Below are 57,671 nucleotides of genomic sequence, written 5' to 3' on the forward strand. Positions count from 1 at the left end.
AATGCGGCAGCCACTTCCGCAACGGTGCAGAGTTCCCAATGGCCCGCAGCGTAGCTTAGCGGGGATTCTGAAACGCGGGAGTTTGTTACAATTGCTCTGGAGCAGGGACAGATGCTCCAGGTCGCGAAACTCCTGTGCGACCTCAAGTCGAGGGTACCTCAACCCCGACACAAAGCTGGGGACGTAGTTCAGTTGGTTAGAACGCTGCCCTGTCACGGCAGAGGCCGCGGGTTCGAGTCCCGTCGTCCCCGCCACTTCCCTTCTTTATCTAACAAATTACTGCGACTCTTGCAGCATTCCTTATCTCCTGGTCGGACATCAGGTGCTCTGGTTTTTCGCTTCGCTGAGGCTTTTTGCATCCAATAGAAAAAGTTCGAGAAGATGGGGTCTTCACCTTCAAGGTCTGACCGGAAAGCAGAATCGAGGAGAACGCGTCGGGCAACGATGTGAAATTGCTCGGAGGAAAAATAGGCTATTGGGCGTATTTGTGTGTCACGCTTTTAGGAAGCTACGTTGCCCTGAGCTACGGCTGTGCAGAAAGGCGCTGATCGAGTCTGAATCGGCCGGTCGAGAGAAAAGGTATCCCTGGGCCTTCTCGCAGCCGAACGAGCGCAGCTGTTCCAGTTGCGCCACGGTCTCGACCCCCTCTGCCACCACCGACAGACCCAGATTGTGCGCCAGCATAATAATGATGCGCACGATTTCCGAGCTCTCCGCATCCTCGCAGATTTTGGAGATGAATGCGCGGTCGATTTTTATCGTATCCACGGGAAAGCCCTGCAATCTGCTCAAAGAGGAGTAGCCCGTGCCGAAATCATCGATGCTTAAGTGAACTCCGAGAGCTTTGAGTTCGCCCAGCAGCCGCGCCGATCTTTCCGCATCCCCCATGGCGATGGTTTCCGTGATCTCCACGTCGACATCCTGGGGTGCGATTCCGGTTTCCTTGAGCACTTGCGCGATCTGGGCGGTCAGATCGGGCTGGGCAAACTGTTTGGGGGTGATGTTGACACTGATCCGCAGTGCGGGCTCGGAGGCGAAATCGGCGTGCCACCTTCGTATCTGCTGGCACGCGTCGCGCAGCAGCGCGCGGTTCAGCGGGAGGATGATGCCCGTCTCGTCCGCAACCGGGATAAATTCCGCTGGGGGCACTAGACCCCCGGGACGCTGCCAGCGGCTCAGAGCTTCAAATCCCACCACGCTCTCATTTTGCAAAGAAACGATCGGCTGATAATGAACCCGGAACTCTCCTAACTCCAGTGCCTGGCGCAACTCCGTTTCCAGGCGCAGCCGGCGCATCGCCGACTCATGCATGCCCTGATCAAAAACCCGCGACTGAGCTTTTCCCTCGCGCTTGGCCCGATACATGGCGATCTCGGCATCGCGAATCAGCTCCTCTGCTGCCGTGTTCGAGGGAGCACCGAAGGCGATGCCGATGCTCGCGCTGGTGATCACCTCGTGTGCGTTCACCTCGAAGGGCAGTGCCAACCTCTCCTGGATCCGCTCCGCAACGCGTATGGCATCGCTAGAGTCGCGAATGTCTTCGAGCAGCACGGTAAACTCATCGCCGCCCAGCCTGGCCAGGCCGGCCTCGCTCAAGGTCTCACCTTCTTCCGGCAACCCGGAGCGGGAGATGGTGTCGCTGCCGCGCAGAGATGCGCTCAACCGTTTCCCGATCTGGATCAACAGCTCGTCGCCCGCGCTGTGCCCCAGGCTGTCGTTTAAGAGTTTGAACTGATCGATGTCGATGAACAGCACGGCAAACATGTAGCGGGCATGACGCTGCGATAGAGTGAGGCTGTGCTGCACGCGATCGAGAAACAGTGCGCGATTGGGAAGATTGGTAAGAGCGTCATGCAACGCGTTGTGGGCGAGCCGATTCTCCGCCCATTTGCGCTCACTGATATCGCGATTGACTACGACCAGGCTCTGCACCTTTCCCGACGCCTCTTGAATTACACTCGCGGTCGATTCCAGAATTCGCCAGCTTCCGTCCTTGTGGCGGATGCGGTACTCGAGGCGCTCTCCGCGGCCGGTGACCTGCGCTTTTGCAGCGGCTTCGATGACGCGGGGACGATCTTCGGGGTGGACCTGTTCAATCGAAGGAGTCGACTTCAGCTCTTCCTGGGAGTAACCCAGAACCTTTTCGTAAGCCGGGCTGTTGTAGATGCGCCGGCCCTCAGAGTCGATGACCGCAATCATGTCGGCGGCGTTCTCGGTAATCACCTGAAAAAGCTGATCGCGCTCAGCCAGGCGCCGGCGTATTCGGTGCAGCAGCAGCTGTTGGTAGACGGTGTAGATGTCGAACAGGAGAACCAGAGCGGCCAGCGCCCTTACCCATTCCTTGAGATCCGTCCAATAGTTTTCCGAATCGGGACGGAAGCCGGTAAAGGTCAGCGAGACGATACCCGCGGTCAGCACCAGGGTCACGGTGACTGCAAAGGCCCACAGCCACCACTCCCGGCCCTCGAGCTTTCGCAAAAGCGCCAGCGGTCCGCTCGCCGTTGCTTCGTGTGTCGATTGCTCTCTCAAAGTTGCGTTCCCGGTCATGATTTATGCCAAACCTAAGAATGAATCGATCCATCGCTTCACCAATAGCCGCGCTGGATCGGTGTCTTCAAACTGAAATCCAAATAGGGAATCGCTCTTCCAACAGACGGCCGCTGCAATCGTCAATGCGGACCCGCCCGGCAGAGCAAACGAGAGCCGCAACCGCGAGCCGTTGTTCGCCAGCGTCCCGGAAAACTGCACCGACATTCCTCCGCCGCTGATTTCGCGGCTGGAACCGCGCAAGCTGCCATCCCCGCTCTGAATGCCGACTTCGGTCACCAAAGGGACACGGACATACCGCCGCAGCTCCTGCAGCAGGAGGGCGCAGGTCGCACGCGCCGTTCTCGATACCGCAGCTCGGTCGAGGGGAAGATCGAGGACGGCGTTGATGCCGAAGCTGGAGAAAGGTCGCATCTCCAGATCTTTGTCGGCCATTCCGTAGACAATCATCCTGCGATTGGAAGGCGATGAACGAATCGCTTCCAGAACGGGAATGGCGCTCTCGTTGAGCTGGAGGACACCTCCCTCGAATTTCTCCTGGCGGACACGGCGGGAAAACTCTTCGCCCACCCGCACTGCGCCGATCCCGCACTGCGCAAAAGCTCGTTCAACCGTGTCGCTGCTGGATGCATCCAGGTTAACGAGTGCCAGAACGGGAGAGTTCTGTGTGCTGCGCTGAGGCAAAATCGCCGAGGCTGCGGCGCTGTAAGCAGGCAAAGATGACTTCATGCTCATGGCTCGCACCGCAGTCCTCGAAAGCCGGCGCTCGTTTGCTCGCAGGTCGCTTCTCCTCCAAAATGGGAAAACTCCAGCACTCGGGAACCCATGCGCGCCGACGCCGCTCTGCAGCGGCTGTGTCCATTCACCACAACCTCAGGTCTAGCGGGAATCATCGCGATCGCGCGATCGATCTTCGCCGCGTACCCTGGCTTTCGCACGGTGCGGCGTGTGCAAGTCGACGTCTCGAGTTTTAGCGGAGAAGGTGGCCGCCTGCGCGTCCGGTTCAGTTGCTCCGCGCTTGGCGAGGGAGGCTGCAAGGGCTCTTCACCGCGCTGCATGGGTAAACCTCTCGGCAACCGTTTCCGGGATCAGAGCATGCCATTGACGAAGGAACTCGCCGTCAATCCATTCGCTGAGTCGTTCCCGATCCGGCAAACTCATTCCGGTAAAGGTCAGGCCGACTTTTGCGTTCGTAGCCGTCCAGATAACCTGTGCTCCGAAGTTCGAGATCTGCCGGCAGTGCGGCAGCCGGAGGCGCACCGTTATCTTCTCTCCCGCCACCAGTGGGGCGGCGCATTCGAGCGCCAGTCCGGTTTGGCTGATGTTGGTTGTGGCCGCGAGAAATTGCCGCGAGGTCGAATCTTGAACAATGGCCCGGCAAGCTAAAGCGTAGCGCGTGTATCGCCGGCGCTCTTTCAACATGATTCCATAGGCTGCGCGCAGGGCGCGAGTCACGTGTTCCTGAACCAGAGGCTTGTCAATCACAAAGTCCGCTCCCCCAAAGGCGAGTGAGCTGGTCCTGGACCGATGTGCCAGAGCGAAAATCACGGCCGTCCGGCTGGACGAAGAGGTGCGCACGTGCTGGATCAGCGCCAGTTCCGGATCGCTGTCCTGGTCGACGAAAAAGACATCGATTTTGCAGGTTGCAAGCGCGTCGATAAGCGACGAGGGCTGGTGAACGCTGGCGTGTATGCCAAGTTCGCCCAGGCACACGGGCATGGTCTCGAGCACGGAAGCATCGTTGGAAACGATGACCGCTTGTAGCGCACTGGACGCATTCATGTCTTTTTCTCCGGGCAAATTTGTGCTGCGGAATCGCTCAGCGCGGGACCACAACCAGGGTCTTCAGGATCGCCGGCGCTGCTTTCTTTCCCTTCTGCGCCTCTGGGGGAAGCATGCGAATCTCGTAGTTCTCAGACATGGCAGGCGATTTGAGGTTGTAAGTAATCCCATCCGACTCCTGGGTTGCGGGAGCCGGCGCCGCAACTATCGTATGAACCACCGGCATCACCACCACTGTTATGTGCAAGGCCGCTGAGGCGGGGTGCCCGCGTCGCGGCGATGATTGCGCGTGGGCCATTCCCGGCCATGCGCACGCCAGAAAAGCGAGAACCGGGATCGCCCGACGCGCTTTTGTTCTCCCGGAAGATTCCCAAAATGAAACCACACGTCCGCCCCGCAACGCGAATTCGGCTGCTCCCTGGTTTTTGCAATCCGGCGGCCACAAGCTGCCGGGAAAGCCTAAACCTTTTGCTGATAAAGGCTTATTTCACGGTGGATGGCGCGGCGCGCGGCCGGCGAGGGTGTTTGAATTCTGGAACTGTGTACGATCTTCGGACACTCGCTGGGGTTTCTGCGCCTGGTCGCTTCCTTTTTGCGGCCTGCCCCAGCCACCACAGGTAGGCAATCCTGGCGATTTTCACCCGGCAAAGCGCGATGCGAGCTGGAAAATCCGATTGCTTCGCTTCCTGCCACCCCGGCGCCTAAGGCGAAGCGCTCGGGTGCCGTAAGCATTTACCCGGGTCGCCAGGGAATGGCACAAAAGTTGCACTATGACTGCAACACGGAGGCAGGCATGGCGCGAAAAACGAGTGCTGCAGATCTGCGGATATTGCGGCAGGGTCTCAGAGAACATCTCCATCGTTCTCTACTTGCCGCCGTCGCCGAGCTGATCTGCGCCCTCCAGCAGCGCGATCTGCCGGAGGCGCGACGAATCGCCGCCCAGCTGGCCCGAGATCTCCGCCTGTGCGACAGTCCTCCGGCGCAGTACTTCACCTCCCGCATCGTCTCGCTTTTGGCCCACGAGAACGTTTTCGATCGATGCGACCAGCTCTCGGCCTGGCTGCTTTTCCTAGAACGGGAAATCGAATCCGTCGCCGAGCGCACCCTGGCCGATCGAGTCGATCTCGCGCTCGACTCGCACTGCCGGGAACTCGACGTCGCCTCTCCAGAACCGCGCCTGGGATGCGATCCAGCGCGCTCGCTGCGCCCCGGCCGCCTAGGCAAGGAGGGCATCTGAGCTGCGAGATCCAAAGTCGAGCCTTGGTGGTTGTCGTCGATGATGAGGCCATGGTGCTTGAGGTGGTCGTAGAGGGGTTACACGATCTCGAAGTGGAGACCGCGACGTTTACCGATCCTCATGCGGCTTTAGAAAGCATCAAATCCCGCCGTCCCGCGATCGTGCTGGCCGATCTCCACATGCCGAAGATGAATGGGATCGAGCTGCTCGAAGCCTTAGTTAACTTTGACGCCGGCATCGAGGTATTTCTCCTGACCGGCGATTACTCGACTGCGGCGGCGGTGGAGGCGATCAAGAAGGGCGCTGCCGATTACCTGACCAAACCGATCTCGATGTCGGCGCTGCGCGATCGAGTGACCCGATCGCTCGAGGAGATGCAGATCAAGCGAAGCACGCACGATCTCGATAAAAAGCTCGCCTTGTCGTTTCAATTTCACGGCATGGTCGCACGCAGCCCCAAGATGCTGGAAATCTTCTCCAGCATGCGCCGCATCGCTCCGCATTTTCGCAGCGTTCTCCTCACCGGACGCTCGGGCACCGGCAAGGAGCTGGTGGCCAGGGCGCTGCATCAGATGTCGCCCGCGCAGGCGGGACCCTTCGTCGTCTGCAACTGCGCCGGTGTTCCCGAGACCCTCGCCGAGAGCGAGTGGTTCGGATACGTCCGGGGGGCGTTCACCGGGGCGAACCACGACCGCAGCGGACTGTTTGAGCACGCCAACGACGGAGTCGTGTTCCTGGACGAGATCGGGGAAATGCCGCTCTCTCTTCAGGCGAAGCTGCTGCGGGTTCTGCAGAGCCACGAGATACAGAAGGTCGGGTGCGCCATTGCCCACAAGCTGAACCTGCGTGTCATCGCCGCCACCAACCGCGACCTCCGGCAAGAAGTGCTCAAGGGCCGCTTCCGCGAGGACCTGTTCTACCGCTTGAGCGCCGCCACCATCTCTCTCCCTCCGCTCAGCGAACGCAGAGAAGATCTGCCCTTGCTGCAGCAGTACTTCGTCGAGAAGTTCGCCGCTGAGTATTGCAAGAGTATCCGCGGCATCAGCCGCCGGGCGCAGAATGTGCTTTCGGCTTATCACTGGCCCGGCAACATCCGCGAGCTTGAAAACGTCATCGGAAATGCCTGCATGATGGCCGATGGACCGGTGATCGACATCGCCCATCTTCCCGCGGGCATGCGGCTCAACGATGATAGCGGCAGCAGGCTCTCTTTTCCCCTTTCCATGTCGCTGGCGGAAATTCAAAGACAGCATGCACAGCGCGTGCTGGAGACAGTTGGCGGCAACAAGCTTCGCGCCGCCGAGATTCTGGGCATTAGCCGATCGACTCTGTACAGCCTCCTGCAGCCAGTCGCAGCTCCAGGGCCGGCGCTGGTAAGCAAGAGCTGAGGCTTCTCAATTTCATCATGCGCATACTGCTGGTAGAGGATTCAAAGCTGGAGCGCCGTCAGGTCACCGAATACCTGAAGGCTTGGCACCTGGAGTTCAGCTCGGTAGGCGACGGCGCCGAAGCCTGGACGTTGCTTCAGGATCCACAGCCTCCCGATTTGGTACTGCTCGACTGGATGCTGCCGGGAATGGATGGTCTAGAACTTTGCCGCAAGCTGCGCACCCTAGGAGGAAACGGCAGCTACATCTACACCGTGATGCTCACGGCGAAGCAAAAGAAGGCGGACCTGCTGACTGCCATGGCAGCCGGCGCCGATGATTACTTGACGAAGCCGGTCGAGCCCTCGGAATTGCGAGCCAAGATCATGGTCGGCAAGAGGATCATCGAGCTGCAGCAGTCGCTCAGGTTCGCCGCCACGCACGATTTTCTTACCAAGCTCTTTAATCGCGCGGAGGTCATGGCGGCACTCAAGCGCGAGCTGTCGCGCGGCGAACGCGAAAACAAGCCGGTCTCGATCCTGCTTGCCGACATCGATCACTTCAAAAAAATCAATGACTCGCTCGGCCACGCAGCCGGTGACATCGTCCTGCAGGAAGTAGCTCGCCGCCTCCAATGCGATCTCAGGGCCTACGACCTGGCCGGCCGCTATGGCGGCGAAGAGTTTCTGCTTGTGCTGCCGGGATGCAGTTCCGCGGTGGCTGCGCGCCGCGCCGACGAGATCCGCGGCCTCGTCTCCCGCGAGGCCGTCACCACTACATTCGCCAAGGTGCCGGTCACGCTCAGCATGGGAGTTGCCGCCACCGATACCGTTCGCTGCACCGGTGTGGAAGAGCTGTTGCAGCATGCTGACGAGGCCCTCTATCGCGCCAAGGGAAAAGGACGAAACCGGGTAGAAGCGGTCCGCCCCGCGAGCGTACTGCCACCGCAAAGAGCAGGTCTGCAGGTGAGACGCGTCAGCGCCCGGGATTGAAATCTCCGCCGCTGTCAATTGACGGCAGAGTGTAGTGACCGCATTTTGGAAATGCTGAAAAACGAGGAGGTAGTAAAGAATCTTTGTTCTCGCTTCTGCTCCCGAGGTGTTTGGTAAGGGAGCGGCGTGAAGATGAAAACCATGCCAGTGATTAGCTCAGAACCGGGTAGCACCAGAGCCGTGCTTCATGGCGCCTGTTGGGCAGCGTTATGGCTCAGTCTATGTTTGCCCGGGCATCTTCAAGCTGCCGATGATTCTGACTGGCTGGTCAGAGTTCGCGAGCAGGTCGCGGCACATGATCTCTCCGCCGCCGCCGCGACCGTGAGCGCCAGGCTCGCGGTTCAGCCGGCGGACCTGGAGGCGAGCACGTGGCGGGCACGCATCCTGTCATGGACCGGGCATCTGGTTGAGGCGGAGGCCCTGTATCGCCAGGTGGAGCTGCAGGCGCCGGACGACGCCGACGTCGCGATCGGTCTGTCCGATGTTCTGTTTTGGGAAGGAAAGGTAAACGAATCCTCCGCCGTGCTGGAGCGCGCGCAGCGGCTGCGGCCGGCCAGTCTCGAGATCGAACAACGCCGCCGGCGCAACCAGCAGGCGATCCACGATCAGGATTCTTCCAGAGACTCGGTCCCTGCCGCGGGGGCAGCAGCCAAGTCCGATCTCTACCGCTACTCACTTCGGCTCGGCAGCGAAACTGATTTGTTTAGTTATTCCTCGGCTGCGCAGACCCAGGTCGTTGAATTCGGGGTAAGGTGGAATTCCCGCTGGAGCTCTCGGCTGCTGGCGACCTCGTACCGGCGACTCTCGGAATCCTCCGGACAATGGGGGACGGCTGTAAGCTACCGCATCTCCGCCGACCAGTCGCTGGCTGCGTCTTTTGCTGCTGCCAATCAGCAGCAGATCGCTCCTGTTCGCCAGTTCGCTTTCGACTATGACCATGGGACGCGTTTTCATGCCGGCGCTCTGAAAGGCATGGAGTTCGTGGCCCACTCCGCCTCCATCTGGTTCGACAGCGCGGAGGTCATGGTGCTGGGTGGAAGCGCGATTGGGTATCTGTCCCGAGACTGGATGTGCACAGTTTCCGGCAACGCTGCGCGAACCAGATTCGCGAACGCCGGGGCGAGCTGGGTGCCCGCTTTGTTTCTCAAGCTCTCGCTTCCTGCGCTCTCTCGACTACGCCTCGACATCGGCGCAGGGACCGGAGCCGAGAATTATTCCAACCAGGATCAGATCGGGCAGATCTCCGCACGTACTTATGCCGGTGGAGTGCATTATTCGTTGAGCAGGGCACAGGAGTTCTCAGCCTCCGCCGCTTATCAGCAGCGCTCCCATGGAGCAATCGAAATCGATACCAGTGTGGGATATGAGCTCCGCTTCTAGCCCCCTGGCGACCTTTGCCTTTCGCGCGGCGCTTATCTGCGTGGGAAGCATTCTGTCGCTGCTGGTCTTCATTGGCATGCGGCGGCTCTATCGCGATTTCTATTTTCGCCGGCTGGACGCGTTGGCATTCGCCTTCCGCCGTGATTGGAAGAAATTATTGAGCGCCGACATCGCCGTGGACGCTTGGCGGCGAAACCGATTCAAACGTGCGGTTGTCGAGCGCCTGGTGTTGGACCGAATTGGGAATTGCTCGGAACCGCACGGCCATGAAATCCAGGAGTTCATCCGCCGCTCCGGGCTGCTGGAGAAACGCATCTGGCAGGCATCGTCCGGCGCTCGACATCAGAGACGGGAGGCGCTCCTGGTGTTGGGCCGCAGCCGACTCCCTGAAGTCCTTGACCTGCTGGCCGACGCCGCCGAATCCCAGGATCGAATGATCCAGGATGCCGGGATTCGCGCGCTCGGCTACATGGGAACGGCGGAAGCCGCGGTCGTCATCCTTCAGTGCCTGGCATCGGGAACGCTGAAGGTATCGCAGGTCTCGATCAAAGATGCACTGCTGCGCTGCTGCCGTGCCCGACCCGACTTGCTCGTTCCTTATCTGCATCTGGAAAGCAACACGCATCTGTTTCTGGCGCGAATTCTCGGAGAAGTCGCTAATCCGGAGGTCGCCCATGATCTCGCCATATTGGCAAAGGATGCGGACGCGGAGATTCGCGCTTCATCGGCGCGCGGTTTGGCACATGCCGAGCCCCTGGTGGGGATTGCGGCTCTCTCCGAGCTGGCCATGGACGAAATCTGGTTTGTGCGGCTAAGGGCGGTCGTTTCCCTCGCCGCATTTCGTCATCCCGCCAGCCTGCCGGCATTGTTGTCGACCATTTGCGATATCAATCGCACGGTGCGGCACCGGTCCGCCTCGGCTCTCGCCCAGTTGCCCAGGGATCTGCTTCCGGTGATCGTCGATCGAGTTGCAGCTACCGGCGACAAATACGCGTTGCATGCGTTGATCTCCGAGCTGGAGCGCATTGGCCAGTGCTCCGGGCTGATGTTGCAGCTCAGCGACAAGCAGGCCCTGATCTCCGATAGCGGACGAAACCTGCTCCGCGCCGTCGAGGAGGCGCGTCGTCAGATCGAGCAACAGCGCAACGCGCGACAAGGTGCAAACGAGGTGATGGCGGGCAATGCTTGAGATGCTGCTGTGGTTGAGCTACTTTTTTTTCGCTTATTATCTGCTCTCCAATGGCGTGTACCTCGTGTTGCTGATCGCTGCGCTGATCTCGACCTCCAGACACCGCGACCGGCTTTCGACGCGCGGCCTCGACCTGATCACCAGCTCCCCTTTTACTCCGCCGATTTCCGTTATTTGCCCGGCCCGCAACGAAGCGGCGAGCATCATTGCCAGCGTCGAAGCTCTACTGAATCTTGATTATCCCCAGCTGGAAGTCGTGGTCGTGAACGATGGATCGACTGACCGGACGCTGCAGTTACTCCAGGACACCTTTCAGCTCCGCCCGGCCAACATACTGTATTTCCAGGAGTGCCCCAGCGGGCCGGTACGGGCCATCTACGCCAGCAATACGCGTCCGGCGCTTCTCGTAGTCGATAAAGAAAACCGGCGCAGCAAAGCCGACGCCGTCAACTGCGGCCTCAACCTGGCGAGCGGACAGTATGTCTGTGTCATCGACGCCGATTCGCTGCTGGAAAACGATGCGCTGCTGCGCATCATGTCCGGCCTTCGTACCGCCTCCGACGCGCCCGTGGTCGCAATCGGCGGCATCGTCCGTATTTTGAACGGATGCTCGGTCGAGGGTGCGCGCATCGCCCACGTTCACCTGCCGCCATCGCCGGTGGAGGTGCTGCAGATCATCGAGTACCTGCGCGCCTTTCTCATCGGGCGTGAGGGCTGGGCCATGTTCAAGATGCTGCCCCTCATCTCCGGCGCATTTGGCGTCTTCAAAACCGAGCTGGTGCGGCGCATCGGCGGATTTCGCACCAGCGCGATCGGAGAGGATCTCGACCTGGTGGTGAGAATGCACCGCAAGCTGCTGGAAGAAGGCACAAACTACTCGATCATGTTCGTGCCCGACCCTGCATGCTGGACTGAGGTACCCAACGATCTGCGCTCGCTGGCGCGCCAGCGGGCGCGTTGGCAGAAAGGTCTGCTCGACGTCTTGTGGCCCAATCGGGACATGCTGTTCAAGCGTCGATACGGGCGACTGGGGTCGATCATGCTTCCTTATCTGTGGGTCTATGAACTCTTTGAACCTGTGGTGGAGCTTCTGGGATATCTGTCGATCACGGCAGCTTGGCTACTGCATGCGCTGCGCTTTAACGTTTTTTTTGAAATCATGTTTTACGGATATGCATTCGCCACGCTGATTTCCATCGGCGCGATACTTCTCGAGGAGATGACGTATCGCCGCTACAACCGCTGGCGTCATGTCGCCAAGCTCATCCTCTACTGTTTCATCGAACATTTTCCCTATCGGCAATTGAATATGTGGTGGCGTCTTCAGGGCATGTGGCAATACTTCAGGGGAGACATGGAATGGAAGGAGGCGAAGCGCATAGGCATTCCCTGCGCACCGGCGCAGCAAAAGGCGGCGGCTCATCACGTTGATTGAGCAACGGCAAGAACAGCGTGAAGAACGAAACCGAATGCACCACTTGAACGTAAAGCCTCGCGTACCACTTGAACTCAAAGCTTCGCAGGCCTGCACCACCGGATGATAGAGTTGCGTGTTCTAACTTGATGCCCATTTTTTTGCCATGACCATTGCCCTTGAGCCGCCCCCGTCTTTCTCGATGTTGGTCATCGAGGATCGGGAGTACGTCGAGAAGCTGATGCCGGAGATCTTCGCCGACATGCCGATCACGGTGGCGGCGGCCCAGGATGCAGAAACCGGTCTCCGCCTCTTTCAGCAACACCATCCCAGCCTTGTAATCCTCGGCCTCGATTTGATCGCCAGCAACGGCATGGACCTGTTGCAGCAGATCTCGGCCCTCGATCCCGGGGTTGAGATCATCGTTCTTTCCGAAGAGTACTCGCCAACTCTCGCGCTCGAATCGATACAAAAAGGAGCGGCGGAACTTCTGCTGAAGCCGGTCGAGATCGAACAACTGCGCAATCGGGTTGCGCGCTCGCTAGGTGCGGCGAAGCAGAAGCGGCACACGCGGAAACTTGACGCCCAGCTGCTGTCTTCTTTCACCTTCCAGGGAATGGTGGGTCGAAGTCCGCGCATGCTCGACCTCTTCAACAAGATCAGCCGGATCGCGCCCCATTTTGGGACGGTGCTGGTGAGCGGTCCTTCGGGAACGGGAAAGGAACTGGTGGCTCGCGCCCTGCACCACCTTTCCCCGGTGCGCAAAGGGCCCTTCATCGTCTGCAACTGCGCGGCCCTGCCCGAATCCCTGGCCGAAAGCGAGCTCTTCGGCTTTCAAAAAGGAACTTTCACCGGCGCATTCCAGGACACGCCTGGACTCTTTGAGCGCGCCGATCAGGGAACGATATTTCTCGACGAAATCAGCGAAATGTCAATTGCCATGCAGGCCAAGCTGCTGCGCGTTCTGCAGAGTCACGAAATCCAGCGGCTCGGATCGGCGCGCCTGCGCAAGCTCAACTTCAGAGTCATCGCCGCCAGCAATCGCGATCTCTGCGCCGAGGTTGCAGAAGGCCGCTTTCGGGAAGATCTTTTCTACCGTCTCTCCGCGGCACAGGTGATCTTGCCTCCCCTTCGCCAGCGAATGGAGGACCTCCCGCTTCTTGAATTGCATTTCTTAGAAAAGTATTCCCGACAGTATGGAAAGAAATTTTCCGGCATCAGCCGGCGAGCGCAGAAGGTGCTAGCGGAACACGCCTGGCCGGGCAACGTGCGTGAACTGGAAAACGTCATCGCCGGGGCCTGCATGATGTCTGAGGACGCGCTCGTCGACGTAGCGCATCTCAGAAACCTGCGCCCGCAACTCGACAGCGCTCAAGAATTCAAGCTCATGTCTTTGCGGGAAGCTCAGCGCAAGCACGTGAACGAGGTTTTGCAGGCGGTGCATGGAAATAAATTGAAAGCGGCAGAAATTTTACGAATCAGCAGATCCACTCTGTACAGCATTCTTTCAGGCGAGATTTGCGATGATGCAAGCTAAAGCGGTGTTAGATCTCTGGCGCGACGCGCGTTTCCACACAGAATGCGAAGCCCCTCGCTTCGGCAACATTCACTTGGAACGTGCCAGGGCTCGTGTTCCACATCCTTAAGTCCCGCGAAGGTTTGCAGAAAAGCATCTTCACACAGGTTCCGAATCGGGATGATTCAGGAGAACCCAGACCTGAGGGTCATAAAGGTTAACTTAGCCGAGCCCCACATCTGGGTACATTAAGGGGACCATAACAGTGACTGAGGATTCATTTCGTTCCAAACTGTGCATGCCGACATCGTTTAATTTGAAGTGATTACATCACGTGGTTTCCCTGTCACGGCAGAGCCGCAGGTTCGAGCCCCGTCGTCCCCGCCATTGCCCTTCCCATCGCTAGGTCCTCTCACATCCAACACGCTAATGGGCGGTCAGGACGTCGGAAGCTCAATCGCTGCGCGGCTACCTAAATTCGCGCAAGCGGCGACGATCTCTCTTGACTTGTGCCCTGAAACGGCCATGGGTGTCCACCTCCCCTCGGGGCGAGCTAAGAAAAGCGCAGTAAGAGATCACAATATCTAGACGCGATGCTCATTCCTGCGCGGGAGTGGGAACTTTGTACGACGGGCATTCATCAATTTTCATGTTCCCTTAAGGTTTGGCGTGCTAAATCTGCTCCGCGCATCCTCAGCCGGGTCAGCTTCAGCGGCAGCCGTGGTGCGCGTCCGAGGAGGCTTCCGTGTGCATCAGCAAAAGGGATGCGGGAAGCCGATTACAGCCGGGGTCAGCGCGCGTCCTGCAGCGACTCGCAGCCAGCTCGCATTTTGTCACTTGCGTCTTGCTTGTGTCGACGCTCCCTTTATCTGCCCAAGATCGGGCCGCTCAGTTACAAGGAGCTGTTACGGGGGCCTCGGCTGGCCCAGTTTCCGATGCACTCGTGTGCGTGAAAAGCATCCCAAGTGATCGAACTACCTGCTTGCGCACCGACAGCTCGGGCAGTTTCATTTTCACCGCCCTCGACCGTGGACAATATCTTCTGACGGTTTCAGCAAGAGGTTTCGTACCGCAGCAGACCGCGGTTTCGATAACGTCCGGCCGGCTGCTCCGAGACGTGGTGTTGCAACCGATCTCCGCTTCAGCCGATAAGACTGTAACTAACACGCCGTTGAATGGGCGTGATTGGACGCAACTGGCAACACTCAAGGCCGGAGTCGCCGGCGTGGAAACAGCGAATAGCTCTTCGGGACATGTGGCACAGCGCGGGTTTGGCTCGGCCGTTAGCATCTCCGGAGGACGCCCAGAACAAAACACATATCTCGTGGATGGGATCTCGGTGAGCGATTATGCCAATGGCGCTCCGGGAAGTGTACTTGGCGCAGCGCTGGGTATTGATGCGGTCAAGCAGGTACAAGTCTTCAGCAACAACTATCCGCCTGAATATGGCCGCACCTCGGGAGGAGTGATCTACGCTGTCACTCGATCAGGCGAGAGCAGCTTCCACGGTGGCGTCTACGAGTTCCTTCGCAACAGCGCGCTCGATGCCCGGAACTATTTCGATACACAGAAACCGCCTTTTCGTCGCAACCAGTTCGGCGTCTCCTTTGGCGGCCCCGCAGTGCGGAATCGCCTGTACTTCTTCGCCGACTACGAAGGACTGCGCCAGTCGCTCGGCATTACGCACGTCGACACCGTCCCGTCCGTTGCCGCTCGGGATGGGCAGCTCTCGACCGGTGTTATCAGTGTGGACCCAGCCGTTCAGCGATTTCTCAATGCCTTCTATCCGCTCCCCAACGCGGGAGTGATCAGCCCTGGCGATCTCGGCTTTTTCATTTTTGCGGCCCAACAGGTCACCACCGAGAACTACTTGACGGCAAGAGTTGATACCAATCTGGGAAAGAGCGCGATTTTCGGCACGTACACGCGTGACTCATCGAGGATCGTACAGCCCGACTCGTTCGACGAGTCCCTCTCCGATGTTGTGGCGAACCGGCAGCTCGTTGCGTTGCAGATTTCACATCCTTTTAGTACTCAGTTCCTGAGTTCCGGCCGCTTTGGTTTCGTGCGTGCCGTCGCCGTGGATGGCGGCTTCCTGCGTGCCCTCAATCCCGCATTGGAAGACAAGTCTTTTGCATTTGTGCCATCGGAATTCGTCGGAGGAGTTGCAGGAGTTCCTGGCTTAACCGATTTCTCCGGCGGTCCTAACGCGGATCGGGCGGGTTTTTCGAGCCACAGCAAATCGTTCTGGTGGAATTCGTTCCAAACCTACCAGGACAACACTCTGATTCGCGGCGTTCACACCATCCGCTTTGGAGCCAATGTCGAGCGCATGCAGGACAACGAGTTACTGCTGGCTTCAACGAACGGAGATTTCCAGTTCAGCTCGCTAGCTGCATTCTTAACCAACTCGCCGCAGAATTTTGAAGCGCAACTGCCGAACACGCAGAACACATTTGGCACACGGCAGACGCTCTTTGGGGCCTACATTGACGATACGGCGCATATTCGCGACACGCTGTCGGCCAATTTGGGCCTGCGCTACGAGATGGCGACCGTGCCCACGGAGGTGCATGGCTACATTTCGAATCTGCCGCAGCTAACGTCTGCGCAGCCGCGTCTTGGCAGCCCGTACTTTAGCAATCCAACGCTGAGAAACTTTGAACCGAGAGTCGGCCTGGCGTGGAGCCCGTTCGGCAACAGCGTCGTCGTTCATTCCGGCTTCGGCATCTTCGACGTTCTGCCGTTGCCTTACGAATTCTCGATCATTACTCCGTTTGCAACGCCGTTTAACGGAGCGCTCAACGACACGTTTCTCTCTCCGGGTTCGTTTCCGCAACTGGCGTATCAGGAGGCGTCAGGCTCGCCCGAAAACCTGCGCGCGACCTATGTGCAGCCGGACCCCGGCCGAAATTACGTGATGCAGTGGATGCTTGGCGCTTCGCTCGAAAACAATAGCCGCCTTGGCGGCAGCATCGCATATGTGGGATCGCGGGGCCTTCATCAGCCCTTCCGTGTGGATGATTTCGACACCGTACTGCCGACACTAACTTCCGCCGGCTATATGTATCCGGAGAACGGCCAGCGCATCAATCCGGATTTCGGCAGGATCAGCGGCTTATTTTGGGGATCGTCGTCCACCTACAACGCTCTTCAATTGCAGGTCTCAAAGACGATTCGTAGCAGACTGCAACTGCACTCTGCGTTTACCTGGGGCAAGAGCATCGATACCTCATCGGCGACCATAACCGCGGACCAATACGACAATTCCGTCGCTGGCCTGCTATGGTTCGCGCCGCGCGCAAATCGCGGTCGCTCTGACTTCGATATTTCAAAGGTGCTATCGGCCAATTTCATTTGGGATGTACCTGCACCGAGCACGGCAACAGGCATTGAAAAGAAGTTGGTCCAAGGCTGGCAGTTGAGCGGCGTGATTAAGGCCCAGTCCGGTGTACCGTTCACGCCGATCATCGGCGGTGATCCGTTGGGCACCAAAATGGCGATCGCGGGCACTGACGTTCCGAACGTAGTGGAAGCGCCGAGATGTCATACGTTAACCAATTCAGGAGATCCCAACGCTTACATCAAGACCGGGTGTCTTGCGTTTCCGGCGCAGGCAAACGTGCGCGGAGATTTGGGCAGAAACATCTTGACTGGTCCAGGACTCTGGACCATCGATGCAGCCATTTTCAAAAACATTAACCTTGAGCCGCGCGGTAAAAAAGTTCAATTGCAATTCCGGCTGGAGTCTTTCAACGTGCTAAACCATGCGAACTTTGCACCGCCATTACAGCACTTGCAAGTGTTCGACCAGGGTGGCACTCCGGTGTCGGGCGCAGGATTGATCACAGCGACGCAGGTCGCAAACCGCGAAATCCAGGTTGCGCTCAAACTGAACTGGTAACGCGCCCGCGCCTCATGAGTGCACCGCGTTTTGCCAGGTCTGCCGAAAGCCGGCTGTGCAGAAAGAGCCAGTCTCAAGCAATGTCCATTGGCTGATATTCACGACCTGCCTGCGCAGTTCCACAATGGGGCTCGCGGTGCAATCAGACGATAGATGTGCGCACGAGAAGAACGATTGCTGACGACGAGGTCCCCGCAATGCTCGCTCGGCATAGTGATGGCCGGATCCTTCAATAACATGATCCGCAGCCGGGGCCTAAACCTCTCAAATCGTGCGCAAATCTCTGACACTTGAGCGACATTGCTCCCAAGATCAATGGCAAGCAGGTCGTGAGCATGCCTTTCCAGGATCTGCTCCGCTTCCTCGGGGCGGCGTGTCCAGGTTGTAACGAAGCCGAGTTCATACCAGTCCATGAAAGTGAAGCGCGGAGGTCCCGATTTCAGCACCAGCACAAACTTTTTCGCCGAACCGGAAATGTGTTCGACGCGTTTTCCAAGATCGCCGGCGCCATCTATCTCCGAGTGTGAAGGACCGATCAACTTGATCAAGGATGTGGTCGAAAGCGGTTTGTGAATCACTGTGAAGTTCGCACAAGATTTTGGTGAAGACACATCGCCCGTCATCAGAAAGATCTTTGTTGTGGGCAAGAAGTCTGAAATCGTCACGCAGAAGTCTCTTCCGTTCATTCCGCTGAGATGAAGATCGCAAATTACCACTTCGGGAACATATCCTTCGAGCAGAGCGAAGGCCTCAGCAGCCGAACATGCGGATCGCACCCGGTATCCGGAACGCTCAAGGCAGAGTTGCAGCACCTCACGAACCGACGATTCATCATCTACGATCAAAATGTCCATTGATGCGATGCGTCCTAATACTCGGCTCGTCCCGCTCCATTAGCCTCGACTCCGTTGCTCACGAGCGATGGCGATTCGTCGCTGCGACGCTCACCGGATGAGCTTCGCAGGTGCGTCCCTCCTAACAAAAACTAAAACGAATTGCCGCCAGAATCGATCATTTGAAAGTTTCTGGTAAAGACCTGCGGAGCAGTGATCAGCGCCTCAAAACAGTGTTCCCCGGTTTGCACAGATCAATAGAACAAGAGGTATGGCGACACCAGCGACAAGGAGCCCGCAAACAAGCCGCTTGTCACGGTTGTACTTAAAGGCCATATAAATCCCGAGGAAGCCCGCGGCGATCAGTCCAGCGGACATAAGCACAGCAAAATATTTAAGGGCGAGAATTAAAGCGCCAGGATCGCGAGCTTCCGATGGCGTAGGTTTGCGGAACCGCTGGTTTTTGTGAATTTGCGAGAGCGAAGCGATCCATTCATGTGGCGGCTCCCCAGTACGCGGATTGGCTTCATGCAAACCAAGGGTCTGCAAAGCGCCAGTAAATGCAAAGAATATGATCACCGGCGCATAGAAGATACCGAGCCATAGATGAAATTGTCGAATGCGCTTCATAGGCGACACCAACTTCGGATGATCGCCATTTCCTTCCGCTTTCAGGAAATACGGGGTCGCGCCGCAGTGGAAGGTAGGGCATTCCTAATTGCCCTGGGGCAATCGTCTCATGCAGGCTTTCAGGCGCATCGGATGGTTGAGCTGATCCTCTCGCCGCAAGCTCTCGACGCAGAAGATACATATCGAAACATTAAGGCTTGCTTAAGAGCTAAGAACTGGCCAATGGCACATCAATTTTTGATATAGAGGACTCCACTTTCGTTGACGACCCTGCAGCCAATGTAGGTACCTGAACGATGATCCGTGTCCCCATTCCAATCTTGCTCTCGGCGTAGATGGATCCCTTGTACGCTTGCACGATCGACTTAGCGATAGCGAGTCCCAGGCCAAATCCGCCTGTGGCGCGGGAACGCGACGGGTCTCCGCGACGGAAGCGCTCGAAGATGTGCGTGAGCTCCGGTTCGGGGATACCAATGCCGCTGTCCGAAACGGAAACGGTCGCGGTGTCCTTGTCGGACTCAAGCACGACGATCACCTTCGATCCAGGTGCGCTGTATTTAACAGCATTTTCAAGCAAATTCAGCCAGACCAATTCAAGGTCACCTGCATCGGCGCGCATGAAGACCATTTCTGACGATAGAAAGTCGATCTGGACATCGCGCTCAGCGGCGAAGCTGGCAAGGCGGGCAATTGCCATTTCGCAGGTCAAGGCAATATCGACAACCTCGAGCTCTCGGTGGATTCCGTCCGCTGCCCACTGTTCTACGCGAGCCAAACGGAGCATGCGGTTGAGAAGCTGTTCGAGGCGGTCACTATCTTCGCTGATTTGTTCCAGACCTTCTCTGTACTCCTGCGGATCGCGGGGACGATTCATGACCGACTGGAGCGTGGACTTCAAAATGGCCAGCGACGTCTTGAGTTCATGAGCGGCATCGCCAAGAAATTCGCGCTGTTGAGTGAAAGCGCGCTGCAGGCCCGCAAGCACCGCTTCCATGGCGCCAATCAAAGGTTCGAGCTCTACTGCTGCTTTGGCTTCTTCCGTCGGCTTGAATTCCCAATTCTGAACGGAGATTTTCTTCGCCTGTTCGGCCAGATCATTCAACGGGACCAGCGTACGGCGAATATTGAAGATTGCGAGCAGAATCGTTGGCAGTACCAGGATCGCACTGCTAATGCCGATCGCCACAGCCAGGGCGGTGATACGTTGCCGGATGTCCATCGTCGGAGCGGCGTAGATAACCGTCAGTCTCGGAAGCGGCTGGGGCTCTCCTGGCTCTGTGTCCAAAATGGGAACATTCCGCAATATGATTGCGCGATAAGGCTCTCCCTGATCCTCGAAGTTCCAGTACCGAGCGTCGGACGGAATCTGCTCCATAAATCCTGGCGGATAATTGTTCGAGTGCTGCTCGAAGTCTCCATGATCACTTCGCACCAGATACATGTCCTTATGAGTATGGTGGGAGGATGGAGGAATCTTGCTGCTGTCAAACAATAGTCCGGGCACGTGGTCATCCCGGTAATAGACCAGCGCCGCAACGCTCAGCGCGCGACCTTCGAGATTCACGTCAAAAGCGGAGCGCAGATGATATCTGGCATACCAACTTGCAACCGCGACCAGAGCCAACGCGAGCAACACTTGCGATAGCACAACCGCGCCGACCAGACGCTTTTTAAGCGAGAAGCGCTTCATTTGCGAACCTTTGCTCTACCCGTGCGCTCATCGTGCAGGCTGTATCCTTGCCCACGTAAAGTGTGGATGAGCTTAACTTCACTCATTCCGTCGATCTTGCGGCGCAGGGCGGCGATGTAAACCTCGATCACGTTGCTGAATTTCTCCCAATTGTAGTCGTATAAGTGTTCGAGTAGCTCCGTCTTTGAAACGATAGCTCCGCGCTTATACGCAAGGTATTCGAGAACCCGGTACTCCATCGGCGTCAAGGTGATAGGCTCACCTCCGCGAAAAACCCGGCGTGCTGTGCTGTTCAGCTCCAGATCGTCAATCTGAATGACTGTCGAGTGTTCGCCCAGGCCACGGCGGATGAGTGCCTTGGCTCGAGCCACGAATTCGCCTAGATCGAAAGGCTTGGTAATGTAATCGTCGGCTCCGGCGTTCAGCAACGCGATCACCGACTCTTTCTCATCTTTCGCAGTCACGACAAGCACCGGAGTCTTGGCTCCATTTTTCCGAAACTTTCGCAGCAGCTCCAGGCCGTTCAGCTTCGGCAGCATCAAATCGAGCACGATGAGATCGTAAGGATTCGACTCAGCCAGGAACAGCCCTTCCTCGCCATCGAATGCCATATCGACGGCAGAAGAAGCATTCTCCTTCAGAATGCGAGCCACATTCTGTGCCAGCCGCTGCTCATCCTCGATCACCAGGACACGCATGGAACCTGTCTGCTCCTACTTCGCCGTGTAATTGACGAACTCGATCTTGAGTTATGACTCACGATAGTTATGCATACACCTGCTCAGTCATTGCAACGGTTCAATCTTTGCGAGCTTTCCGCGGTGCACCTCAGAAACCCAAATTGTTACCGGATTCGTCGAGTTGTCCGCGTCGATTCTGCGCAGATTTGCGCCGAGCGTAGGCAACAGGTAATACGTGAACTCTCCGGTTGACGGATTCAGGCGATAAACGTAGTCGGTTGACATCCCGTCGGTCCAAACATCGCCATTGCGATCCAGTACTGTGGGATAACATCCCGACCACGGCACCGGCGGTGTCCACTCTTTCATCTGGTTGGTCCGTGTATCAAACATGCCTATCTTGCTGGCATAGTTTTCACCGAACCAGTATCGATCCTGCGAATCCATGAAAGTGCGCCGTGGCCCCGAGTCGGGCGTGGGCGTAGGGAATAGAGTTACGTTCCCAGTGTAAACATCCACGCGACCGATATTGCCTCCGGCGATGTCGGCGAAATATCCATTTCCTTTGGAATCAGTCCCAATGCCATAGGTTCGATGCTCATGGGCGTTGTGAAAATCAGCCACAATGCCAGTGGCTCCTTTGTAAGAGGGGAACGAGTTGTAGCCGTCGATATGTCCAGTAGCGGTATTCAATTTGTACATTCTGCGGTTTTCGCTGTCGGAAAACCAAACGATATCGTCGGGCGCCCCGAGAGCAACGTGAGCGCAGCTGCTTCTTTCGTTGTTGTCCTTCGGGTCTACCGTCCAGCTTTTAAAGGTCTCAGACTTCGGATCGAAAACGGTCAACGTACATCCCTGTTTGAATCGCGGCAGCCACGCTTTGCCGGTCTGATCCAGTTTGATCGTTAGCAAACCACCAGAATCTTCCGGCCTCAAAATCGGCAGCTTCCATTCGTGCGTTTGGCCTGAAGCGGGATCTAGAACTCCGAAAATTGGCTTTTGAAAATCGTTGTACCAAACCTTGCCATCATGGGCTACCGCAGCGTCATGAGGGTAGCTGTTCGTGCGCGGCAGGTCGTATTCGGTAACGATCACGCGAGCGTTCTTGCCGGATGGACGCGCAAACGCATGCAACTCAAATGGCCATTTGTCGCGACCGCTCAGGTTAATACTTGCTAAATACTTGCCGAACTCGACGGCATCCGCTGGACCCTTTTTGGGAGCAAATCTGTTTGGAATTGGGGACTCCTGCGTACTTGGAGGGAGCCATCCCTGCATACGCTTCAGAACGGCAGGCCATTCAGCTGCGGTGTAGTGGCTGTGCACAATCGGCTGCAGCGTGTGGCACGATTCGCAACGGTACAGCTCGTTCTTCTGCTCTTTCGTTCCCGGCATACTCTCGAGCCACTCTGCGCTAGTAAGCTGCGAAGCCAGGTCCGATGTTGGAGCAAGGACGATGTTGGTCTGCTCTTGCTGGGGTTTGACCTCCACCTCGCTGGGACTCTGCAGGTCGTATCCCGCTGCCCGGATTGACAGCTTGTACCGGCCCGGCTCCAACCTGCCTGCGGGGAAAACATACTTCCCATTTTTGTCGCTAACCACCGTCACCGTAATGGGACTATCCAGTCGGCGCGCACCGACTAGCACTCCGGACATATTTCCCTCTTGTTGGGAAGAGACCTGCCCAGAAAGCGCGGCGCTATTTTGACTACGGTGGGAAGAGCAGGAAATTCCGACGCAGCAGACTACTAACAATGCAGCCCAAGTAAAGAATAAGACGGCATCGCTCTCGGGCAGTTTGTCAGAAAAAATGCGAGTAGCCACCAAATCCTCCTAATAGACTGCAAATCAAAGTCTCACCGACGCGCCCCTCAACTGCGCTGCAGCAGTGGGCGAAGCGTGCGTATATCTTTGTTGTCCTCGATGGCAAAGATCGCGTGAATCAGTCTCTCAGTCTGGGTTCCACCCAGGAATGGCTTCATGAGATCTCTCGCCTTGGCGATAATCTCGTCCCGCGTCATAGGATTGTCCGGCGTGCCACGCACGGCTTCCACGCGCTTTGTGAACGTGCGGCCATCAGTGGTTTGCACTTCGACGACGCTCACTCTGTGCGGGTATAGCTTTTCTAAAGCTTCATCGGGAACCAATACGACTTTCTGCCGCTCACGCAGCACCTCGGGATCTTTCATGCGCTCTTTATCGTGTGCCGCCTGGAAGGTCGCAGTCTGGTCGATCAGCATGATCGCGATCATGTGCTGCATGCTGATGTCTGGCATTTCGCGATTGTTGACCGTCTTGGCTTCACTGGTGGCGACATGAACGATCACCTTCTTGATGTGATCCTTATCGAGCGAATGCTGCTGCATGATTTCCTGCAACGCATCGAGCGGCGCCTGAATGGGAGAGCCGACCGTCCACTTCTTGATGCTGGTGCGCGTGACCTCGTAACGCGTGCCGAGCTGATCGATGAGCTTCTCCGGATCGGCATTGGGAGCAAAGGCCGCAAGAAAGTTATCTGGGCCGGAGAACACATCGTTCACTCCGGTAGCTCCAAGTTGAATCAGCAGAGTTGAAGTAAGTCCATTACGCGCAGGCATGCCGCCGAACACCAGGGACTTCTCCACATGTTCGGTATCGCGCTGCCAGGAAGCGATTCCAGATGCCTGCTGCGCGGCGTAACTCAAGATCCAGCGCATTTGCTGGGCATTCAGACCTGCAGCAGATGCAGCTGCAGCCGATGCTCCGAACGTGTTCGAGATGCTGTGTGCGCTATGGTGCGTCTGCATTTGAAACGGAAGACCGCCCAGCGTGAGCAGCACCCTGGGTCCTACGTCATATCCGAGCGTCACCGCTCGCAGGAAACGCGTTCCATCAATTCCAAACTGTTCACCCGCGGCAAGCGTGGCGGGCACGATTGCGCAGCCAGGATGGGAGTGCGACGGCGCATGCGAATCGTCGGTCTCATCGGAATGAGCCAGCATGCCATTGCTGATCGCCGCCTCCAACGGCCCGCAGAGCAGCTTGGAGCCAACGATGGTGCAGGTCTTGTCTCCCGGATGAGCCTCGGCAAACTTTAACGCGATTCGCGCCGGAGGCAGATTAACTCCGGAGACCATCGCGGCGATGGTGTCAACGATGTGGTGCTTCGCCTTCTCGACGACTTCTTCCGGCAGTTGCCGCGAACCGGCGGCGCTCATGTATTCGCTGAGCGTCGCAATGATCGTGTCCGAGCCGGGAGAATTCGCTTTTGTGTCCGCTGGCCCCTCTTGCGCCGTCGCCACTACGCGATGCGGAGCCATAGCTCCGAGTGCGAGACAACTGCTGTACTTGAGTACCGTCCGACGGCTCACGCCTTCTTCATTAACAGTCGCGACGTTCGGTGCAATTGCTTTTCTAAATGAGAACAAGGGCACACCCTCCGCTGCGCACGTTGACCGCTGCTCTAAGTCGTATCACCGCTTAAATTAATGCAAGCTTAAGTTTTTGAGGTTGCAGCAGGAAGGTAGATGCTGCATTGCGTCGGGTCGGGGCGGGACGAAAATGGGTGCGCCCGAGCACACCTTCTCAGCATGCTCGGGCGGTTCCGTTTGCCGAACGGTTATCTAAAACCCCGGCAAAGTCCTCGTCTTCTCTATCTCTACCGCCTGAAGGGCAGCAGGATTCAATCCCAACAGCTTCAGGATGGTTGGAGCGATCTGCGTTGTTTGGACTCGTGTGTGGATCTCCTCCGCTGACAATCCAGGATTCGCCACCAGCAGGGGCACATTCAGATCCTCCTCGTTGAAGCCACCATGTTCCGCGATGGTGCCATTGGTCGGCTTGGCATAGATCACGCCGAAGTCGGGTAACACCACGATGTCAGGAGAGCGGGAATCCTGAAGTGGATCGCGGAACAAGAGCTTCAGACTCTCACCAGAAAGGATTCTACGAATGTGCGCCTCTTTACTGTGTGCATTGAGGGCAGTTACTACATCCGCCGTCTTACTCTGGTCCTTCAACCAAATCATGGAGATGTCATCACCAGTGATTTCAGCCGCGAGTCCTTTTTGTACTCCGTCAACGATGCCGGGGATGATACTCTCGTCCACAATTTCCTTCTTTGAAACATCCATCGGCGACTGCCCGTGTTTTGCGGTGAGAACAATAGCAGTGGATGACAGTAGGCCACGGCTATCCAATTCCTTGATAATTTTTCCGATCGAGTTATCCGTATACTCTATCGCGCTTTGCAGCGCCGGGCTGAATGTGCGGCCATCATCGGTATATCCCATTCCCGCCTTGAGCTTCTCCCCAACGGTGAAGGCCTGGAATGTCATCCCGAAAATTGCAGGCACAGGAGCATCGTGGGTCCCGGTGTGATCTTTACCATCGATTTCGTTCAGGATAGCTTTGAGCCTGAGATCGTCGAAAGCCTCGATTTTTTCTAAGCTCTTGGATGAGGCATTGTGATGCAGTTCGGGAGTGTAAAGATCGTCCACTCCATGCCCAGAAGGACCGTTCACGATTTCGTAAGCGGGCTGCTTGTCGCACCAGGCCGTCCTCATTCCCGCGGCCTTAATGACCTCAAAAATTGTATTCACGCGCAACAGATCGTGAGGATAAACAGGTGAGCACCCTTTGCTACTATCCTTTGGCAGCTTATCTGGATTGACGCCACCTCCACCCTCGATGCCATCCGGATCAATGTCTATAGTTTCATCCAGCGCGACTTCAGTTCCCTTCGAAGCACATTTGGAATCTGGCGGTGAAAGAGAGCGATCGTAGCTGATCTCGTAAAAAACGCCATCAGAGTAAGGCGAACCTCCAGTTGTTATTGCTAGTATCCCTGGGAATGAATCAGATGGTCTCGATGTAGACGCGCTCGTATACGTAAATCCCATGTTCTTTAACTTTGCGAGCGTCGACTGAGGGTTAGCGCGTACATAATTCTCAAGGTCGACAGCATGCATGCCATCGATCCCGAGCAGCAAAACTCTTTTTACCTTTAAATTCGCGGATCCCGCAGCACTCTTTTTCGAGGCTTTGTCCTTCGCCGAGGCGAATGATCCAGCCACAAGAAACGAAAACATGACGAAAAGGACTGCGGCTTTGTTGTAAGAAAACAAACGTGAACTAATCAACGCGCTCTCCTTGTGCTTGAAGTAAGGAACAGAAGAAAAAGCAGTCACGAAGGTTGGTTAGCTTTCGTGACTGCCCTTTTTTCTTAACCCGAACATCGCCTATAAACTTACCAAATTAACTTTAAGGCAAGCTGAATTTGGCGTTCCGGGGACGCAGTAGAATCTATCAAGCCGGCACTCCCAACAGGGTTGCCGCTTTGATCGAACAAAGTATTGTTGTCCACTGGGGCAGAGAAATTAGCGTGGTTGAGAATGTTAAAGACCTCTACCCTGAATTGCGCGTTGAACTGCTCTGAAATGCGCGGAATGCGATTGTTCTTGAAAAGCGAAAAATCCAAATTCGCTAGTCCGGGACCAACGAGGATGTTTCTGCCCGCATTGCCTCGCAAATTCAAGCACACTGGATCACTCGGTAGGGCCGTCGCCCCAGAGCCACCCTTGCAGTTTGCCTGGTAGAAGGCAAGATTAGGAGCAGTCGGCATCGCGAAGCAGTTGGTCTTGATGTACTGAACAGGGTTTCCAGGATTTACGAGTGAGCTGCAGCCTGGAGTGTTAAGCCGATTAGGTACATCGTATGCGTGGTCCGACCCTTGTCCCAGCGGGTCTCCATCGACCGCAATGCTAAACGGAACTCCCGACGTGGCACGGAAGATTCCGCCCAATTCCCATCCACGCGCCGCCCATGCCATCGCTCCGCCTGCAGCGGGTGAGGGTAGCGTCCAAGTGTAGCTGGCGACCAGGTTATGCGAGACGTTTAGATCCGACAGCCCACGGTTCAACTTCATGTCGAACCACATCAGCCCGGGTATCGAATTGTTGAACGTATCGCCGGCGACGCCGGAAGTTCCCGTATCGATGTTCCGACTAAAGGTGTATGCGACCTGAGCCTGGAAGCCATGCTTCATCAGCTTCGATAGCTGGGTTTCAAGAGAGTCATAGTAGGAGTGCCCATCGTAAAACAAACCACGAATGACTCCCGCATTCGGATTAACCTTGACTCCGCCGCTCACAGGCCACAGATATCCTTGGGGAGTCGCGGTCGGCAATACCATGTTGATGTCTTCAGATCGGAACGGCTGATGAATACCTCTCTGTCCCGCGTACGCCACAGTAGCTACCCATGTGGACATAAACTGCTGCTGAAGATTCAGGTTGTACTGCATCACATAGTTGCGCGGTGGATTCGAAGGTGAATAATTTTGTCGCAACGTCGACTTGTTCGCGGCAATTAACGGGAAAGCTCCAGTGGGATACGTTCCCTGGGGCAACGAGGAAACTTTTCCTTCCGTGAAGAAAGGAGCGGTAAACACATACTCGAAGTTGAATTGGTACGGTAACGGCAAAACATCAAAAATACCGTAGCCTCCCCGCAACGCTGTCTTGCCATTGCCCAGCACATCCCAAGCGAAACCAACTCTTGGTTCAAAATCTTTCGCGGTTGGATTGTCAAGAAAGAATGGCTCGCCAAGGTGAGGCTGAGGATCGGAAATGTTGCGCAAAATAGAGAGCTTTCCATTGTTCTCCGTCGGAAGCGTGAGTAGCTCGTAGCGCAAGCCCAGGTTGAGAGTCAAATTCTGGCGTATGTGCCAATCGTCCTGACCGTAGCCTCCAATTAACGTCTGACGGATACTCCGCCCGGTTACAGTAGAAGGAATCGCACCCTTAAAGGTTGTTGGCTTGTTTGTCAGGAAGTTCGCTAATGATCCAAAGCTAAAGACACCGTTGTTATCGGTTTTAGCAGTTACGTTGTCCTGAATTCGCTCGACTGCAACTCCGAACTTAAGCGAGTGCTTGCCCTTAGTCACAAGCGCGTCGTCGTACCCTTGGATAGAGTTATAATGAAAATTATAGTTTGAAGGCGCGCCCAATCCTCCTGTGAACTCTGTCACGCCAGATACAGCCACATCCGGGGCGTTACGGGTCGGAATCGCTCCGAATGATGCATCCTTTGCTGCGGGATTGATCGCGACATTGGTGGCTCCCACATTGGACGGAGTTCGTGCGAAGCCGAATCTGACGGAATTCAAGAATTGTGAGCTGAAGGTGTGCGTCTCCTCGGCAGTGAAAATCTTTCTTCCCACAATAAAACTTTGCAATTTGGTGTTGAATTCATCCGGGATGGTGAGATTCGTATTGTCATAAACAAAGCTTCCGTGGAGGGCATCCTTACTGCTGAGGTTGTCGTCGAGACGAGTGGTAAAAAAGTTTTCTATATTCAGGCGCTGAATCGGAACCGTCAGTGTTCCCGTATCGCCTCCCGAGAGCAAGGTCCCGTTTGGCAGGGGATAAAACGCGTTCATGAACTTAGCGATAGCGGGATCCACGGTCACGGTTCCCGTTGACAGTTGGCCATTGCGCGCGGCCTGGGAAGGGACTTTATCCAATTCAGTGCCTCCCTTCGATTCGCGTAAACCTTCGTAGTCGGCAAAGAAAAAGGCCTTGTCCTTCACCATGGGGCCACCTAAAGATCCACCAAACTGATTGCGATGGAAGGCAGGTCGCGTCACATCAAAGTAATTCTTTGCGTCTAAGGCATTGTTACGAAGAAACTCATAGGCATCACCGTGCAGTTTGTTCGTGCCTGACCGTGTAATTGCATTGATAACTCCGCCGGACGTGCGACCGTACTCCGCTGGATAGCTGCTGGTTAACACCGAGAATTCCTGAACGGCATCGACTCCGAGCGCTCCGCCTTCGACGTTACCTGGCCCGCCGTTGGAGTAGTCATTAACTGAAACCCCATCGAGTCGGTAATTGTTCTCCTGCGGACGACTTCCGGAGATGGCAATCTGATTTCCAAAGCCACGCTGTCCCCTGCCGCCATTAAATGGAGGCTGCTGCTGAGGATTGGCCACACCTGGCTGCAGCGTTGCCAAATCCGTCCATGACCTTCCATTGAGGGGCAGCTCGCGTACAGTCACCGCGTCCACAACATCGCTGATTGATGAGGTAGCCAACTGTATGGATGGCGCGGCATCGGAGACCACGACCTCTTGCCGCACTTGGCCAACCTTCAAAGCCACGTTCACTATCTTTTGAGCCCCAACCGTGAGCGAAATGTTATTGAGCACCTGTTGCGAGAAGCCGCTGCTGGTGACGGTGACCTCGTAGTTGCCAGGCAACAGATTTGGAGCTGTGTATAGACCAGCGGCGTTAGTTGTAACCTTGGTCACAATTCCCGTGGCTATGTTGTGAATGGATACTTGTGCATTTGGTACTGTTGCTCCACTCTGATCGGTGACCGTTCCGACGAGCGTACCGCCGGTAAGCTGCGCATTCAATTGAACGCTCAAGAATAGAAAACTGAAGACGAATAAGATCGTGCAAAGTCCTCGACCGACACTCACGCACAGTTGGTACTTCATGTTCTCGCCCCCTTTTTAACCGAAGCTACTTCCTTGCGAAAGCTGAGCAGTGATCCGCTACTTGAGACAGCGGTGAACGTTCGCCAACTTACAGCCGTTTCATGCCCGCTGTTAAAGCAATTCGTCGCTATGACAAAGTTTTGCGGCAGCACTGTGACCCCGAGTCTTGGACAAAGTCAAGGAAAATGCGCAGACACTGCATGTTTTTCTTTGCCAACAATAACTTTTAAGAGAAACCTGAAGCTTGTCTTCAGGTTCGCTTCAGCTTTCCTTAATGAGAGTCCTGATGGAGGCAAATACCATGCGCTGCGTGCAGGCGCAGATTGGGCGCACGTAGGCTCAGAACTTGCGAACCTATACCTGCGGGTTATCGAAAAGCGCGACTTTGGCGACCTTCCGGCGCTGGGAAGGATATCCGACAGGCACGTCTGAACGAGCTTCAGGAAGCACCTCCAATTCGCGACGAGGTAACTCGATATCTAAGCCGTCAAAATGCCTCGGTCGAACGTATTTGCTGCTTATGAGTTTTCGACCAGACTTGACCACGTTCTACCTTCGCAGTCATTTTGCAGTGCCTAGCTTGGAGATTTAGTACATGGATGAATGCTGTCTTCTTTGGCGCTTGCTGTAATAACGCAGCACACATTAAGAGAACCTTAATGTCGAATATCCATTAGCAAAATGCGCGAAGATATCTGATCAAAGGCACTAGACAGTTTCAGACGAACGACTGAAATCAAAACGTCTGCAAATCGAGCGACTGTGTCCGTTTTCGTGTTAGATAGAAATAGACCGCCGGAGTGACCAGCAGAGACAGCACCATGGAGATCAGAATGCCGCCAATCACGGCGATGGCGAGCGGCTGCAGCATCTCCGAGCCGGCACCCAAAGCAAAGGCCAACGGCAGCATGCCAGCAACGGCCGCGATGGCCGTCATTGCGATCGGGCGCAAACGTCGACGTCCGGCGCGCATCATGGCTTCTTCAGGTGGGAAGCCGGCACGGCGGAATTCGTGCTCAGCGTCGAGCAATAGAATTCCGTTCTTGGCCACGATGCCGATGACCATGATGACTCCCATGAACGACGAGACACTAAAGTCCGTTCCCGTTATAAGAAGCGCGAGGAACACGCCGGCAGTCGAGAGCAGCGCCGAGGAGAGGATCGCCGCAGGCGCCGAGAAGCTGCGAAACTCAAACAGCAGCACAACAAAGACGAAAACAAAGGCCATCACGAAGACAAAGACAAAGTCACTGAAAGTCTGCTGCTGATCGGCATACTGGCCGCCATACTCTACGCGAATTGAAGATGGCAGATTCAGCTTGGCAATCGCATCTTTCACTTTTGCCATTCCGCTGCCAAGATCCAATCCTTCGAAGCGCGCAGTGACCTCCAGATCACGCTGCAGGTTTTCGCGACGGATTTCGGTCTGCCCTGGAATTTGAGTGACCGTTGCCAGCGTTCCCAAAGTGGCAGTGTGCCCCGTGGAGCTCACCAACAGCGTATTGTTCATCGCGTCGATGCTGGCGCGGTTGGCTGCTGGGAAGCGCACCCGAACGGTATAGGCGCGATCGTTTACCACAACGGGAGTAGAGGCCGGTTCTCCTTCGAGGATGGCCGAAGCGTCGATCGCAACTTCATCGGGCGAAAAGCCCGCGCGCACCGTGGTCGCTGGATCGATCTGATAGTTCACGGCGGGCCCACTGGTGGTGTCCTCGATCCCATCTTGGATATCGACCACCCCGTGGATCTTGCCAATCGCGTTCGCCACCTGAGGGCCGACTTTAGCCAGCAAGGCTTCGTCAGGCGAGAACAATTTGATCACCGCCGGTTCGGGGGCGCTAGTCAGATCGCCAATCATATCCTGCAGCAGTTCGGGAAATTCTGTATCGAGTTCGGGCTCCGCCTGCTTAATTTTGTTGCGAAGGTCGGCGATTACCTCTTCCGATGACTTCTCGTGATCCGCTTTCAGTTTTACAGAAATGTCCCCGGTATTGGCTTCGGTTACGGCGGCAAGTCCAAGTTGCAAGCCGGTGCGCCGCGATGTGCTCTCGACGTCGGGTTCAGAACGGATAATCTGCTCCACGTGAGTAATCACGCGATTCGTCTCGGCGAGCGAACTCCCTGGAGGCATGATGTAGTCGACGATGAATCCGCCTTCATCCATCGCGGGAAGTAAATCCGAACCGAGGGCGCGGTAGGACAGATAGGCAGCGACGATCAGCACCACGCTTAAGCCGGCAAGAAACAGCGGCCGCTCCAGCGCGCGACGTAGCCAGCGTTCATAAAAATTTACGACGGCGTGGAAGCGCTTTCCGTAGGAAGCCTCTTCGGCCTCGATCATGTGCTCAAGACGCTCGCGCTCACTCCACTGCGCGCTGACTTCTTCGTTCAACTCGTGCGTGGCCTTCCGCTTGACGAAGTACTGGCTGAGGTTCGGAGTCCAGGTGAGCGCCAGCGCGAGAGACGTGAACAGCGCAACTCCCATAGTCACCGCCAGCGCCCGGAAGAAGGTTCCGTAGACTCCGTGAACCACGACCAGCGGCAGGAAGACGACGATCGGCGTGATCGTCGATCCAATCAGCGGCGCAGTGACTTCTTTCAGTGCGTGATAGATCGCCTGCAGTCTGCTTTGTCCAAGGTCCCGGTGCAGCGCGATGTTTTCAATCACGACAATGGCATCGTCGATGACGAGACCCACGGCGGCGGCTAGTCCGCCGAGCGTCATCAAATTGAAGCTCTCTCCCATGAACTTCAAGACGATGAAAGTGATGACGATCGTGATAGGTATGACCAGGCCCGCGACGGCGGAGCTGCCCCAGTCGCGCAGGAAGATGACGATGACAATCGATGCGAGCACCAGGCCAATGAGGATTGCGTCGCGCACGCTGCTAATGGAATCGCGAATCAAGCCGGACTGGTCATAGTAAGGAACGAGCTTGATGCTGGGCGGCAGCGCCTTGCGCAATTCGGCGACTTTGGCATTGACTTCATCGGCGACCACTACCGTATTGCTGTCCGGCTGCCGGTTAATGGAAAGCAGTACAGCCGGCTTGCCGTTGGCGGTGACGATTGTGTACTTCGGCTTCACACCGTTGGTGACGGTCGCGACGTCGGCAATGTGCACGGGCACGCCTGCCTGGTTTGCCTTGATCACGATCTGCCCGAGTTGGTCCGGACTGCGTACCTGTCCATTCACCAGGCCGAGCACGAGCTGATGATTCGATTCAATCAAGCCGGGCGAATCGACGAGATTGGTCTTGCCAACCGCATTGAGAATGTCTTGAACGGTGACTTGCGCACTCAACAGCTTCGACGGATCGGGCGTAATCAGGTATTCGGGCTCGTCACCTCCCTGGACTACGACTGTCGCCACGCCATTCAAGCGGTTGATTTGCGGCTTGAGTTCATAGGTGGCAAGTTCCCAAAGCTTGCTTTGCGGAACCGTGTCTGAAGTAAGGCTGTAGCCCAAAATGGGAAAGCTGGCGAAGGTGAGGCGATGAGTGTCGATTCTTGCCGTGTTCGGCAGTTCAGTCTGGACCTGCGCGACCGCCGAGTTTACGAGCTGTAGCGTGGTGACCATGTCCACGTTCCAATCGAAAAAAAGATCGATTTCCGCCGAGCCGCGGCTGGTGATCGAGTTCACGCGTCGCAATCCGGGAACGCTGTTTACAGCATCTTCGAGAGGACGGGTGATGGTGACCATCATCTGGTCGATCGGCATTACGCCGTTATCGATGCCGATGATGATGCGTGGGAAGTTCACTTCCGGGAAAACCGCAACCGGAATGGTGAAGGCCACATACGCGCCGATAATCGCCAGCGCAATGATGAGGAAGATCAGCGGCTTGGAAAGCCGCGAAAACCAGTAGTCTCCTGACGGCGGAGGAGCCAGGCGAGGTTCATCAATGGCTGTGATCTTTGTGGCCATGTCTTGCTTCAATTTCCGCCCTCGTCTCCCTTGTCTTTTTCGTCATCACCTTCTTTACCCGGAACCGGCGGAGCTTCGACCTTGACCTTGGTGTTGTCGGGCAGGCCGTAGGCACCCACGCTTACCAGCTGCTCGCCTGCCTTCACGCCGTTCGTGATCTGCACCGCGTCGGAGCTTTGGATACCTGTTTGCACATCGCACTTATGCGCCAGGCTGTCGCTGCCGATCACCATCACGGATTTCTTTCCGTCATCATCTGTGACTACCGCGTCCGCGGGAACGATTAGAGCGTTGGGCACGGTCTTCGCTGTCATCGACAACGTCGCTGAGGCGCCCGCCTTCATCTCCCCCTTGGCGTTCGGAGCCTGTACCCAGACCTCGACCGTCGTGCTTCCCGGATCGAGCGCCGGACTAATCAGCGTGACTTTTCCCTTTATGGGCTCCTCGGCGCCGGGCACGGTGATCAGCGCTGTGTCGCCCTTTTTCAGTAGCGAGGCCTGGTTCTGCGGAATGTGCGCTTTGGCGACCATCTGCGACAGGTTCATCACCGTAACCAGCGGCGCGCCTTGTTGGGGCATCATTCCTGGATACCAGGGGCCATCGGTCACCACGCCATCAATCGGACTGCGAATTTCCGAATACCCAAGCTGAGCATCGGCGCTTTTGGATGCACCCTCTGCAGCACTGAGCTGGCCATGTGCCGAAGCAAGGTTCTGCTGCGTGCCTACGGACTGAAGTCCCGCGAGATGCTTTTGTGCCTGCTCATATTGCGCTTTGGCCTGGACTAGCGCGACCGCCGCAGCATCGAAATCCTTACGTGCAATGGCTCCCTGCCCGAGCAGCGACTTTCGGCTGTTATAGAGTGACTGCTGCGCGTCCAGGTTTTCCTTGGCAGCCTCGGCGTCACCCTCAGCCTTCTGTACCTCTTCGGGAACGGCGTTCTTCGTGGCGATTTCGTACTGCGCCTGTTGCTGTTCCAAGTTGCCACGCTGTTGTTCGGCCGCCGCGGCTAAATCTTTGTTTTCCAGAGTTAAAAGCAACTGCCCTTTATGCACCTTCTCGCCACGTTTTACATGCGCCTCAAGAACCGGCGCGCTGACCTTTGGAACGATAGGCGCCTGGTCAATGGGAAAGAGAACGGCGTCGACCGTAATCACCTGCGAGATGCTGCCCTGTTTCACCGGGGCCGCCTGCACAGAAACTAACGGCTGGGGCTCAGCTTCCTGTTTCGAGCAGCCGGTGAGCGACATGGCGGCCACCAATGCCACAGCGGCACCTGTGCGGACCAAAGTTGGGCGAATGGTCATGATCTAAAAGACCCCGGTCAAAGTCTGGAGATTAGCGATTGCCAGCCGGTAGCGGGCTTCGCCATCGTCGTAATTGTTGCGTGCGGCGACGAGAGAATTTTGCGCGTCAACAACTTCGAGCGCGGTGGCCTCACCCGCCTGATAACGTAAGGTCGTAAGCCGCACGCTATCCCCAGCCAGATCGGCCGACTGCGCCAGGACGTCGAGTTCGATCCGCGCACCCTCGGCCTCGGCGTAGAAGCTCTTCAACTCGGCGATCAGCCTACGCTGCGCGGCGGATAACTCGATCTGAGCCTGTTCCCGTTGGAGCTCGCTTTGCCGCACCTTGCTCTGCGTCGCACCCCAGTTCCAGATTGGAATATTCAGAGTCGCACTGGCCGAATAACCGAGGTTACGGATACGGCCGTCAGGCGTGTTGCTGTACACCGCAAACTGGTTGGAATCGATTCCGTAGAAATAATCGAGCGTGAGCGACGGGAGATACGCAGCTTTAGCACTCAGTACAGCCAAACCCGCAGCCCGTGCATTCTGCATGGCGGCGTATAGCTCGGGATTTTTGCTCCTTGCCTGCTGTTCAACTTCCTGCATCGGCGGCAACGGCGGCGGAAGCCGCAGGTCGTCGACTGTGGAAAAATCCTGATTGAAGTTTGGAAAAATGAGCACCGCTAAATCGAGGTGACTGCTATCCATTGCCAGGCGCGCATCCTGAAGCGCACGCTGCGCGTCGTTGGCCGAGAGCTGGGCTTTGATCACATCGGCGTGCGCCACTTCTCCGCCCTGCTCTAGCTTCTGTGTGAGATCAAAGAATCGCTTCGCCTCGTCGGCCGCAAGCTGCGCGTTGGCGTACTTGCGCCGATTCACCACCTCGGCGTAGTAGGTCTTAACTACCGTCGCGACCAGCCCTCGAGCCGCTACCTCGGCGTTGGCGCGCGCAGCTGCGGCAGCCGCTGAGGTACGGCTGTAGTCCGCGAATTGAGCTCCGCTAATTACCTCGTGCGCGTTACCTTGGCCTACGTATTCGTGGACAGCATTGTTTGCGATGTACCGCGGAGTGGGAGATCCCGTTCCTTCGGTGTACAGATATTCTGTGTTCGCGCTCACACCCGGCAGTAGCGCTGCCCGCGCTTGCACATGGTCTTCATGCGCGATGCCGGCGGCGGTCAGGGCCGTGCGATAGGTGGGGTCCAGCTGCCGCGCGCGCTTCAGCGCGTCCTGCAGCGTGATCACCTGCGGTGCGTTCTGCGAAGCCTGCGCGCTGGCCTGCGCTTGTGTATGCTCGGCGGAGACTACGCTCTGGGCTAAAGCCGGGAAGCTCGCCGCGGCGAGCATTGTCGCCAGCAGTGTTAGTTTTCCGGGAGTCCGGCGCAGGTAGTCTTTCACATTCATTGGAATGTCGACATAGATCTATCAATGTCAGCATTAAGGAAAGCTTAAGAGCTATAGGGAAAAGACCGGCGGGATTTGGTCAATTCTTTTTCGCGCCTACACCTACCTGAATCTGTGCGGCGATAGCCTCTCCTAAGTCGCTGGTACGCGCATTTCCTCCGATGTCGGGAGTCCGCACCTCGCCGCTTGCCAGTACATCGACAATGGCTTTTTCAATCGCGTCAGCCGCGGCGGATTGTCCCAAATGACTAAGCATCATCGCCCCTGACCAAATCTGCGCCACAGGATTGGCAATCTGCTTGCCCGCAATGTCAGGAGCCGATCCGTGCACCGGTTCGAACATAGATGGAAACTCGTGTTCCGGATTGAGATTCGCGGACGGCGCGAGCCCCATTGAGCCAACGACACCAGCGCCCAGATCGGACAAAATATCGCCGAACAGGTTCGATGCAACCACAACATCAAACCAATCCGGGTGACGTACGAAATGTGCGCTCAAGATGTCCATCAGATACTGATCGGCTTTTACCTCTGGGTACTCCCGTGACATGGCAACAAAGCGCTCGTCCCAAAATGGCATACTGAACACAAGGCCATTTGACTTAGTGGCTGACGTAACGTGCTTTTTGCGCTTCTGCGCAAGTTCGAACGCGAAACGCATTACGCGGTCGCAGCCTCTGCGGGTAAACACGCTTTCCTGGATCACTATCTCTTCGGCTGTATTGCGAAACATACGGCCGCCCGCTTCAGAGTACTCGCCCTCGTTGTTTTCCCGGACAATGCAGAAATCGATCTGTCCTGGCAGAAAATCTTTCAGCGGGGTATCAATTCCGGGCAAGAGTCTGCAAGGCCGTAGATTCACGTATTGTTGAAAATTTCGTCGGATGGGAATCAACAAACCCCATAAGGAAATGTGATCGGGTACGCGGGGGCTGCCAATTGCGCCAAGATATATCGCGTCATAACGCTTCAATTGTTCGAAACCGTCAGCGGGCATCATCTGGCCGCTTTTGAGAAAACGGTCGCAGCTCCAATCGAAGTGTTGCCAGGAGAAGCCTATGTCGAAGAGACGGCCGGCGGTTTCCAGGACGCGCATACCTTCAGGAACTACCTCCCGCCCAATACCGTCACCCTCAATTACCGCAATCTTGTACTGTTTCAAGGATGCCCCTCATTAAGTCAAAATGAAGTAGTCAAATGAAGCTAGCTGCTACATAAATCTGCAAGGCGGCGCATGTCTGGCTGTGATTCCAGTGTGCGCACCAGTTCGACAATTTGCTTAGCCTTTGATTGAGGCCAGTGCGCGAACTCCGCGCAACCGTAGAATTTCTCCGCGACTTCCCTATAAGTCATCGGATTTGCCGGGCTCCCCTTAGCAAAGTCGATTCGCCCACTAATGACGCGTCCATCTTTGAGATGGATCTTAATCAGCGTAGTCATTTTGTCGAAGCCTGCTGCTTCGGCCTGTGGATCTACATAGAAGCGGATTCGGCGGATCATCGCCTGCACATCAGGTCGATTGACCACCGCGTCTGTAAACTGCGGCAGTCCGGCCTTTCCTTCGAGGAGCAGGATTGCGACACAAAATTCCATACTGAATTTCGCCTGGAGCGCATTCTTTGGATCGTGGTGAATCAGTGCGTTGGGCAGGTTGTGGTTGGTACCAACTTCGACCTGTTCCACGTCCGCGGCATTGATGTGTTCCGTGCGGATCAGGTGCAACATCTCAGTCATAGCCGGATGAGTAAGTGAACCGGATGGAAACGGCTTGATAGAAATGCCGGGCGATGCAAACGTCCAAGGCTTTCCCAGCTTGTCCATGATTGCGCTGGGATCGTAGGTGCCCCCAAACGCATGAAAGAAGCCTCGAGGTGCCTCGAGGATGCTATCAGCGCTGGTCCAACCCAAATCGGTTAATTCGGCAGAAAAGACGCCGATTTCTGCAGCATGGCCAGCATGGAATGGCTTCATCATCGTGCCGAAGTTCTCACGTAGACCGCTGGCTTGACTCGCGGCGATCCCAAACGCGCGCTCAATGTTGCTAGGATCGAAGCCGCGCAACTTTGCGCAAGCGGCGATGCTGCCAAATACTCCGCAAGTCCCGGTCGAGTGAAACCCATCTTCGTAGTGACGCGGGGCGATCGCTTCGGCGATCTTGGTTTCTACCTCGACACCAAGATGATAGGCGAGCATCAAATCTCGGCCGCTCTTATTCCCGATTTGCGCGATCGCAAATGCCGCAGGGAGTACCGGCACCGTAGGATGCGTGAGCAGGCCGTAAACCCGGTCCTTGGCCGCCGATAGTTGCGTGTCGTCAAAGTCCTCGACGTGAATGGCTACTCCATTCACAAAGGCGGCAAACCTTGGAGGGAGCTTGTTCGCTTTGCCCATCACGGTCGCAGCGCTGTTGCCGAATTCTAGCGACTGCATGTAGCGGTGCAAAATGTCGGCGGTCTGCAGCATCGAACCGGCAAGCGCAAGGCCGATACCGTCGAGTAAGGACTTCTTTCCCAGATCAATAACTTCGGAAGGGATATCCGCGAGTTGCGTACGGAATACAAAATCAGCTACATACCTGGTTAGACCAGTGACTTGCGGAAATGGCGGCGGACAAGGTGAGGTTGTGGACTCCTCAGCTGATCCAGTCACCGCATTGGCGCATAGTGAAAGTCCCGCTCCGGCGTTGAGCGTAGTCCGCACAAAAGTCCGTCTGTTCATGTATCTCCCGGCACTCTAACTGCAGCAGCAGCTTAGCGATACTCTGGACCTGTTCCTACGAAGCATCAGTGCTCCGAATCGCCGTATTACCTATAAGGCAAACTTCCCCTGCCGCAGACGGAGCCTGGGTCGCGGTAATAGGATCGGCTCATTGATATTGTAGAGGACACGCTATTGGCGCTGAGTTGCTCTGATTGTATTCGGCGCCGCTTACTACGGTGTGCAGCAGCACGGATACGCTTTGGCCCCTCATAAGCGATATAACTCGTCGCGGTGCTTAACAGCGTGCGGATCAATAAAGGCTACTCGACTGTTTCATACACCCGCACTTGCGCAGATTCGTTCGCATGATGAGGAACGGCCACATAGTATCGGTGCAATTCAGGAATCAGAATCGCAGTCTTGGCGCGAAAGGCTGTAGGAACTTTGCCAATCTGCTGATAATGATCGGCATCCTGCTGCTGAAAAACATCGACGAATTCACTTCCTGCGAAGTAAATCCGCTTTTGCGCGGCGTCGTACACCATGTCATCCGTCATCGAGGCTGCGGGCAAGTTGGCTACAACTTTACCCGAATCAGTGTCGAGAACGATGAACTTCCCCGGCTCGCGAGTGCCGACAAATAATCTATGGTCCACCTCGTCGAGAGCCATGCTGGTGGGCTTTTTGGCAACATCGGCAATCGACCAAGTGGCCATCAAGGCGTGCGTTTTGCGGTCGTAGACCTGCACCTCAGCTTTGCCGCGTATGTTCACAAGCAGCCGCGGGCTCGACCTCTCCAATCTCACCGCCTCCACATCGTCGCTGTTGATGTCGATGTCTCCGACCTGTTTTGCCGACGTGGTATCCACAATGGCAATGTGAGAATCTGGCAAGTGAGCGTCTTTCCCGGTCTCGACGATATACAAATACTTTGTCTCTGGGTCGTAGGTGCTCGAATCCGCTCCTTCTTTTACCTTGATCGTGCCTACCGGCTGATAGGACTCGGCATTGTATATCTTCACTTCTCCTAAATCGCCGTCTATTACGAAGAGCTTGTTCAAGTCCGACCTGTAGACCATCGAATGTGGGGCCTTCAGTCCATCAATGGTATGAATTAACTTATTCGTATTTAGATCAAATACCAGTACCTTCTCGTTTTCCTCGGCGGTAGAGAAGAGACGATGATCTTTCAAGTCCACCGCGAAATGGTCGAAATCACCGTCGTGCAACTGTGGGAGCGGGATGGTGTGCACCAACTTGAGGGGACTCTTCTTGCCCGGCAGAGATATCAACGATGCTGAAAGTAAGAGTGCAAATATAGCTGTCTTCATGGTTCACCTCTTAGTCTTGGTTAAAGAGAAGCAACATGCGGCAAACGTAGGTGCTGGATATCATCAACACTCAACCTGAAGACAACCTTAAAACAGCATTCACAGATATCAAGCGTGCAGCCCTCATTTGGCTGGCGCTCTTCAAGTGGCTGGATTATAACGTTGCTTGCAAAAAGGCCTGGTGGCGCAAAGGCTCGTTCATCTGCGTCTGGATAGAGGTACCCCACATGTACGAAGAGAGTCCGAACGAAAAGCGCCCGACGCATATCCGATGGTGGATTTGGGCATGCGTTGTGATGATAACGATCCTCACTTATTTGGACCGGCTCAACCTCGGAATTGCCGGCAAATACATCCAGGATGAGCTTTCGTTGAGCACGCACATGATGGGTTGGGTGCTCAGTGCATTTTTACTCGGGTATTCCATCTTCCAAGTACCCGGCGGCTGGGCGAGTGACCGCTTTGGGGCTAAGAACGTTCTCACAGTTGCCGTCGTACTCTGGTCCGTTTTTACTGCTCTTACTGGTCTTGCTCCGCGGCTTCCGATAAGCGCATGGATTGGCGCCGCCGGATCGTTGATGCTGGTCCGTTTTCTTGTCGGTGTGGGCGAGGCAGCGACCGCGCCCAGCAGCAACAAATTAATCTCCAACTGGATCGGTTCGCATCAGCATGGAATCGGCAGCAGCGCCTTCGTGATGGGAATCGGCGTAGGCGGCGCCCTCACACCGCCATTCATCGCCTGGGCGATGCAGCGATGGGGCTGGCGCTCGACTTTCTACCTTTCTGGAATTCTGGGGCTCGTGATCGCGCTGATTTGGCACTGGTACGTAACCGACTCCCCCGAGACAAATCGTCGCGTCAACGCGGAGGAGCTCGCGATGATCCGCAGAACGCGCCACCGCGATTCCGCCACAAAGCCGGGATCTCGCGCTCCTTGGCGTCAGATGTTGTCGAAGTGGTCAGTTTGGGGAGTGCTGCTGGGTTACATGTGTCAAGGATTCCCGATCTACTTCTTCCATACGTGGTTCTTCATCTATCTGGTACGAGTGCGGCACTTGAGTCTGACGCAGGGAGGTTTGTGGGGCTCGACGCCATATCTCGCGATTGCCGTGCTTGCTCCAGCAGGCGGCTGGTTTTCTGATCGGGCGGTTAAGAAAATCGGAAAACGAATGGGACGCCGGCTAGCAGTTTTTATCGGCATGTTTGGATCTTCAATCCTGATGTGGGCAGGAGCAGCCGCTTCCAGCAGCAGGCTTGCCATCTCCCTGCTCGCTCTCGGGGCTGGCCTCAATATCTTCGCGGCAACGACCTACTGGGCGACCTGCATAGATTTGACCGAGCAATACACCGGCTCACTTTCAGGACTTATGAACACGTTCGGCAACTTCGGAGGTTGGCTCTCTCCCATTGTCACTGCATATGTCGCTACTCGGTTTGGATGGAATCGTGCCATTGACTGCGCGGCCATTGTTTCCATGGCGTCGGCGTTCTGCTTCCTGCTAGTCCGGGCCGATGAAAAGGTCGACATAGTGTCAGCTCAGGTTGCCGCAGCCAAATCATCGATGGTTGAGGCAGTCGTATCTAGCCAGATCTCCGACGTTGCCGCTCGCAAGCCATGAAGGATTATCTTGAGCATCGACACGTCCACGTGGCTGAACAGATTTCGGCAGCAACTTCACCATGCCTAAATGCCGGATGGCAAAAATCAGAAATGCACCTCGCTCAGTCCGACTTTTCAGGGGACGACAAAGGCCACAACGATGCGACTACGACTCCTTTCAACATCTCTAGTTTTCGCTGCCGGCATTCGGCTCTGGACCGGCGTGGCTGTTGCTCAAGACAATCTGCGGCTATACGTCGGCAGCAGCCGAGGCGACGATGTCGACGTCATCGACATGGGCTCTCTGAAGGTAATTGGCGATATTAAAGCGGAGAGCGTGTCCACGGAGTTTGTGTGGAACCGACCGGCCACTGGCTCTTCCTGACCGTCGAATCAGATCACACTTTGAGAATCGTGAATGCCGCAACCTTGAAGACAGCGGCAGTGGTGAAACTCAGCGGAAAGCCTAACGAATGTGCAGTTACTCCAAACGGTAAGTATGTAGTAGTGCCAATCCGGGACGGGGATTCGGTCCAAATCGTCGATGCTCCAGCGCGTAACGTCGTGGCATCTCTTCCGATCAAGGAGCCTCACAATGCGTTGAATACCGGAAGCAACCGCTACACCTACGTGAGTTCCATGGGTTCAGATGAGATCGACGTGATCGATCTAGAACAAATGCAATTCTCAGAACATATTCCGGTCGGCGGTAGGCCCCGACCCTATGTAGTTTCACGGGATGGGCGAAAAATGTATGTGGCGTTGTCAGACCTGCAAGGCTTCAGCATCCTCGACCTCCCTTCCAAAACCGTTGTTGGGAAGGTGACGATACCCTCCATGCATCACAAGCTACATCCCTGGAAATTTGAGACTCAGGATACCTTGACTCATGGCCTTGCTCTGACTCCAGACGGAGAAGAGCTCTGGGTTACGAGCTTGCTTGATAACAGTGTCTATATTTATGACCTTCGCAGCAATAAAGTAGTCGGCAAGGTGCGAACCGGAATAGGTCCAAACTGGGTCGTCATTACGCCGGACGGAAAGTACGTCTGCGTCAGCAGCACTGACACGGATACGGTTTCCATTATCGACACCGCAGCTCGCCGTGAAGTCGCCCGTATCAAGGTTGGAGAGGTTCCGAAGAGACTAGCATTAGCGCCTGCTTTCTTCGAAAGCCAAGGCCGATTCAACCAGCCACAAAGCCAGTTTAGAACGCTCGAACGCAGCTCGAAGCTGAATTTATCTCTCGGTAGGATCATCAACCGCGAGTCGATAATCGAGTACGCGCCATACATCAGCGATGATCTTTCACTTCTATTTCGATTGCTTCGATAGGTTCATCGGCCAGATTTTCGAGAATGTGTTGTCGAGCCGGAGCCCACACTACATCTCCCCCCTTGTGGAACACCTCCTTTGCAGTTCCATCGGGCGAAATGCTGCGTTCGTGCACATCAGTTAAATAAACGACCACGCCTCTACGATGGGAATGCATTGGCGTCCTGGAATGAGGTGGATGGATGTAGCGTCGGACGATGACTTGATCGTTATCTATTTCAGTCTTGCTTTGCTGTTGCGACGGCTGATTGTTCTGTGCGGCAGCACCAAACGCCAGAATGCACAACCCTACGAGAGCTATCAGCTTCTTCATGGCAACTCCTCTTTCCTGGATTGAGTGGCAGACGGAACGCATTCTCGTCACTTCCGCTCGGGAATACGTTTCGTTTCGGATTGTTCCGATTTATCGCTTACCACTGCGCTCCCGAAAAGGCGCAATACTATGGGCCGTTCGATTGCTTCGCAAGCTACGGACATACACAACTAACGAATTGATTTCGTCATCGCTCATCACGTACTTAAAAGGAGGCATGTTGCTCTTGCCTCCCTTAATTACAGATGCAAGCTCTTTATCGGAGTGTCTTTGCACAGCAGCTGACCGGAGATTCTTTACCTTTAGGCTCTTTCCCGCCTCGGTATCGCCCCTGCCATCCTCGCCGTGACATTTGGAGCAGCGCTGTTTGAAAACCGTTTGCGCGGGTTCTGACGCTTCATTCGGCGCAGCTCTTGCACCGACGGTATTTGCCAGCAGCAAAATTGCCAACCAAGTGATTGTGGCGATTCTCATTGCGCCGTTTACTACTCTTCTCCGCAATTCGCCTCCTCTTCACCCCCGGAGGAGCGTAACAACGTTACGCTCCCAGGAGCCACAGTAAAAGAAGATCTACTCACTTTCGCCGGACACGAATAGGGTTATTTCCCATGCTTACTCGCTGCAATCACCAGCATGGAAGCCGAACCGGGAACCACCGAGGGCCGAGGATGCGCTGTAGGGTCGCCATTGAACTTCGCCGCGGGCAGAAAAATCTGGTGCTTTCCTGGATCCAGCGCCATAGTCTTGGAACCTGCGGGCGACGACAGATTCTGAACGACCAAGTACTTTCCGCCGACTCCTTTGCGTATCACCGTTAGCTTGCCCTCGCCGGCGGAGGCAAATACGTAACCGGTTTCAGGATCGTAGGCCACCGCATCGCAATCGTCGCCGATGGGAAGTGTTTGGGTGACTTTGCCGGAATCGGCGTTCACCACTGCGAGCACCTTGTTGTCGCAGGCTGCAAACAGAGTTCGACTCTTGCGGTCGATGGCAAGACCGCTCGGCTCTTCACAGCCGGTGAGCTTCCAGGTGTCCTTTACCTGCTTGCTGGCGGCATCGACATGGACAATAGAACTCTTGTCTTCAATATTGATGTACATGCTGCCTTTACCGTCATACACCGCGAATTCCGGCTTTCCCGGCATGGGAATCGTAGCGACCACCTGCCGGCTTGAGGCGTCGATCACCGTAGACGAGCTGCTCTTTCCATTTTGAACAAACACCAGTTTGTCGTCGGGATCGTAAACGATGGAATCCGGATTGCCTCCGGTATCGATTTTTTGCTGGGCCTTGAGTGTCTGAAGATCAAAAACGGTGACCTTGTTCTCGCCGCCGTCACTCACAAAGCCGACGCCGAGCTCCGGAGCCAGCGCGATCCCATGCACGCCGGGAGTATCGGCGACCTCGCCTATCGATTGACCTGAGTCCGCATTCAGAACAGCAACATGGCTGGTTCGAGACAAAAACAGCCGACGGCTCTGGTTATCAACGATCAGGTAATCCCACCGGCCTTCTCCGGCCAACGGAAACTTATTCACCACTTTGAATGGGCTGGCTCCGTGTACGTCAGCGGCGCTGATCGACAAGGCGGTCAACATCGAGCAAATCACGACTAACAACATTTTGGGAATTCGTGGCATGGTCTCCTCGTTTATCTATCTGCGTACGGGACCATAACAGTGAAAAGATTAAGAAATGCTTAAGGCCGACGTGTATCCTTCATCCAAGCTATGGCGCGGAGATGACCGTTAGCGTATACGTCGCTGCGAAACGCAGTCTGCGCAAAACCGCGACTTCTTAAGCTCCGCTTCATGTAGCGATGAATACCGTTCGAGGAGTTGGCCTCAATTGAATGACGAATCCAGGCATGGAGAATTCCGAGGCGAATTCAGGCACGAACATGCCGCAACTACACACGTGCTAACTCAAGATGCACACGCCCAGGCTGTAAAAGAAGACGTCTCAGGATGGCAGTTCGCGGTGTCTGCCGGCATCCTCGGCTGGGTGCTCGATGCCTTCGACTTCTTTCTGATCATCTTTCTCGTCGACACTCTGGCTAACAATTTTCACGTTGAAAAGAAAGAAATAGTCTTCACGATCACGCTCACGCTTGCCATGCGGCCCGTGGGCGCGCTGCTGTTTGGTTCTCTCGCCGACCGATATGGCCGCAAGCTCCCGCTGATCGCATGCGTCCTCTATTTTTCGACGATCACCGCCTGTAGCGCCTACGCGCCCGCTTTCTGGATCTTCGTCCTGCTGCGCGCATTGTACGGCGTGGGAATGGGAGGTTATTGGGGTATCGGCGCATCAATGGCGATGGAGAGCGCTCCGAGGCGGTGGCGCGGCGTGCTGTCGGGCCTGATGCAAAGCGGATATCCAATGGGATATTTGTTCGCGGCTGTCGCCATTGAAGCGGTGCTTCCGCGTGTGGGGTGGAAACCAACTTTTCTCTGCGGCTTCGTTCTCGCCTTAATAATCACCGCACTCACTATCAAAGCGCCAGAGCCCGCCGCATGGGTGCAGCATCGCGTTCAGACCTTCAAAGGCCTTTTTCGCGCTCTGCTGGAGCACAAAGGCAGCTTTGCCTATCTGCTCGTGGTCATGATGCTGATGAACAGCCTCTCTCACGGAACGCAGGATCTGTATCCCGACTTTCTGAAATCTGTACACCACTTATCGCAGACTACAGTTGCGCACTTGGCAATCCTGTACAACCTGGGAGCCATTAGTGCCGCCCTGATCATTGGTCACCTTTCAGAGCGCATCGGCCGTCGCTATAGTGTCATGATCGCTCTGGCCATCTGTGTTGTTGCCATTCCGGGATGGGCCTTTGGCGCAAGTGTCACGGCACTGATGGTTGGTTCGATCGTTATGCAAGCCGGAGTTCAGGGAGCCTGGGGTGTGATCCCGGCGCACCTGGTCGAACTCTCGCCCGACTCGGTGCGAAGTCTGTTTCCCGGTCTGGTCTACCAGCTGGGAGTGCTGCTGGCATCGCCTGCGGTAAGCATCGAGTATCTGCTGCGTGATCGCCTTGGATATCGGGGCGCTCTCTGCGCCTTCGAAGGAGCAGTGATCCTGGCTCTGTTCTTCGCCTTTGCGTTTGGTAAGGAGCGGCGCGGAAAAGATTTTCGGGCTGCAACTCCGGTTTGAACGCTAAGGGATAGCGCCTTCGACGCTTATCAGGCCCAGTGAGCTGCGCGAACCCAACCTCACTTAAACCCGATTCCTATAGTTACGGCACTTACCTTGAAATGCTTCCAAAAATGCTGAACTTAGTACGGGTATTAACGGTTGCGATGAGTTTGCTAATCCTGTCGACAACGAGCATTGCGCAAACCGACGAAATCCAGGTCTACGATGCCGAAATTGCTGAACCGGGCGTCTTCAACCTGATGATCCACACGAACTTCACTCCCATCGGGCGGGAAGATCCAACTTTCCCGAACGCAATTATTCCTGACAATTCGGTCAACGGCGCCGCCGAATGGGCCTACGGAGTGAAACCCTGGTTTGAACAGGGACTCTATCTTCCGGTGTACAGCTTCAACTCAACCGGCCGCGGTGCAAGCATAAATGGTTTCAAAATTCGCGAGCTTTTCGTCCGTCCGCATGCACACGATCATAAGTTCTTCTACGGGATGAACTTTGAATTCAGCGTCAACGCTCTCTATTGGGAATCACGAAGAATCACTTCTGAAGTTCGCCCCATCCTCGGCGTGCACCTTCACCGTTGGGACCTCATCTACAACCCAATTGTGGATACGACGTACCTCGGGGGCATAAAAGGAATGGAATACAATCCGGCAGGCCGCGTAGCCTACAATCTCTCGAATAGATGGGCTGTCGCTGCGGAGCAGTATGACAGCTTTGGTCAGCTGCGTAGCTTCGTTGCATTCGATCAGCAATTCCATGAAACCTGGGGAGTAGTTGATCGCAATGGCGGCTTTCTAAACATCGAAACTGGAATCGGCGTGGGCTGGAGCGGGGGTGCTGACCGCGTAACTCTAAAACTAATGTTGTCCCGCGACTTGAATTCCCACTCTTACTAAACTCGGCCTAATTTAACCTCCTTAGCACTACACTCGGTAACTTTCGGCGGATTATTCACAGGTCTTTGGAGCCCGAGATAAAGTCGAATACCTCACCTTCATATACAGCTATCGCGCGGTGCACCTGCGGACAACTGAGGTTGAGAAAGAGTGTTGTTTTGATCCTAAGCTGATCAAATGAAGCACTTGGGTTTCATCTTTTTATTTGCGACCGGCCCCATTCATCAAAGATGTTGACAGTTAGGATTTTGGACCGGCGCTCGAGCGCCGATATGCTATGCATTTCGTTCAGGCACATCTGCTGGTGTCGTCCGTTTCAACATCATCACAACGGTTGCAAATAGAACCGCCGGAACCCAAATCCACACCAGTTCACTTCGGAGCACGAGATATCCTCGATGAGTAAAGAAGCGCGTAGCCGATACTGGCGAAATGCGAATCGGTCTCCACGGCAGGAAATAACGGGAGTTATTGAATGGGGAGACGAACGCGACTCCAAGCCCTCCGTTCGTCATACCGTCGAGTACGCCATGACTCGCAGTGGTCAAAAACAAATAGGCGAATAGGGCAAAGTCGCTCATTGCGGTCATACCGCGCCGGACGAGTAAGGCTGCGGCTATTCCCGAGACCATGCCGGCAAAAAGCAGCGAGTGCGTGAACCCGCGATGGCCCCAGAAATCTCCGTAGTGAATACCAAAACGAAACTCATCACATCGATATCCGGCAAAATCGAGCACAGCGCGCCGGTGACCCAAATGCGCTTAGGCATCTGCGGTCTGTAGAAGCAGCTTCCGAGGCTTAAGGCCGCAATCGCATGTGAAAATGCAGATGCCATTGTCCCTACAGTATTTATGGCGACGTACAGTTAGGACTTATATTGGTTCGCAAAAAACTTCACCGACCCAGCGGAAATGCTGGGCCGGTGAGTTCAGTTCTCCCATTTCGTCTGCTACAGCGCACGAATGTACTCGATGACGGAATCGCTCCAGCCATCGATATTCATCCACTTGCCGTAGCCGACACCGCTTTTGTAGCTGGCCACATTGATCATGTAAGCCTGCTTGGTTAGCGGCGCGGGCGCGACGGTTTGCGGATCGCCCTCACCATAGCCTCGCACGCTGGTGGTGTCCGAGAAGTGCCACTGGCCATCGGTGATGACGATGATTCGGTCATAGCCGTCGCGATTGGCCGCGGCGACGGCGAGACCGCCACGACTCCAGTTGTTCTTGGTCGCTGCCAGCGCATCGCGCAGCGCGAACCCATGTCGCGGAGGAGCTTCGTATGCTTCTCATTGAATGCGTAGACGTTCGCCCGCTCGGCAGTCTCGCGGAGCAAAATCGCAAGCCCCGCCGCAGCCTCGAAGCGATCCATGTCGCTATTTCGGGTGAGCCGCGCCATCCACATTGAAGGACTAGTGTCCACCACCAGCGCTGTCGTTCCAAGCAGAGGAGGCTGGTTCTTCAGCGTGCGAAACATTGCCTGTTCAAGTTCGGCCTCGTGCTTGGGATCGTAGCGCGCGGCTGCAATAAAGCGAAACGGCACCACGCGATCCGTCTTCATTTCTCCCAGAGCATTAACGACCAGCTTGTCGCTGACTCCGGCCTCGCGCATATTCCGCAGGTTACGGAGCAGCGCCAGTGCGCCCAGCTTCTGCTCACGCAGTAGTCGCTCCCATGCTTCCCTTAAGGAGGGCTAGGAGCGTCGGTAGGACGCAGCATTTCGGTCGGACCGCTTACTCATGGTGTTGTTAAGGGTGCTTCCGGTCCGTATCCCAACGGAGCGGATAATGTTCTAAGCGGTGGCTCAGTTTCCGGCGGTTGGAATACACCAGCTGGTGTTGAGGGACAGTTTGTTTTCAATGAGTCTGGAGGAGCCGTGGGTCCGAGTTTTGGCTCTCCTGGAGGATCGATTTCATCAACGTTCTCTACATGCGGAAAGCTATTCTGAAATGATGGAGGTTCCGTGCCGTTGGTTGTGACGCTCGCTGTTTTGACTGCCATAGTGCTCCTTTGGCAAGGCATTTATGTCTTCAGGACCGGCACTCTCGCGCCCTTCTTTATGGATTACCGAGATATGCATCCTGGCGTTTTAGTCGGCTTCCGCCGCTGGTTAGATGGCGGGGCATATATGGTCGCGGCAGCTTGTGTAGTTTTCCTCTTGGCCTTTGCTGCAGAAAAAAGGGGATTGAGATCACTGCTTGGATGGGTAGAGAGCAACGCCGGTATGTTATTTGGCTGCTACTATTCGGCGTTGTAGGCTTACTCTATTAGCTCGACCAACTGAAATGCTAAATTGGTCACTGTCGGGGAGAGGACTTAATCCACCATATGACAAATGGATGCTAAACCTAGCGCGATTTGTAGGGGCTGCGTTTCTGGTTGCAATGTTGGCTTTTATGGCACGAATATAGAAAAAGGTCGGTGGCGGGTGGCGCCGCCGAGTGCTCCTCGATAGGAACGAAGGTCTTGTCACGATACAGGACACCTGTTGCGTGCCAAAGGCCGGGTGGCACCAGGCACATCCTGGCTCATTTTTCCGTTTTGCTATACCCAAGCTGGGTTGCCGCGCTCTCCACCGCAGCAACCGCAACGGGGGCGCTTGCTGGGGACCGCCATTGCACGCGGGTTTCGCGGGGTGCCGATCGATGAGGCCTTGCAGCAGCCTCTAATGCTGCGCGTCTTTGGGCTCTCGCGCAGTCTTCTGCGCCGGTACTATGGGCAGCGAAACCTCCATCCCATCACGATCAGTTGTAATCGACGCAAGCCCCTTGTCGGAACGGCTCGTTCCCGTGACGTCTTCCTGCAATCACTCGAAGAGTATCGGTTCGAGGTGATTCCCGCAGCGACATAGCTCTCGAACAGCGGCAGTCGCCCCTCTCTCCGTCTCCAATCTCCTTGTTTGCCTATGTTTGCGTCCTCACATTTATTTCTTGACTGTAACACGCGTTACATGTAACATCTGTTACATTATGCCGAGCCCTAAATCGGAGCGTCGCGCCGATCTGCTCAATGCTTCGATCGAATATCTCCTGGAAAACGGCGTCGCCGACCTTTCTCTTCGTCCGCTTGCGGCCGAAGTCGGGAGCAAGGCGAGACTGCTCGTTTATCACTTCGGTTCCAAGGATGCCCTGCTCACGGAAGCGATGTTGGTCATTCGCGAACGACTTCAAAAGAATTTTGCCGAATCGGTAGGCAGTGACCGCGATTGGAAGCCATCACGAGTGGTCGAGGCTTTTTGGGAGTGGGCTACTTCCAAGCAGAATCAACGCTACCTGCGGCTGTTCTTCGAGGTGCATGGGCTCGCTCTTCAAAACCCGAAGCAGTATGGCCCGTATCTCGAAGGGGCATTTACGAGTTGGGTCGAACTAATGGGGGGCGTGTTGCCGGAATCGCTGTCGCGACCAGCCCGTAGGGCACTGGCAAGCCTGGCTGTCGGAACCGTGGTGGGACTAATGCTGGATTACCTCTCGAGTGGAGATAAGAAGCGTACTTCCGAGGCCCTTGCTGAATTTGCCAGAGGCTTTGATGCACTGCTGTCAGGTGCATGAACCAATTTGGGAAAGAGTTGTTGTTTACCGAAAGTGAGGTTGCAGCAATGATCACACGTCGTCAGTTTCTTACAGGATCGGCAGCGCTTTACCTTGGCTCGCGTGTCGCGCGCAATGCAGACGATCCCCTGGTCGTAAACGATATCCATTCACAGCTGAACAGAACGCGAGTCGATCGCGTTGTCACGCCTAAGAGCTTGAGAGAGGTTCAGGCTGCGGTTCGAGAAGCGAAGTCTCTTCGCAAATCGTTATGCATAGCCGGCGGTCGCCACGCCATGGGCGGACAGCAGTTTGGCACCGGCACTGTTCTGGTGGACATGCGGCAACTGAATCGAGTGCTTGATTTCAACCTGGAAAAGGGGACGATGGAGGTTCAGGCAGGCGCCTTCTGGCCGGGACTGATCACCGAATATCTGCGCCAGCAGGAAGGCCGAGGAGAGCAATGGGGGATCGCTCAGAAACAAACAGGTGCGGACACTCTAAGCATCGGCGGTACATTGGCGGCCAACGCTCACGGACGAGGCCTGACCATGGCGCCATTCATCAGCAACGTCGAATCTTTCACGCTGGTGAATGCGGATGGCGAGTTAGTTATCTGCAGCCGCCGTCAGAACCCTGAGCTCTTCCGCCTCGCGATCGGAGGTTACGGCCTGTTTGGCATCGTTTGCTCAGTCACCCTGCGCCTGATTCCTCGACAGAAAATCGAACGCATCGTGGAAGTGCGTGACGTTGACGGCCTCATGAGCGCATTCGATGATCGCATTCGCAGCGGTTTTCTGTACGGAGATTTTCAATTCGCAATCGATCCGGCGTCAGACGACTTCCTGCGCAAGGGAGTGTTCTCCTGCTACCAACCTGTCGATCCGGCAACGCCTATGCCGCAACACGTGAAGGAGCTCTCCGATGAAAGTTGGAGGATGCTGCTTTATCTTGCGCACGCAGACAAGAGCGAAGCATTTCGCCGTTATTCGGACTATTACCTTTCCACAAACGGCCAGCTCTACTGGTCAGATACTCACCAGCTCAGCTTTTATCCCGAAAACTACCACAGGGCTATCGATCAGAAGACCAACACCCGGCACGCAGCTTCGGAGATGATCACAGAGATCAATGTTCCTCGTGAGCACTTGAACAGTTTTCTCGATGAGGCACGCGACGACTTTCGCACGAACAAGGTTGATTTGATTTACGGAACGATTCGACTCATTGAGAGAGATGATGAAAGCTTCCTGCCATGGGCAAGACAAGCGTATGCATGCACTATTTTCAATCTGCATACTGATCACACGCCGGAAGGAATAGAGCACTCCGCCGCGGCATTCCGCCGGCTGATGGACATGGCCGTGCGCCGCAATGGCACCTACTACCTCACTTACCACCGCTATGCACGACGCGAGCAAGTGCTGGCGTGCTACCCGCAATTCCCGGAATTCCTCAAGCTCAAAAAGAAGTACGACCCAGTGGAACGGTTCCAGAGTGATTGGTATCGCCATTACACGACGATGTTTAAGGAGACAATATGAGCAATGAACGAGCTTACTCTTCGATACCGAAACGGTACTTCTGGATTCTGACGACGCTCTTCTCCTTGTTTTGTCTTCGGGTGCTTGGCCAGGTCCTGGTTGCGTTCTTCGGAGTGAAATTTCTGCCTCCAATGGAGGAATGGTTCTCGGGATTGCTGCCCTATCCCGAACTTCTGGCCAGTCAGATTTTGATCATTCTGCTTTATGGGAAAAGCTGCCTCGACTTTGCCCGAGGCTACGGATACTTTGTAACGCCGCGGAGACGACTAGGACTCAACCTGCTGAAGTTCGGATGGCTTTATCTGGCGGTAATGATCACTCGTTATGTCATTCGCATGGCGCTCTATCCTCATGAGCGATGGACCGGCGGATCGATCCCAATCTTCTTCCATTGGGTCTTGGCATCATTTCTGCTTGTTCTAGGAAATTATCATTGGCAATCGACTGCGCAGGAACCGAAGTTGGACTCGCAGCACGGCGCCTTAGCAGCGCGTCTTCTTCTCTGGAGTCAGATTGCTATCGTGGGGCTCGGAGTTGCGATCTGGGTGTCTTATCAGCTTGCGCCATCGCTGCTGGCGCACGAGATGGGATTGCGACGTTCTCAGTTCGCCGTTCGCGTCCAAAAGCACGTCATCATGGCAACGACGGATGGAACCCCAGTCCCAACGGAAATCTTCCATCCTCAGCATAGTGATCGAACAGCCACGATGCTTGTTCGCATTCCACTTTCCAAGTCGTTGAAGAACTCTCTTTTCACCAACGTAGTCGGCCGAATGTGGGCCGAACGCGGTTACACGGCCGTAGTCCAGGAGACGCGTCGAACAGACGAATCCGATCGCGATCTCTATCCACTTTATGGCAAGCGTCATGACGGCATGGAAACGCTTTCGTGGATCTCAGAACAAAAATGGTTCAATGGCCAGATTGCGACTTCGGAAGCCGACACATTTCGGAGACACCAGTGGGCAATTTCCGATGAATAGGCGGCGAATAGATCGATAAGCGCGCAAATTGAGCACGTAGCAAGTTACTAACGAGATTTGCTCCCTTAATTCATCGTGCGATCTCAGTTGGGTAGTGCCAAAATGCCAAAGATTTCCCAAAGAGGATTGAGACAATGACTAACGCCGCCACTTCGGCGTCACAGGAAATGTTGCGCACGGACCAGGATCATCATCCTTCACATCCCGCAGGGCGGCGTGGCTTCTGGGCGCTGATCATCACGCAATTCCAAGGCGCTTATAGCAGCAACGTGCTCCAGTACTTGCTTCTGGGAATGATTCTGGGATTGGGGCTGGGCAAAGCCGAGCGCGACCGTCTTGTACCAATGGTTATGGGACTCTTCTCCGCGCCATTCATTCTTTTCAGCATGGCGGGTGGATTCCTCGCAGATCGTTTCAGCAAGCGACAGGTGACGCTGGCGACGAAATTTCTCGAGCTGAGTGCAATGGGATTGGCGACCTTCGGTTTAGCCATTCATTCCATTCCGATTCAGTTAAGTGCGTTGTTTCTGGTCGGCACGCAGGCGGCTCTGTTTGGGCCCTCGAAATATGGAATGCTGCCCGAACTCTTGCAGCACGAGCGCCTCTCCTGGGGAAATGGCGTTCTCGAATTGGGAACATTTCTTGCAATCATTTCGGGCACGGTAACCGGCGGAGTTCTTTCCGAGCGACTTCAGGGTACGGAGTATTACGCTGGCGGCTTGCTCATGGTTCTCGCTGTCGTTGGATTCTGCAGCAGTTTAGGTATCGCCAAGCTCGAACCGGCGGCTCCGGCGAAAAAGTTCCAGCCCAATTTCCTTGCCGATCTGTGGGGAAACATCGTTCGCATGAGGCACGACCGCGCACTTCTGCTCGCGGTGATCGGAAACACATATTTCTGGTTCTTGGGTTCTCTGCTGATTTCGACCATTCTGGTCTATGGCAGCGACATTCTGCATATCGGACCACAACGGACGGCTTACCTCAACACGGCGCTTTCGATCGGAATCGGAGTGGGTAGTCTTGCTGCCGGATATTTATCGGCGGGAAAAATCGAGTACGGATTAATTCCTCTCGGCGCCGTTGGCATGACGGTCGCCGGCGTGGCGCTCGGCCTGTCACATGGATCGTTTGCGGCGATTGCGGCGCTGCTCGCTGTTCTCGGCTTCTTCGCCGGTTTCTTTGCTGTGCCGGTGAATGCGCTGATCCAGCATCGTCCGAATGCGGATGAGAAGGGCGGAATCATCGCCGCCGCGAATCTGCTTTCCTTCGTGGGCATCGCACTCTCCGCCGGTGCTTATTACGTGCTCACACGCATAGGTGGTTTGGATCCGCACGGCGTTTTCCTCGCGGCCGCAGCGATTACCTTGATTGGCACGATCTATGTGCTGACGCTTCTGCCCGAATGGTTTCTGCGTCTGGTGCTTTGGTTTATCACCCGGACTGTCTATCGCGTAACGGTTCTAGGCAGAGAGAAGTTTCCCGAAAAGGGAGGAGCGCTGCTAGTCTCGAATCACATGTCGTTCGTAGATGCTCTCCTGCTGGTGGCGGCAACGGACCGTCCGATCCGCTTTCTCATCTTCCAGGATATCTACGACATGCCTCTGGTGAAGCCATGGGCCAAAATGGGCGGCGCGATTCCCATTTCGCCGGATTTGCGTCCGCGAGACATGATTCGTTCGTTGCGAACAGCCAGCGATGCGGTTCGCAATGGCGAGATCGTGTGTATCTTCGCCGAAGGACAGATCACGCGTACCGGACAGCTACTGCCTTTCCGGCGTGGCTTTGAGCGGATCATGAAAGGCGTCGAGGCGCCGATTATTCCGGTGAATCTCGCTGGAGTCTGGGGAAGCATCTTCAGCTTCGAACGCGGACGCTTCCTGTGGAAGATGCCACGGCGAATTCCGTATCCAGTTACCGTCAGCTTCGGCGATGCATTGCCGGGCACTGCAACGGCTCCGGAAGTTCGAAATGCGGTGCAACAGCTGCAGACTGCAGCGTTCGAGCAGAGTCGCAAGCACACTTGTACCCTCGATGGAGCATTTGTAAGCAGTGCACATCGGCACCCGCTGCGCTTCATGATGGCCGATGGCCAGACTCCCAAAGTCCGATTCTTGAAAGCTCTGTCAGGCTCCATTTTGCTGGCAAGAAAGTTGAAACAGCGTTGGGCTGATCAGGAGATGGTCGGGATTCTGCTGCCACCGTCAGTTGGTGGAGCGCTGGTGAACTATTCCGCGTCGTTGCTCGGGCGCGTGCCGGTGAACCTGAACTACACCGCCAATAATGAGGTCATAGCTTCCTGCGCGAAACAATGCAATCTGAAGACGGTCGTGACGGCGAAAGCCTTTCTCGAACGTCTTCCCAAAATGGAAGTTCCGGGCAAGACGATTCTGCTCGAGGACCTGACCGGCACTATCGGAGTTATAGACAAGTTCGTCGCGATCTTCTTCGCGCTGCTCCCATACGCTCTATTGAAGATGGGCTTAGGCGCAGGGAAGACGAACCTCGACGATCTCGCGACCGTCATCTTCTCCAGTGGTTCAACCGGCGATCCCAAGGGCGTTATGCTTACGCACTACAACATTGCGAGCAACATCAACCAGGTCTCGCAAGTCTTCCCGCTCGGACGTAAGGACAAGGTGTTAGGCATTCTGCCGTTCTTTCACTCGTTTGGATTTACTGCGACGCTGTGGCTGCCCGCGGTGAATGGCATTGGTGTCGTTTTCCACCCAAATCCGCTGGACGCCAGAGCGATCAGCATGCTGGTCGGTCGTTATCGCGTCACTTTCCTGATCGCAACGCCGACTTTTTTGCAAGCGTACATCCGACGCTGCTCGCCGGAGCACTTCGGGAGCCTCCAATACGTGCTCGCAGGCGCAGAAAAACTGCCGGAGCGCGTCGCGCTCGCATTCGAAGACACCTTCGGCATTCGTCCGCTCGAAGGATATGGCTGCACCGAATGCGCGCCGGTTGTGACGGTAAACGGACCTGATTTTCGAGCGGCAGGTTTTCGTCAAGTCGCTGCGCGCCGCGGCACGATTGGCCATCCGCTGCCGGGAGTCACAGTGCGAATCGTCGATCTTGAATCCGGAGAAGCAGTCGCGAACGGCCAATCAGGATTGCTGATGGTGAAGGGTCCGAACGTTATGAGAGGCTACCTTGGCCTTCCCGAGAAGACCACGGAGGTGCTGCGCGATGGCTGGTATACAACAGGCGATGTCGCCAGCATGGGCGAGGACGGCTTCATCACGATCACCGATCGCCTTTCTCGCTTCAGCAAAATCGGCGGCGAGATGGTTCCACACGTGAAGATTGAAGAGAAGCTCCAGGAACTAGCGAGTGTAACCGAGCAAGTGTTTGCCGTGACATCAGTACCGGACGAGAGGAAAGGCGAACGCATCGCGGTGCTGCACACGCTGCGGGAAGATCACCTCAATTCTGTGTTGGAGCAGCTGAGCCAAGCTGATCTGCCGCCGTTGTGGAAGCCGAAGCCCACCCAGTTCTTCTTCATCGAGGCATTACCGTATCTCGGCACAGGAAAGCTCGACCTGCGTGCGTTGAAGACTTTGGCGGAAAGAGAGCAGTCCGTCGGAATTGCGCGTTGAACTCGTGACAGAGTTGGCAAAACCCGCTTGCCCGGTGCCCCGCTCTCGCGTTCTTCGCGAGGAGAGGATTCGTGAACTGGACAACCGCGACATTCTAACTGGTGAATTGCTGCAGTATTGACGACCTGTGCCGTGGGAAAGCACACCATATTTTATGGTCCACTAACTCTTACTCACTACTCCAAAGCCGACTGTAGGAGCCATCCGCGTCCCGCCGGATTTCAATCAGTTACAACTAAATTGGTCACTGTCACGGCAGAGGCTGCGGGTTCGAGTCCCGTCGTCCCCGCCATTCTTTTCATTGGCGCAGTGCCCGCACTCCTGCTTTCATCTACGATGCTCTGATCGGTTTTCTGCTTTCCTTCCGCTTTGGAGTCTGAATCGAACTATGCCGAAGCGGCAAGGTCAGAGGCGCCTAGAT

At 55.8% G+C, this 57,671-nt stretch carries 40 protein-coding genes, 1 tRNA gene and 1 pseudogene; 20 read left to right on the forward strand and 22 right to left on the reverse strand.

The annotated features are described in order from the left end of the window. Nucleotides 1-177 precede the first annotated feature (177 nt). A tRNA-Asp gene (locus VFU50_18145) sits at nucleotides 178-254 on the forward strand. 238 nt (nucleotides 255-492) lie between these two features. Here the strand turns inward: VFU50_18145 and VFU50_18150 are convergent. From VFU50_18150 to VFU50_18165, 4 genes are all read right to left on the reverse strand, one after another. Further along, nucleotides 493-2,547, reverse strand: a complete 2,055-nt coding sequence (locus VFU50_18150; protein ID HEU5234785.1) for an EAL domain-containing protein — start codon at nucleotides 2,545-2,547, stop codon at nucleotides 493-495. 3 nt (nucleotides 2,548-2,550) lie between these two features. Continuing rightward, nucleotides 2,551-3,276 (reverse strand): PilZ domain-containing protein, encoded by a 726-nt coding sequence (locus tag VFU50_18155; protein HEU5234786.1) that lies wholly within the window; start codon nucleotides 3,274-3,276, stop codon nucleotides 2,551-2,553. A 315-nt stretch (nucleotides 3,277-3,591) separates the two neighbouring features. Beyond that, nucleotides 3,592-4,329, reverse strand: a complete 738-nt coding sequence (locus VFU50_18160) for a PilZ domain-containing protein (protein HEU5234787.1) — start codon at nucleotides 4,327-4,329, stop codon at nucleotides 3,592-3,594. Between the two features lie 37 nt (nucleotides 4,330-4,366). Then, nucleotides 4,367-4,627: a hypothetical protein gene (locus VFU50_18165; protein HEU5234788.1), complete on the reverse strand. Its 261-nt coding sequence runs from the start codon at nucleotides 4,625-4,627 to the stop codon at nucleotides 4,367-4,369. 495 nt (nucleotides 4,628-5,122) lie between these two features. Between VFU50_18165 and VFU50_18170 the strand changes: the two genes are divergently transcribed. From VFU50_18170 to VFU50_18205, 8 genes are all read left to right on the forward strand, one after another. Further along, the gene (locus VFU50_18170) at nucleotides 5,123-5,566 is read left to right on the forward strand and encodes a hypothetical protein (protein HEU5234789.1); all 444 of its coding nucleotides are present in this window, start codon (nucleotides 5,123-5,125) and stop codon (nucleotides 5,564-5,566) included. 26 nt (nucleotides 5,567-5,592) lie between these two features. Further along, on the forward strand, nucleotides 5,593-6,954 hold the full coding sequence (locus VFU50_18175) for a sigma-54 dependent transcriptional regulator (GenBank protein HEU5234790.1): 1,362 nt from the start codon (nucleotides 5,593-5,595) through the stop codon (nucleotides 6,952-6,954). 17 nt (nucleotides 6,955-6,971) lie between these two features. After that, entirely contained in the window at nucleotides 6,972-7,925 is a 954-nt protein-coding gene (locus tag VFU50_18180) for a diguanylate cyclase (GenBank protein ID HEU5234791.1), read from the forward strand. 132 nt (nucleotides 7,926-8,057) lie between these two features. Then, nucleotides 8,058-9,305: a hypothetical protein gene (locus VFU50_18185; GenBank protein ID HEU5234792.1), complete on the forward strand. Its 1,248-nt coding sequence runs from the start codon at nucleotides 8,058-8,060 to the stop codon at nucleotides 9,303-9,305. A gap of 76 nt (nucleotides 9,306-9,381) precedes the next feature. After that, nucleotides 9,382-10,494 (forward strand): HEAT repeat domain-containing protein, encoded by a 1,113-nt coding sequence (locus tag VFU50_18190; GenBank protein ID HEU5234793.1) that lies wholly within the window; start codon nucleotides 9,382-9,384, stop codon nucleotides 10,492-10,494. Continuing rightward, nucleotides 10,487-11,929: a glycosyltransferase family 2 protein gene (locus tag VFU50_18195; protein HEU5234794.1), complete on the forward strand. Its 1,443-nt coding sequence runs from the start codon at nucleotides 10,487-10,489 to the stop codon at nucleotides 11,927-11,929. The genes VFU50_18190 and VFU50_18195 overlap by 8 nt, the downstream gene beginning before the upstream one ends. Nucleotides 11,930-12,074: 145 nt before the next feature. After that, a complete protein-coding gene (locus VFU50_18200; GenBank protein ID HEU5234795.1) occupies nucleotides 12,075-13,445 on the forward strand; it encodes a sigma-54 dependent transcriptional regulator in 1,371 nt (456 codons plus the stop codon). An 829-nt stretch (nucleotides 13,446-14,274) separates the two neighbouring features. Next, complete coding sequence (locus VFU50_18205) at nucleotides 14,275-17,328, forward strand: carboxypeptidase regulatory-like domain-containing protein (GenBank protein ID HEU5234796.1); 3,054 nt, start codon at nucleotides 14,275-14,277, stop codon at nucleotides 17,326-17,328. Nucleotides 17,329-17,426: 98 nt separating this feature from the next. Here the strand turns inward: VFU50_18205 and VFU50_18210 are convergent, their stop codons facing one another. From VFU50_18210 to VFU50_18275, 14 genes are all read right to left on the reverse strand, one after another. Beyond that, entirely contained in the window at nucleotides 17,427-18,182 is a 756-nt protein-coding gene (locus VFU50_18210) for a response regulator (protein ID HEU5234797.1), read from the reverse strand. A gap of 204 nt (nucleotides 18,183-18,386) precedes the next feature. After that, a complete protein-coding gene (locus VFU50_18215; protein ID HEU5234798.1) occupies nucleotides 18,387-18,791 on the reverse strand; it encodes a PepSY domain-containing protein in 405 nt (134 codons plus the stop codon). 208 nt (nucleotides 18,792-18,999) lie between these two features. After that, entirely contained in the window at nucleotides 19,000-20,481 is a 1,482-nt protein-coding gene (locus tag VFU50_18220; GenBank protein ID HEU5234799.1) for a HAMP domain-containing sensor histidine kinase, read from the reverse strand. Next, a complete protein-coding gene (locus VFU50_18225; GenBank protein ID HEU5234800.1) occupies nucleotides 20,478-21,179 on the reverse strand; it encodes a response regulator transcription factor in 702 nt (233 codons plus the stop codon). The genes VFU50_18220 and VFU50_18225 overlap by 4 nt, the downstream gene beginning before the upstream one ends. 87 nt (nucleotides 21,180-21,266) lie before the next feature. After that, the gene (locus VFU50_18230) at nucleotides 21,267-22,985 is read right to left on the reverse strand and encodes a carboxypeptidase regulatory-like domain-containing protein (protein ID HEU5234801.1); all 1,719 of its coding nucleotides are present in this window, start codon (nucleotides 22,983-22,985) and stop codon (nucleotides 21,267-21,269) included. Between the two features lie 47 nt (nucleotides 22,986-23,032). Next, nucleotides 23,033-24,568 (reverse strand): MmgE/PrpD family protein, encoded by a 1,536-nt coding sequence (locus VFU50_18235; GenBank protein HEU5234802.1) that lies wholly within the window; start codon nucleotides 24,566-24,568, stop codon nucleotides 23,033-23,035. 195 nt (nucleotides 24,569-24,763) lie between these two features. After that, complete coding sequence (locus tag VFU50_18240) at nucleotides 24,764-26,329, reverse strand: alkaline phosphatase family protein (protein HEU5234803.1); 1,566 nt, start codon at nucleotides 26,327-26,329, stop codon at nucleotides 24,764-24,766. Nucleotides 26,330-26,388: 59 nt separating this feature from the next. Beyond that, a complete protein-coding gene (locus VFU50_18245) occupies nucleotides 26,389-29,646 on the reverse strand; it encodes a carboxypeptidase regulatory-like domain-containing protein (protein HEU5234804.1) in 3,258 nt (1,085 codons plus the stop codon). A gap of 736 nt (nucleotides 29,647-30,382) precedes the next feature. Further along, a complete protein-coding gene (locus tag VFU50_18250) occupies nucleotides 30,383-33,574 on the reverse strand; it encodes an efflux RND transporter permease subunit (protein HEU5234805.1) in 3,192 nt (1,063 codons plus the stop codon). Nucleotides 33,575-33,582: 8 nt separating this feature from the next. Next, nucleotides 33,583-34,881 carry an efflux RND transporter periplasmic adaptor subunit gene (locus VFU50_18255; protein ID HEU5234806.1) on the reverse strand — a complete coding sequence of 433 codons (1,299 nt, stop codon included), beginning with the start codon at nucleotides 34,879-34,881 and terminating at the stop codon, nucleotides 33,583-33,585. A gap of 3 nt (nucleotides 34,882-34,884) precedes the next feature. Further along, entirely contained in the window at nucleotides 34,885-36,267 is a 1,383-nt protein-coding gene (locus tag VFU50_18260; protein ID HEU5234807.1) for a TolC family protein, read from the reverse strand. A gap of 79 nt (nucleotides 36,268-36,346) precedes the next feature. Beyond that, the gene (locus VFU50_18265; GenBank protein ID HEU5234808.1) at nucleotides 36,347-37,429 is read right to left on the reverse strand and encodes a tartrate dehydrogenase; all 1,083 of its coding nucleotides are present in this window, start codon (nucleotides 37,427-37,429) and stop codon (nucleotides 36,347-36,349) included. A 41-nt stretch (nucleotides 37,430-37,470) separates the two neighbouring features. Next, the gene (locus VFU50_18270) at nucleotides 37,471-38,985 is read right to left on the reverse strand and encodes an MmgE/PrpD family protein (protein HEU5234809.1); all 1,515 of its coding nucleotides are present in this window, start codon (nucleotides 38,983-38,985) and stop codon (nucleotides 37,471-37,473) included. Between the two features lie 302 nt (nucleotides 38,986-39,287). Further along, nucleotides 39,288-40,298 (reverse strand): WD40 repeat domain-containing protein, encoded by a 1,011-nt coding sequence (locus VFU50_18275; protein HEU5234810.1) that lies wholly within the window; start codon nucleotides 40,296-40,298, stop codon nucleotides 39,288-39,290. A gap of 296 nt (nucleotides 40,299-40,594) precedes the next feature. On the opposite strand from VFU50_18275, the gene VFU50_18280 reads away from it, so the two are divergent. The 3 genes from VFU50_18280 (at nucleotide 40,595) to VFU50_18290 (ending at nucleotide 43,233) form a co-directional block, all read left to right on the forward strand. Further along, nucleotides 40,595-41,917 carry an MFS transporter gene (locus VFU50_18280; GenBank protein HEU5234811.1) on the forward strand — a complete coding sequence of 441 codons (1,323 nt, stop codon included), beginning with the start codon at nucleotides 40,595-40,597 and terminating at the stop codon, nucleotides 41,915-41,917. Nucleotides 41,918-42,058: 141 nt separating this feature from the next. Next, entirely contained in the window at nucleotides 42,059-42,283 is a 225-nt protein-coding gene (locus VFU50_18285; protein ID HEU5234812.1) for a hypothetical protein, read from the forward strand. Then, nucleotides 42,253-43,233 carry a beta-propeller fold lactonase family protein gene (locus tag VFU50_18290; protein ID HEU5234813.1) on the forward strand — a complete coding sequence of 327 codons (981 nt, stop codon included), beginning with the start codon at nucleotides 42,253-42,255 and terminating at the stop codon, nucleotides 43,231-43,233. The genes VFU50_18285 and VFU50_18290 overlap by 31 nt, the downstream gene beginning before the upstream one ends. Here VFU50_18290 and VFU50_18295 read toward each other — a convergent pair. Together VFU50_18295 and VFU50_18300 are read right to left on the reverse strand one after the other, a co-directional pair. Next, nucleotides 43,193-43,546: a hypothetical protein gene (locus tag VFU50_18295; GenBank protein ID HEU5234814.1), complete on the reverse strand. Its 354-nt coding sequence runs from the start codon at nucleotides 43,544-43,546 to the stop codon at nucleotides 43,193-43,195. The two genes, VFU50_18290 and VFU50_18295, sit on opposite strands and share 41 nt — an antisense overlap. Before the next feature lie 599 nt (nucleotides 43,547-44,145). Continuing rightward, nucleotides 44,146-45,186 (reverse strand): YncE family protein, encoded by a 1,041-nt coding sequence (locus VFU50_18300; protein HEU5234815.1) that lies wholly within the window; start codon nucleotides 45,184-45,186, stop codon nucleotides 44,146-44,148. Between the two features lie 277 nt (nucleotides 45,187-45,463). On the opposite strand from VFU50_18300, the gene VFU50_18305 reads away from it, so the two are divergent. Continuing rightward, a complete protein-coding gene (locus tag VFU50_18305; protein HEU5234816.1) occupies nucleotides 45,464-46,696 on the forward strand; it encodes an MFS transporter in 1,233 nt (410 codons plus the stop codon). Between the two features lie 146 nt (nucleotides 46,697-46,842). After that, nucleotides 46,843-47,595 (forward strand): hypothetical protein, encoded by a 753-nt coding sequence (locus VFU50_18310; protein ID HEU5234817.1) that lies wholly within the window; start codon nucleotides 46,843-46,845, stop codon nucleotides 47,593-47,595. Nucleotides 47,596-47,870: 275 nt separating this feature from the next. Here VFU50_18310 and VFU50_18315 read toward each other — a convergent pair whose 3' ends face one another. Both VFU50_18315 and VFU50_18320 read right to left on the reverse strand, forming a co-directional pair. After that, nucleotides 47,871-48,350 (reverse strand): metal-dependent hydrolase, encoded by a 480-nt coding sequence (locus VFU50_18315; protein HEU5234818.1) that lies wholly within the window; start codon nucleotides 48,348-48,350, stop codon nucleotides 47,871-47,873. 310 nt (nucleotides 48,351-48,660) lie between these two features. Next, a pseudogene (locus VFU50_18320) lies at nucleotides 48,661-49,263 on the reverse strand (TROVE domain-containing protein). A 294-nt stretch (nucleotides 49,264-49,557) separates the two neighbouring features. Between VFU50_18320 and VFU50_18325 the strand changes: the two are divergent. The 6 genes from VFU50_18325 to VFU50_18350 all read left to right on the forward strand — a co-directional run bounded on the left by VFU50_18325 (nucleotide 49,558) and on the right by VFU50_18350 (nucleotide 57,250). Next, the gene (locus tag VFU50_18325; GenBank protein HEU5234819.1) at nucleotides 49,558-49,851 is read left to right on the forward strand and encodes a hypothetical protein; all 294 of its coding nucleotides are present in this window, start codon (nucleotides 49,558-49,560) and stop codon (nucleotides 49,849-49,851) included. A 303-nt stretch (nucleotides 49,852-50,154) separates the two neighbouring features. After that, nucleotides 50,155-50,445 carry a hypothetical protein gene (locus tag VFU50_18330; protein HEU5234820.1) on the forward strand — a complete coding sequence of 97 codons (291 nt, stop codon included), beginning with the start codon at nucleotides 50,155-50,157 and terminating at the stop codon, nucleotides 50,443-50,445. Nucleotides 50,446-50,563: 118 nt separating this feature from the next. Next, nucleotides 50,564-51,142 carry a TetR/AcrR family transcriptional regulator gene (locus tag VFU50_18335; protein ID HEU5234821.1) on the forward strand — a complete coding sequence of 193 codons (579 nt, stop codon included), beginning with the start codon at nucleotides 50,564-50,566 and terminating at the stop codon, nucleotides 51,140-51,142. A gap of 47 nt (nucleotides 51,143-51,189) precedes the next feature. Then, the gene (locus VFU50_18340) at nucleotides 51,190-52,665 is read left to right on the forward strand and encodes an FAD-binding oxidoreductase (GenBank protein ID HEU5234822.1); all 1,476 of its coding nucleotides are present in this window, start codon (nucleotides 51,190-51,192) and stop codon (nucleotides 52,663-52,665) included. Then, complete coding sequence (locus tag VFU50_18345; protein HEU5234823.1) at nucleotides 52,662-53,648, forward strand: CocE/NonD family hydrolase; 987 nt, start codon at nucleotides 52,662-52,664, stop codon at nucleotides 53,646-53,648. The genes VFU50_18340 and VFU50_18345 overlap by 4 nt, the downstream gene beginning before the upstream one ends. A gap of 134 nt (nucleotides 53,649-53,782) precedes the next feature. Next, nucleotides 53,783-57,250 carry an acyl-[ACP]--phospholipid O-acyltransferase gene (locus tag VFU50_18350; GenBank protein ID HEU5234824.1) on the forward strand — a complete coding sequence of 1,156 codons (3,468 nt, stop codon included), beginning with the start codon at nucleotides 53,783-53,785 and terminating at the stop codon, nucleotides 57,248-57,250. The last annotated feature ends 421 nt before the right edge of the window (nucleotides 57,251-57,671 follow it).

The sequence above is a fragment of the Terriglobales bacterium genome (assembly GCA_035764005.1).
Lineage (GTDB): Bacteria > Acidobacteriota > Terriglobia > Terriglobales > Acidobacteriaceae > Gp1-AA112.

Bases quoted from the DNA above. Each gene is read 5' to 3' on its own strand.
- VFU50_18150 (HEU5234785.1), bottom strand. From the start codon at position 2,547: ATGACCGGGAACGCAACTTTGAGAGAGCAATCGACACACGAAGCAACG.
- VFU50_18155 (HEU5234786.1), bottom strand. From the start codon at position 3,276: ATGAAGTCATCTTTGCCTGCTTACAGCGCCGCAGCCTCGGCGATTTTG.
- VFU50_18160 (HEU5234787.1), bottom strand. From the start codon at position 4,329: ATGAATGCGTCCAGTGCGCTACAAGCGGTCATCGTTTCCAACGATGCT.
- VFU50_18165 (HEU5234788.1), bottom strand. From the start codon at position 4,627: ATGGCCCACGCGCAATCATCGCCGCGACGCGGGCACCCCGCCTCAGCG.
- VFU50_18170 (HEU5234789.1), top strand. From the start codon at position 5,123: ATGGCGCGAAAAACGAGTGCTGCAGATCTGCGGATATTGCGGCAGGGT.
- VFU50_18180 (HEU5234791.1), top strand. From the start codon at position 6,972: ATGCGCATACTGCTGGTAGAGGATTCAAAGCTGGAGCGCCGTCAGGTC.
- VFU50_18185 (HEU5234792.1), top strand. From the start codon at position 8,058: ATGAAAACCATGCCAGTGATTAGCTCAGAACCGGGTAGCACCAGAGCC.
- VFU50_18190 (HEU5234793.1), top strand. From the start codon at position 9,382: ATGCGGCGGCTCTATCGCGATTTCTATTTTCGCCGGCTGGACGCGTTG.
- VFU50_18195 (HEU5234794.1), top strand. From the start codon at position 10,487: ATGCTTGAGATGCTGCTGTGGTTGAGCTACTTTTTTTTCGCTTATTAT.
- VFU50_18200 (HEU5234795.1), top strand. From the start codon at position 12,075: ATGACCATTGCCCTTGAGCCGCCCCCGTCTTTCTCGATGTTGGTCATC.
- VFU50_18210 (HEU5234797.1), bottom strand. From the start codon at position 18,182: ATGGACATTTTGATCGTAGATGATGAATCGTCGGTTCGTGAGGTGCTG.
- VFU50_18215 (HEU5234798.1), bottom strand. From the start codon at position 18,791: ATGAAGCGCATTCGACAATTTCATCTATGGCTCGGTATCTTCTATGCG.
- VFU50_18220 (HEU5234799.1), bottom strand. From the start codon at position 20,481: ATGAAGCGCTTCTCGCTTAAAAAGCGTCTGGTCGGCGCGGTTGTGCTA.
- VFU50_18225 (HEU5234800.1), bottom strand. From the start codon at position 21,179: ATGCGTGTCCTGGTGATCGAGGATGAGCAGCGGCTGGCACAGAATGTG.
- VFU50_18245 (HEU5234804.1), bottom strand. From the start codon at position 29,646: ATGAAGTACCAACTGTGCGTGAGTGTCGGTCGAGGACTTTGCACGATC.
- VFU50_18250 (HEU5234805.1), bottom strand. From the start codon at position 33,574: ATGGCCACAAAGATCACAGCCATTGATGAACCTCGCCTGGCTCCTCCG.
- VFU50_18255 (HEU5234806.1), bottom strand. From the start codon at position 34,881: ATGACCATTCGCCCAACTTTGGTCCGCACAGGTGCCGCTGTGGCATTG.
- VFU50_18260 (HEU5234807.1), bottom strand. From the start codon at position 36,267: ATGAATGTGAAAGACTACCTGCGCCGGACTCCCGGAAAACTAACACTG.
- VFU50_18270 (HEU5234809.1), bottom strand. From the start codon at position 38,985: ATGAACAGACGGACTTTTGTGCGGACTACGCTCAACGCCGGAGCGGGA.
- VFU50_18275 (HEU5234810.1), bottom strand. From the start codon at position 40,298: ATGAAGACAGCTATATTTGCACTCTTACTTTCAGCATCGTTGATATCT.
- VFU50_18280 (HEU5234811.1), top strand. From the start codon at position 40,595: ATGATAACGATCCTCACTTATTTGGACCGGCTCAACCTCGGAATTGCC.
- VFU50_18285 (HEU5234812.1), top strand. From the start codon at position 42,059: ATGCGACTACGACTCCTTTCAACATCTCTAGTTTTCGCTGCCGGCATT.
- VFU50_18295 (HEU5234814.1), bottom strand. From the start codon at position 43,546: ATGAAGAAGCTGATAGCTCTCGTAGGGTTGTGCATTCTGGCGTTTGGT.
- VFU50_18300 (HEU5234815.1), bottom strand. From the start codon at position 45,186: ATGCCACGAATTCCCAAAATGTTGTTAGTCGTGATTTGCTCGATGTTG.
- VFU50_18310 (HEU5234817.1), top strand. From the start codon at position 46,843: ATGAGTTTGCTAATCCTGTCGACAACGAGCATTGCGCAAACCGACGAA.
- VFU50_18335 (HEU5234821.1), top strand. From the start codon at position 50,564: ATGCCGAGCCCTAAATCGGAGCGTCGCGCCGATCTGCTCAATGCTTCG.
- VFU50_18340 (HEU5234822.1), top strand. From the start codon at position 51,190: ATGATCACACGTCGTCAGTTTCTTACAGGATCGGCAGCGCTTTACCTT.
- VFU50_18345 (HEU5234823.1), top strand. From the start codon at position 52,662: ATGAGCAATGAACGAGCTTACTCTTCGATACCGAAACGGTACTTCTGG.
- VFU50_18350 (HEU5234824.1), top strand. From the start codon at position 53,783: ATGACTAACGCCGCCACTTCGGCGTCACAGGAAATGTTGCGCACGGAC.